Annotated in this window: 61 protein-coding genes and 1 pseudogene (1 of these 62 cut by a window edge); 27 read left to right on the plus strand and 35 right to left on the minus strand. The window is 73.8% G+C overall.

Annotated elements, in window-relative coordinates; genetic code table 11:
- Positions 1–6: 6 nt before the first annotated feature.
- The 3 genes from glp to AB0H28_RS09815 are packed head-to-tail and all read right to left on the minus strand — an operon-like array spanning position 7 to position 4,463.
- A complete protein-coding gene (gene glp / locus AB0H28_RS09805) occupies positions 7–1,320 on the minus strand; it encodes a gephyrin-like molybdotransferase Glp (protein WP_358036480.1) in 1,314 nt (437 codons plus the stop codon).
- Positions 1,317–2,264, minus strand: a complete 948-nt coding sequence (locus AB0H28_RS09810; RefSeq protein WP_358036482.1) for a UTP--glucose-1-phosphate uridylyltransferase — start codon at positions 2,262–2,264, stop codon at positions 1,317–1,319. Before AB0H28_RS09810 ends, glp begins: the two co-directional genes overlap by 4 nt.
- Positions 2,265–2,273: 9 nt before the next feature.
- Complete coding sequence (locus tag AB0H28_RS09815) at positions 2,274–4,463, minus strand: diguanylate cyclase (RefSeq protein ID WP_358036484.1); 2,190 nt, start codon at positions 4,461–4,463, stop codon at positions 2,274–2,276.
- A gap of 84 nt (positions 4,464–4,547) precedes the next feature.
- On the opposite strand from AB0H28_RS09815, the gene AB0H28_RS09820 reads away from it, so the two are divergent.
- Both AB0H28_RS09820 and AB0H28_RS09825 read left to right on the plus strand, forming a co-directional pair.
- Positions 4,548–5,195 carry a 5-formyltetrahydrofolate cyclo-ligase gene (locus tag AB0H28_RS09820; protein WP_358036486.1) on the plus strand — a complete coding sequence of 216 codons (648 nt, stop codon included), beginning with the start codon at positions 4,548–4,550 and terminating at the stop codon, positions 5,193–5,195.
- Positions 5,192–5,398 (plus strand): annotated as a pseudogene (locus AB0H28_RS09825) (FmdB family zinc ribbon protein); the annotation flags it as partial. The gene AB0H28_RS09820 and the pseudogene AB0H28_RS09825, both read left to right, overlap by 4 nt.
- Positions 5,399–5,412: 14 nt before the next feature.
- On the opposite strand, the gene AB0H28_RS09830 reads toward AB0H28_RS09825, so the two are convergent.
- The gene (locus AB0H28_RS09830) at positions 5,413–5,613 is read right to left on the minus strand and encodes a hypothetical protein (protein ID WP_358036649.1); all 201 of its coding nucleotides are present in this window, start codon (positions 5,611–5,613) and stop codon (positions 5,413–5,415) included.
- A gap of 406 nt (positions 5,614–6,019) precedes the next feature.
- Here AB0H28_RS09830 and AB0H28_RS09835 point away from each other — a divergent pair, with 406 nt between their 5' ends.
- The gene (locus tag AB0H28_RS09835; protein WP_358036488.1) at positions 6,020–6,502 is read left to right on the plus strand and encodes a flagellar biosynthesis protein FlgA; all 483 of its coding nucleotides are present in this window, start codon (positions 6,020–6,022) and stop codon (positions 6,500–6,502) included.
- A gap of 16 nt (positions 6,503–6,518) precedes the next feature.
- Here the strand turns inward: AB0H28_RS09835 and AB0H28_RS09840 are convergent, their stop codons facing one another.
- Positions 6,519–6,701 (minus strand): hypothetical protein, encoded by a 183-nt coding sequence (locus AB0H28_RS09840; protein WP_358036639.1) that lies wholly within the window; start codon positions 6,699–6,701, stop codon positions 6,519–6,521.
- A 228-nt stretch (positions 6,702–6,929) separates the two neighbouring features.
- On the opposite strand from AB0H28_RS09840, the gene AB0H28_RS09845 reads away from it, so the two are divergent.
- A complete protein-coding gene (locus AB0H28_RS09845; RefSeq protein WP_358036490.1) occupies positions 6,930–7,733 on the plus strand; it encodes a hypothetical protein in 804 nt (267 codons plus the stop codon).
- A gap of 25 nt (positions 7,734–7,758) precedes the next feature.
- Here AB0H28_RS09845 and AB0H28_RS09850 read toward each other — a convergent pair whose 3' ends face one another.
- Positions 7,759–8,241: a DUF2231 domain-containing protein gene (locus AB0H28_RS09850; protein WP_358036492.1), complete on the minus strand. Its 483-nt coding sequence runs from the start codon at positions 8,239–8,241 to the stop codon at positions 7,759–7,761.
- Positions 8,242–8,359: 118 nt separating this feature from the next.
- Between AB0H28_RS09850 and AB0H28_RS09855 the strand changes: the two genes are divergently transcribed.
- Positions 8,360–9,211 (plus strand): oxygenase MpaB family protein, encoded by an 852-nt coding sequence (locus tag AB0H28_RS09855; protein ID WP_358036494.1) that lies wholly within the window; start codon positions 8,360–8,362, stop codon positions 9,209–9,211.
- Positions 9,212–9,282: 71 nt separating this feature from the next.
- Here the strand turns inward: AB0H28_RS09855 and AB0H28_RS09860 are convergent, their stop codons facing one another.
- The 11 genes from AB0H28_RS09860 to AB0H28_RS09910 form a co-directional block, all read right to left on the minus strand.
- On the minus strand, positions 9,283–10,128 hold the full coding sequence (locus tag AB0H28_RS09860) for a PD-(D/E)XK nuclease family protein (protein WP_358036641.1): 846 nt from the start codon (positions 10,126–10,128) through the stop codon (positions 9,283–9,285).
- A 129-nt stretch (positions 10,129–10,257) separates the two neighbouring features.
- On the minus strand, positions 10,258–10,872 hold the full coding sequence (locus tag AB0H28_RS09865; protein ID WP_358036496.1) for a MarC family protein: 615 nt from the start codon (positions 10,870–10,872) through the stop codon (positions 10,258–10,260).
- A 31-nt stretch (positions 10,873–10,903) separates the two neighbouring features.
- Positions 10,904–11,770: a PHP domain-containing protein gene (locus AB0H28_RS09870; RefSeq protein WP_358036498.1), complete on the minus strand. Its 867-nt coding sequence runs from the start codon at positions 11,768–11,770 to the stop codon at positions 10,904–10,906.
- A 10-nt stretch (positions 11,771–11,780) separates the two neighbouring features.
- Positions 11,781–13,001 (minus strand): hypothetical protein, encoded by a 1,221-nt coding sequence (locus tag AB0H28_RS09875; protein ID WP_358036500.1) that lies wholly within the window; start codon positions 12,999–13,001, stop codon positions 11,781–11,783.
- A gap of 56 nt (positions 13,002–13,057) precedes the next feature.
- Positions 13,058–13,888, minus strand: a complete 831-nt coding sequence (locus AB0H28_RS09880; RefSeq protein ID WP_358036502.1) for a SigE family RNA polymerase sigma factor — start codon at positions 13,886–13,888, stop codon at positions 13,058–13,060.
- A 103-nt stretch (positions 13,889–13,991) separates the two neighbouring features.
- Entirely contained in the window at positions 13,992–14,864 is an 873-nt protein-coding gene (locus AB0H28_RS09885; RefSeq protein ID WP_358036504.1) for a PH domain-containing protein, read from the minus strand.
- A 6-nt stretch (positions 14,865–14,870) separates the two neighbouring features.
- A complete protein-coding gene (locus AB0H28_RS09890; RefSeq protein ID WP_013283898.1) occupies positions 14,871–15,029 on the minus strand; it encodes a hypothetical protein in 159 nt (52 codons plus the stop codon).
- 116 nt (positions 15,030–15,145) lie between these two features.
- On the minus strand, positions 15,146–15,844 hold the full coding sequence (locus AB0H28_RS09895; RefSeq protein WP_358036506.1) for a DUF6758 family protein: 699 nt from the start codon (positions 15,842–15,844) through the stop codon (positions 15,146–15,148).
- A gap of 90 nt (positions 15,845–15,934) precedes the next feature.
- The gene (locus AB0H28_RS09900; RefSeq protein WP_358036508.1) at positions 15,935–16,558 is read right to left on the minus strand and encodes an RNA methyltransferase; all 624 of its coding nucleotides are present in this window, start codon (positions 16,556–16,558) and stop codon (positions 15,935–15,937) included.
- A gap of 34 nt (positions 16,559–16,592) precedes the next feature.
- On the minus strand, positions 16,593–17,084 hold the full coding sequence (locus tag AB0H28_RS09905) for a hypothetical protein (protein WP_358036510.1): 492 nt from the start codon (positions 17,082–17,084) through the stop codon (positions 16,593–16,595).
- Between the two features lie 91 nt (positions 17,085–17,175).
- The gene (locus tag AB0H28_RS09910) at positions 17,176–17,691 is read right to left on the minus strand and encodes a MaoC family dehydratase (RefSeq protein ID WP_358036512.1); all 516 of its coding nucleotides are present in this window, start codon (positions 17,689–17,691) and stop codon (positions 17,176–17,178) included.
- Between the two features lie 545 nt (positions 17,692–18,236).
- Here AB0H28_RS09910 and trxA point away from each other — a divergent pair.
- The 3 genes from trxA to AB0H28_RS09925 all read left to right on the plus strand — a co-directional run bounded on the left by trxA (position 18,237) and on the right by AB0H28_RS09925 (position 20,142).
- Positions 18,237–18,599: a thioredoxin gene (gene trxA, locus AB0H28_RS09915; protein WP_358036514.1), complete on the plus strand. Its 363-nt coding sequence runs from the start codon at positions 18,237–18,239 to the stop codon at positions 18,597–18,599.
- A 143-nt stretch (positions 18,600–18,742) separates the two neighbouring features.
- A complete protein-coding gene (locus AB0H28_RS09920) occupies positions 18,743–19,183 on the plus strand; it encodes a hypothetical protein (RefSeq protein ID WP_358036516.1) in 441 nt (146 codons plus the stop codon).
- Positions 19,180–20,142, plus strand: coding sequence for an MFS transporter permease (locus AB0H28_RS09925; RefSeq protein WP_358036518.1), 963 nt, complete (start codon positions 19,180–19,182; stop codon positions 20,140–20,142). Before AB0H28_RS09920 ends, AB0H28_RS09925 begins: the two co-directional genes overlap by 4 nt.
- Positions 20,143–20,230: 88 nt before the next feature.
- Here AB0H28_RS09925 and AB0H28_RS09930 read toward each other — a convergent pair whose 3' ends face one another.
- A complete protein-coding gene (locus tag AB0H28_RS09930; protein ID WP_358036520.1) occupies positions 20,231–20,650 on the minus strand; it encodes a DUF393 domain-containing protein in 420 nt (139 codons plus the stop codon).
- Positions 20,651–20,741: 91 nt separating this feature from the next.
- On the opposite strand from AB0H28_RS09930, the gene AB0H28_RS09935 reads away from it, so the two are divergent.
- Entirely contained in the window at positions 20,742–22,817 is a 2,076-nt protein-coding gene (locus AB0H28_RS09935) for an intein-containing Rv2578c family radical SAM protein (protein WP_358036521.1), read from the plus strand.
- Positions 22,818–22,844: 27 nt separating this feature from the next.
- Positions 22,845–23,252 (plus strand): CoA-binding protein, encoded by a 408-nt coding sequence (locus tag AB0H28_RS09940; protein ID WP_358036522.1) that lies wholly within the window; start codon positions 22,845–22,847, stop codon positions 23,250–23,252.
- Here the strand turns inward: AB0H28_RS09940 and AB0H28_RS09945 are convergent.
- Positions 23,209–23,865 (minus strand): TetR family transcriptional regulator C-terminal domain-containing protein, encoded by a 657-nt coding sequence (locus tag AB0H28_RS09945; RefSeq protein WP_358036524.1) that lies wholly within the window; start codon positions 23,863–23,865, stop codon positions 23,209–23,211. The two genes, AB0H28_RS09940 and AB0H28_RS09945, sit on opposite strands and share 44 nt — an antisense overlap.
- A gap of 88 nt (positions 23,866–23,953) precedes the next feature.
- On the opposite strand from AB0H28_RS09945, the gene AB0H28_RS09950 reads away from it, so the two are divergent.
- A complete protein-coding gene (locus tag AB0H28_RS09950; RefSeq protein ID WP_358036526.1) occupies positions 23,954–24,595 on the plus strand; it encodes a hypothetical protein in 642 nt (213 codons plus the stop codon).
- Positions 24,596–24,640: 45 nt separating this feature from the next.
- Here the strand turns inward: AB0H28_RS09950 and AB0H28_RS09955 are convergent, their stop codons facing one another.
- Positions 24,641–25,837 (minus strand): acyl-CoA dehydrogenase family protein, encoded by a 1,197-nt coding sequence (locus AB0H28_RS09955; protein ID WP_358036528.1) that lies wholly within the window; start codon positions 25,835–25,837, stop codon positions 24,641–24,643.
- Between the two features lie 153 nt (positions 25,838–25,990).
- Here AB0H28_RS09955 and AB0H28_RS09960 point away from each other — a divergent pair, with 153 nt between their 5' ends.
- Positions 25,991–26,392, plus strand: a complete 402-nt coding sequence (locus tag AB0H28_RS09960; protein ID WP_358036530.1) for a DUF4190 domain-containing protein — start codon at positions 25,991–25,993, stop codon at positions 26,390–26,392.
- Between the two features lie 2 nt (positions 26,393–26,394).
- Here AB0H28_RS09960 and AB0H28_RS09965 read toward each other — a convergent pair whose 3' ends face one another.
- Positions 26,395–27,285 carry an SDR family NAD(P)-dependent oxidoreductase gene (locus AB0H28_RS09965; protein ID WP_358036532.1) on the minus strand — a complete coding sequence of 297 codons (891 nt, stop codon included), beginning with the start codon at positions 27,283–27,285 and terminating at the stop codon, positions 26,395–26,397.
- 116 nt (positions 27,286–27,401) lie between these two features.
- Between AB0H28_RS09965 and AB0H28_RS09970 the strand changes: the two genes are divergently transcribed.
- Positions 27,402–27,881, plus strand: coding sequence for a DUF4190 domain-containing protein (locus tag AB0H28_RS09970; RefSeq protein WP_358036534.1), 480 nt, complete (start codon positions 27,402–27,404; stop codon positions 27,879–27,881).
- Between the two features lie 48 nt (positions 27,882–27,929).
- Here AB0H28_RS09970 and AB0H28_RS09975 read toward each other — a convergent pair whose 3' ends face one another.
- The gene (locus AB0H28_RS09975; protein ID WP_358036536.1) at positions 27,930–28,886 is read right to left on the minus strand and encodes a CoA ester lyase; all 957 of its coding nucleotides are present in this window, start codon (positions 28,884–28,886) and stop codon (positions 27,930–27,932) included.
- 128 nt (positions 28,887–29,014) lie between these two features.
- Here AB0H28_RS09975 and AB0H28_RS09980 point away from each other — a divergent pair, with 128 nt between their 5' ends.
- Complete coding sequence (locus AB0H28_RS09980; protein WP_358036538.1) at positions 29,015–29,839, plus strand: SDR family NAD(P)-dependent oxidoreductase; 825 nt, start codon at positions 29,015–29,017, stop codon at positions 29,837–29,839.
- Positions 29,840–29,888: 49 nt separating this feature from the next.
- Positions 29,889–30,605 (plus strand): GNAT family N-acetyltransferase, encoded by a 717-nt coding sequence (locus tag AB0H28_RS09985; protein ID WP_358036540.1) that lies wholly within the window; start codon positions 29,889–29,891, stop codon positions 30,603–30,605.
- A gap of 81 nt (positions 30,606–30,686) precedes the next feature.
- Here the strand turns inward: AB0H28_RS09985 and AB0H28_RS09990 are convergent, their stop codons facing one another.
- Positions 30,687–31,382: an HAD family hydrolase gene (locus AB0H28_RS09990; protein ID WP_358036542.1), complete on the minus strand. Its 696-nt coding sequence runs from the start codon at positions 31,380–31,382 to the stop codon at positions 30,687–30,689.
- A gap of 105 nt (positions 31,383–31,487) precedes the next feature.
- Here AB0H28_RS09990 and AB0H28_RS09995 point away from each other — a divergent pair, with 105 nt between their 5' ends.
- Complete coding sequence (locus AB0H28_RS09995; RefSeq protein WP_358036544.1) at positions 31,488–32,444, plus strand: DMT family transporter; 957 nt, start codon at positions 31,488–31,490, stop codon at positions 32,442–32,444.
- Between the two features lie 87 nt (positions 32,445–32,531).
- On the opposite strand, the gene AB0H28_RS10000 is transcribed toward AB0H28_RS09995, so the two are convergent.
- Both AB0H28_RS10000 and AB0H28_RS10005 read right to left on the minus strand, forming a co-directional pair.
- The gene (locus tag AB0H28_RS10000) at positions 32,532–33,065 is read right to left on the minus strand and encodes a hypothetical protein (RefSeq protein ID WP_358036546.1); all 534 of its coding nucleotides are present in this window, start codon (positions 33,063–33,065) and stop codon (positions 32,532–32,534) included.
- 677 nt (positions 33,066–33,742) lie between these two features.
- A complete protein-coding gene (locus tag AB0H28_RS10005; RefSeq protein WP_358036548.1) occupies positions 33,743–34,612 on the minus strand; it encodes a PhzF family phenazine biosynthesis protein in 870 nt (289 codons plus the stop codon).
- Positions 34,613–34,645: 33 nt separating this feature from the next.
- Between AB0H28_RS10005 and AB0H28_RS10010 the strand changes: the two genes are divergently transcribed.
- From AB0H28_RS10010 to AB0H28_RS10020, 3 genes are all read left to right on the plus strand, one after another.
- Positions 34,646–35,926, plus strand: a complete 1,281-nt coding sequence (locus AB0H28_RS10010; RefSeq protein ID WP_358036550.1) for a CBS domain-containing protein — start codon at positions 34,646–34,648, stop codon at positions 35,924–35,926.
- Positions 35,919–36,527, plus strand: coding sequence for a DUF1003 domain-containing protein (locus tag AB0H28_RS10015; RefSeq protein ID WP_358036552.1), 609 nt, complete (start codon positions 35,919–35,921; stop codon positions 36,525–36,527). The genes AB0H28_RS10010 and AB0H28_RS10015 overlap by 8 nt, the downstream gene beginning before the upstream one ends.
- An 83-nt stretch (positions 36,528–36,610) precedes the next feature.
- Positions 36,611–37,759, plus strand: coding sequence for a P-loop NTPase (locus AB0H28_RS10020; protein ID WP_358036554.1), 1,149 nt, complete (start codon positions 36,611–36,613; stop codon positions 37,757–37,759).
- A 105-nt stretch (positions 37,760–37,864) separates the two neighbouring features.
- On the opposite strand, the gene AB0H28_RS10025 is transcribed toward AB0H28_RS10020, so the two are convergent.
- Both AB0H28_RS10025 and AB0H28_RS10030 read right to left on the minus strand, forming a co-directional pair.
- Positions 37,865–38,287: a preprotein translocase subunit TatB gene (locus AB0H28_RS10025; RefSeq protein ID WP_358036556.1), complete on the minus strand. Its 423-nt coding sequence runs from the start codon at positions 38,285–38,287 to the stop codon at positions 37,865–37,867.
- Positions 38,288–38,359: 72 nt separating this feature from the next.
- Complete coding sequence (locus AB0H28_RS10030) at positions 38,360–39,667, minus strand: trypsin-like peptidase domain-containing protein (RefSeq protein WP_358036643.1); 1,308 nt, start codon at positions 39,665–39,667, stop codon at positions 38,360–38,362.
- 217 nt (positions 39,668–39,884) lie between these two features.
- On the opposite strand from AB0H28_RS10030, the gene AB0H28_RS10035 reads away from it, so the two are divergent.
- A complete protein-coding gene (locus tag AB0H28_RS10035) occupies positions 39,885–40,529 on the plus strand; it encodes an O-methyltransferase (RefSeq protein ID WP_269693932.1) in 645 nt (214 codons plus the stop codon).
- Positions 40,530–40,539: 10 nt separating this feature from the next.
- On the opposite strand, the gene AB0H28_RS10040 is transcribed toward AB0H28_RS10035, so the two are convergent.
- Together AB0H28_RS10040 and AB0H28_RS10045 are read right to left on the minus strand one after the other, a co-directional pair.
- Positions 40,540–41,997 carry a leucyl aminopeptidase family protein gene (locus tag AB0H28_RS10040; RefSeq protein WP_358036558.1) on the minus strand — a complete coding sequence of 486 codons (1,458 nt, stop codon included), beginning with the start codon at positions 41,995–41,997 and terminating at the stop codon, positions 40,540–40,542.
- A 144-nt stretch (positions 41,998–42,141) separates the two neighbouring features.
- Entirely contained in the window at positions 42,142–42,309 is a 168-nt protein-coding gene (locus tag AB0H28_RS10045; RefSeq protein WP_013283866.1) for a DUF3117 domain-containing protein, read from the minus strand.
- 190 nt (positions 42,310–42,499) lie between these two features.
- Here AB0H28_RS10045 and AB0H28_RS10050 point away from each other — a divergent pair, with 190 nt between their 5' ends.
- Together AB0H28_RS10050 and AB0H28_RS10055 are read left to right on the plus strand one after the other, a co-directional pair.
- Positions 42,500–43,318: a PaaX family transcriptional regulator C-terminal domain-containing protein gene (locus AB0H28_RS10050; RefSeq protein ID WP_358036560.1), complete on the plus strand. Its 819-nt coding sequence runs from the start codon at positions 42,500–42,502 to the stop codon at positions 43,316–43,318.
- Between the two features lie 4 nt (positions 43,319–43,322).
- Entirely contained in the window at positions 43,323–44,114 is a 792-nt protein-coding gene (locus tag AB0H28_RS10055) for an enoyl-CoA hydratase-related protein (protein ID WP_358036562.1), read from the plus strand.
- A 6-nt stretch (positions 44,115–44,120) separates the two neighbouring features.
- Here AB0H28_RS10055 and AB0H28_RS10060 read toward each other — a convergent pair whose 3' ends face one another.
- The 4 genes from AB0H28_RS10060 to AB0H28_RS10075 are packed head-to-tail and all read right to left on the minus strand — an operon-like array spanning position 44,121 to position 46,551.
- The gene (locus AB0H28_RS10060) at positions 44,121–44,744 is read right to left on the minus strand and encodes a hypothetical protein (protein ID WP_358036564.1); all 624 of its coding nucleotides are present in this window, start codon (positions 44,742–44,744) and stop codon (positions 44,121–44,123) included.
- Between the two features lie 48 nt (positions 44,745–44,792).
- A complete protein-coding gene (locus tag AB0H28_RS10065) occupies positions 44,793–45,377 on the minus strand; it encodes a DNA-3-methyladenine glycosylase I (RefSeq protein ID WP_358036566.1) in 585 nt (194 codons plus the stop codon).
- Positions 45,378–45,430: 53 nt separating this feature from the next.
- A complete protein-coding gene (locus tag AB0H28_RS10070) occupies positions 45,431–45,928 on the minus strand; it encodes an SRPBCC family protein (RefSeq protein WP_358036568.1) in 498 nt (165 codons plus the stop codon).
- On the minus strand, positions 45,925–46,551 hold the full coding sequence (locus tag AB0H28_RS10075; protein ID WP_358036570.1) for a DivIVA domain-containing protein: 627 nt from the start codon (positions 46,549–46,551) through the stop codon (positions 45,925–45,927). Before AB0H28_RS10075 ends, AB0H28_RS10070 begins: the two co-directional genes overlap by 4 nt.
- 567 nt (positions 46,552–47,118) lie before the next feature.
- Between AB0H28_RS10075 and folP the strand changes: the two genes are divergently transcribed.
- Entirely contained in the window at positions 47,119–47,988 is an 870-nt protein-coding gene (gene folP, locus AB0H28_RS10080; protein WP_358036572.1) for a dihydropteroate synthase, read from the plus strand.
- A 3-nt stretch (positions 47,989–47,991) separates the two neighbouring features.
- Here folP and ndhC read toward each other — a convergent pair whose 3' ends face one another.
- Entirely contained in the window at positions 47,992–48,369 is a 378-nt protein-coding gene (ndhC, locus tag AB0H28_RS10085) for an NADH-quinone oxidoreductase subunit A (RefSeq protein ID WP_358036574.1), read from the minus strand.
- 128 nt (positions 48,370–48,497) lie between these two features.
- Here ndhC and AB0H28_RS10090 point away from each other — a divergent pair, with 128 nt between their 5' ends.
- The 3 genes from AB0H28_RS10090 to AB0H28_RS10100 all read left to right on the plus strand — a co-directional run bounded on the left by AB0H28_RS10090 (position 48,498) and on the right by AB0H28_RS10100 (position 53,009).
- A complete protein-coding gene (locus AB0H28_RS10090; protein ID WP_358036576.1) occupies positions 48,498–49,934 on the plus strand; it encodes a hypothetical protein in 1,437 nt (478 codons plus the stop codon).
- A 200-nt stretch (positions 49,935–50,134) separates the two neighbouring features.
- Positions 50,135–51,982: a 2-oxoacid:acceptor oxidoreductase subunit alpha gene (locus AB0H28_RS10095; protein WP_358036578.1), complete on the plus strand. Its 1,848-nt coding sequence runs from the start codon at positions 50,135–50,137 to the stop codon at positions 51,980–51,982.
- The gene (locus tag AB0H28_RS10100) at positions 51,975–53,009 is read left to right on the plus strand and encodes a 2-oxoacid:ferredoxin oxidoreductase subunit beta (protein ID WP_358036580.1); all 1,035 of its coding nucleotides are present in this window, start codon (positions 51,975–51,977) and stop codon (positions 53,007–53,009) included. The genes AB0H28_RS10095 and AB0H28_RS10100 overlap by 8 nt, the downstream gene beginning before the upstream one ends.
- Before the next feature lie 76 nt (positions 53,010–53,085).
- On the opposite strand, the gene AB0H28_RS10105 is transcribed toward AB0H28_RS10100, so the two are convergent.
- Positions 53,086–53,733 (minus strand): NAD(P)H-dependent oxidoreductase, encoded by a 648-nt coding sequence (locus tag AB0H28_RS10105; protein ID WP_358036582.1) that lies wholly within the window; start codon positions 53,731–53,733, stop codon positions 53,086–53,088.
- 83 nt (positions 53,734–53,816) lie between these two features.
- Between AB0H28_RS10105 and AB0H28_RS10110 the strand changes: the two genes are divergently transcribed.
- On the plus strand, positions 53,817–54,200 hold the 5' portion of the coding sequence (locus tag AB0H28_RS10110; RefSeq protein ID WP_358036584.1) for a MarR family winged helix-turn-helix transcriptional regulator. It continues 87 nt past the right edge of the window; only the first 384 of its 471 coding nucleotides appear in the window; it begins with the start codon at positions 53,817–53,819; the stop codon falls past the right edge of the window.

A 54,200-nucleotide genomic window follows, 5' to 3' on the forward strand; every position in this document is an offset into this window, starting at 1 on the left:
TCGCGCTCACCGACGCCGGTCCAGTAGAAGCACGTCCACGGTGGAGCCGGCGGCGGCGGTGGTGACCCGCTCGCCGAGCACCAGCAGGCCGTTCGCGTCGGCCAGGCCGGACAGCGTGAACGGGCCGCCGGCCATGGGCTGCACGGTGTAGCCGCCACCGCGCCGTTCGGCCACGTGCGCGGGACGGAACTCGCGCAGCCCCACCGGCGACGACACGGTTTCCAGCAGGTGCGCTCGCACACTCGGCCGGAACACCGGCTCGGCGCCGGCCAGCAGTTGGATGGCCGGGCGGGCCAGCACCTCGAAGCCGATCAGCGCCGCGCCGGGCTCACCGGGAAGACACACCACCGGCACCTCCTCGGCGCCGACCGTACCGAACCCGAGAGCCGTTCCCGGATAGAGGGCCACCTCTGTGAAGGTGACCGGCCCGGCCCGGCCGCCGTCGCGGCGGGACAGGATCCGGCGGACCATGTCGCCCGGGCCGGTGCCGGTGCCCCCGGTCGTGATGATCAGGTCGGCGCGCAGCGTCTGGTCCTCCAGCAGGCCGCGCAGCGCCTCCGGGTCGTCGTCGCAGATCCCCACCCGGTACGCGAGCGCGCCCGCCTCGGCCGCCGCCGCGGTCAGCGCGTGCGAGTTGGTGTCCACCACTTGGCCGGGCTGGCTGCCCCGGCCCACGTCGACCAGTTCGTCGCCGGTGGCCACGATGACCACCCGCGGGCTGGGCCGCACCACCACGTGCCCGATGCCGGTGGCGGCGAACACCGCGACCAGGGCCGGCGAGACGTACGCGCCGGCGCGGGCGAGCAGCGTGCCGGCGACCAGTTCCTCGCCGGCGCGGCGCAGGCCGTACCCGCGTTTGGGGGCGCGGAAGATCTCCACCGCGGCCATGCCCTGGTCGGTCCACTCCACCGGGACGACCACGTCCGCGCCGATCGGCAGCGGCGCGCCGGCTGCCACCGAGAAGCAGGCGCCGGGGGTGAGCCGGACCGGCCGCCAGCTCGCCGCCCCCAGGTCGCCGACCACGTTGAGCCGGATGCTGCGCCCGCCGGGCATGCCGGAGGGGGCCGGGACGTAGCCCGGCCCCCGGCTCCCTCCGGAGATGTCCTCCCAACGCGCGGCGTACCCGTCCACCGCCGACTGGTCGAAGGCGGGGAACGAGTGCGGGGCGACCACGTCCTCGGCGAGCACGTTGCCGTACGCCTGGGTCAGGTCGAGGTCGAGCGGAGGCAGCGCGCGTAACCTGCGCAGCACACTGCCCAGGTAGTCGGCGAGCGGCGTCAACTCGTTCGCGGCCGCCTCGGCGTCGGCCGTCGCGGTCATGTATCGGCACCGCCGGACGCGTCGGTGTCGACGAACTCGGCCAGCCACTTGCGGAACTCGGCGCCGAGGTCCTCGCGCTCGGCGGCGATCTGGACCACGGTCTGGAGGTAGCCGAGCGGCATGCCGGTGTCGTAGCGGGTGCCCCGGTAGACGATGGCGTGCACCGGCACGCCCTCGGTGCGCAGCAACTCCATCGCGTCGGTGAGCTGGATCTCGCCGCCGCTGCCCGGCTCGGTGCGCCGGATCGCGTCGAAGATCCGCCCCGGCAGCACGTACCGGCCGAGGACGGCCAGGTTGCTCGGCGCCTCTTCCGGGCTGGGCTTCTCCACCATGCCGGTGACCTTGACGACCTCGGCGATGTCGGCGTATTCCGATTCGGCCGGCTCGACCGACGCGATGCCGTAGCGACTGGTCTCGGCGGGGTCGACCTCGAAGAACGCGAGCACCACCCCACCGGTGCGGGCCTGCAGCTCCAGCATCGCCGGCAGCAGCGGCTCCGACGGCTTGACGAACTCGTCGCCGAGCAGCACCGCGAAGGGCGCGTCGCCGACGTGCGACTCGGCGTAGCCGACGGCGTGGCCCAGGCCGAGCTGCTCCGGCTGGCGGACGGTGTAGACGGCCGCCAGCTCCTCGGTGCGCTTGACCGCGGCCAGCAGGTCGGGCTTCTTGGCGAGCCGTTCCTCCAGGTCGGGCCGCCGGTCGAAGTGGTCGACCATCGAGGTCTTGCCCCGCCCGGTGATCAGCAGCACGTCGCTGATGCCGGCCTGGGTGGCCTCCTCGACGATGTACTGGAGAACCGGCCGGTCGACGACCGGCAGCAACTCCTTGGGGACCGCCTTGGTGGCCGGCAGGAACCGGGTGGCCAGGCCGGCGGCCGGGATGACGGCCTTGACCGCGCGGGAGCGACCGGAGGTCGCTGAGGGGTTCGCTGAGTGCTCCGACATGCCGCGAGACTATCGGCCACGGCTCTGCCGCGGCGGGTGAGGACCGGAAGACGCGCCGCCCGGCGCGGTGCCGGCCGGGTCCGCCGCGCCGGCTCTCGGCAGCCCGTCGGGCGGGCTGACCGTGGCCGCCGCCACCGGAATCTCCTGCGTGCGCACCGGATCGCCGACGGGCGCCAGCCGGTAGCCGTCCCGCCCGGCGGCCTTCGCCGCGTAGAGCGCGTCGTCGGCCGCGTCGAGCACCTGCTGACCGCCGCCGGCGTGGTCCGGGTAGACGGCGATGCCGATGGACACGGTGACCGGCACCCGCAGCGGCTCGTCGCCGTGCCCGTCGACCGGCACCGGCTGGTCCCGCACCACCGCGCCGAGCCGCTCGGCGACGATGGTGGCGCCCCGCGCGTCGGTCTCCGGCAGCAGCACCACGAACTCCTCACCGCCGTGCCGGAACGCCAGGTCCACCTCGCGGATCACCCCGCGCACCCGGCGGGCGAACTCGACAAGCACGGCGTCGCCGGCGGCGTGCCCCCAGGTGTCGTTGACGTCCTTGAACCGGTCCAGGTCGAGCGCGAGCACGCTGAGCATCCGGCCGAACCGGTTGGCCCGCTCCACCTCCCGCCGGATCGACTCGCGCAGGTAGCGGTAGTTCCACAGCCCGGTCAACGGGTCGGTGAGGGAGAGCCGCTGGGCCTCCTCGTGCACCCGGACGTTCTCCACCGCCACCGCCGCGTGCCCGGCGAACGTCCGCAGCATGACCAGGTCGTCGTCGTCGAACTCGTCGCCGCCGGGCCGGTCGTAGAGCGCCAGCACGCCGAGCGCCGCGCTGGGCGGGGCGGGCGGATCACCGTCGGCCGGCGGATGGCCGGGGCGGTCCGGGCCCCGCGCGTCGGCCGCGCCGGGCGCGGCGAACGGCACCGCCACGTACGTCTCGCAGGTCGGCTCGCCGGTCGGCGCGTCCGGCGCGGTCCACCGGCCGCGCAGCGGCTCCCCGGTGGCGGCCACCGCGCCGACCACCCCGGCGCCGACCGGCACCCGCAGCGTCGCCGGGTCGGCCGGGTCCTCGGTCGGCCAGCGCCCGGCCAGCCCCTCCACGCACTGGCCGACAAGCACACCGTGGCCGTCGAGCAGCAGCACCGCCCCGGCCCGCGCGCCGGTCCCGGCGATCGCGCTGTCCAGGATCACCCGCAGGATGCGTTGCAGGTCGTGCGTGCTGGCCAACGTGTCGCCGAGCACCACCAGGTGGTTGCGGAGCTGGTCGCGGCTGCTGGTCAACGCCGCCACGTAGCTGCCGGTCTCCCGGGTCATCCGGTTGAACGCGCCGGCCAGCCGCCCGATCTCGTCCCGGCTGCGCACCGGCACCCGGGCGGCCAGGTCGCCGCGCGTCACCCGGTCCACCGCGCCGGCCAGCTCGACCAGCGGGCGGGTGGTCACCCGGGCCAACCGCCGGGCGGCGAGCACGGCCAGCAGCGCGGCCAGCCCGACCGCGGCGACCAGCGCGCCGTACAGGCCGGGCGGGCGCTGCCCCGGCACCGAGAGCACCAGCGGCAGCGGCTGACCGGGGTACGGCCCGACCCGGCGCACGTACCGGCCGTCAGCGGTCCCGGCCACCCGGTCCCCGCTCACCTCGCGGGCGGCGCCCAGCACCGCCGCGCGTACCCCCGGGGCCTCGGTCGTGTGGGTGATCCGGCCGGGGTCGCCGAGCAGGGTGATCCCGACGCCGGTCACGGCCGCGAGCCGCGCCACGAAGGCCGGGTCGACGGGCTGCGCCGCGGCGACCGCGCCGAGGTCGGCGCCGGCCGGGTCGCGGAGCCGGACCTGGACGGCGAGCGCACCCACCGGCCCGGCCGGAGCGCCGGCGCAGTCCTGCCAGGGGCCGGCCGGTCCGCCGGCGGTGGCGTAGCTGGTCCGGCCGGTCCGGTCGGAGATCACGACGGCGGCGGCCAACCCGCGGCCGACCACCTGGTCGGCCGCGCGCGACCGGGCCGCCGGGTCGGCGACCAACGCGACCGCGTCGGCCGCCGCGCGCAGTTGCTGGCAGAGGGCGTCGACCGAGGTACGCACGCCGGCCGCGGCCAGCCCCAGCCGCTCGGCGGCACGGCTGCGGTCGACCGCGTTCACGGTGGCGCCGACGAATACCGCGCCGAGCAGCACGGGGCCGAGGACCACCACGAGGAAGGCCACCGTCAAGCGCCCGCGTAGCGTCAAGCCTTCCCCCCGGAAGTTCCGCGCCCCTTGATGCGATGCTGACACAGAGCGACCGGTCGGCGAGCGTTGCGTCAGGAGTGTTGCGTGCCGGATTTTTCGGATGAGGTACACGAGGCGAAGCGGGAGCTGCGCGTCGCGCTGCTCGCCGCCCGCCGGTCGCTGTCCGCGAACCACCGGAGCGAGGCGGCGGCGTCCGTGCAGACCGAGCTGACATCTTTGGTACGCCGGCTGCGACCGGCCCGGATGACCGCGTACGTGCCGGTCGCCTCGGAGCCCGGTGGGCACGACCTGCCGGACGCGCTGCGGGCCGCGCTGCCCGCCGACGCGGAGTTGCTGCTGCCGGTGCTCCGCGACGACCTGGACCTGGACTGGGCCGCCTACACCGGCCGGGAGTCGCTGCGGGCCGCCGGCCGGGGGCTGCGCGAGCCGACCGGGCCGCCGCGGGGGCGGGCCGCCGTGGCGGCGGCGGACCTGGTAGTGGTGCCGGCGCTGGCGGTGGACCGCCGGGGCGTCCGGCTGGGCCGGGGCGGCGGCTCGTACGACCGGGCGCTGGCCCGGGTGCCCGCGACCGTGCCGACCGTGGCGCTGCTGCACGACGGTGAGCTGGTCGCGGCCGTTCCCGCCGGCCCGCACGACCGGCCGGTGCACTGCGTGATCACGCCCGCCGGCGGGCTGGTCGCGGTGCCGGGTGTGGGACCGGGCGCTTCCGCTGGACGAATGCGGGTGCGATGACGCACCATTGGCACTCGAAGACCACGAGTGCCAGACCGGCCGTGCCAGATCCGGAGGAGAACGTGCCCACGTACCAGTACGCCTGCACCGCGTGCGGCCACCAACTCGAGGCGGTGCAGTCCTTCTCGGACCAGCCGCTCACCGAGTGTCCCGCATGTGAGGGGCGGCTGCGCAAGCTCTTCAACTCGGTAGGCATCGTGTTCAAGGGCTCCGGCTTCTACCGCACGGACTCCCGTTCGTCCGGTTCCGACAACGCCGCCGGCACCGCGAACAAGCCGGGCAAGTCCGAGTCGCCCGCGTCGTCCTCGTCCGACTCCTCGTCGTCCGGTTCGTCCTCGTCGTCGGCCTCGTCCTCGGGGTCGTCCTCGTCCTCGTCGTCGTCCTCGGCCGGGTCCGGTTCCGGCTCGACCGCGAGCAAGGCGTCGGCCTCCAGCTCTTCCTGATCTCAGACTGCTGAGCAGTGGCCGTCCCGCTCGGGGCGGCCACTGCTCACGCGCTTCCTCCGACCCGCCCGCCCGTCCCTCGCCCCCCTGTTCCCCCGGCCCCCGGTTCCCGGCTCCCGGGCCAGGCCGCCGGGCCAGGCCAGGCCGCCGGGCCCATCACTCGGCCGCCACCTCGGCGAAGTGGCGGCATCGGCAGGCCCGGACACCACCACCTCCCCGAACTGGCGGCCGAAGCCTGCCCGGGCAGGTGGTTGTCCACAGCACGGCGGGTTATCCACAGGGTGGACGGCGGGACCACGCGAAGAGGCCGGGCGCGCCTAGCCTGCTGGCGGACGGCCCAGGACGGGCGGGCCCGGCAGGACGGTGGACGGGAGGCCGGCGGTGACGGGTGGGGAGCCGACGTTGCGACCGGTGCGCTGGCGGGGGCTGCCCCGACGCCGGACGCTGGTGCGGGTGACGCTGGTCGCGGTGCTGCTGGGGCTGGCCGCGGCGGTGTTGCAGACCCCGGCCGGATGTCCACCCGGGTCACCGCCGGCCGGCGACGCCGCGGCACCCGACCCGGCGCGGCCCGCCGAGCCGCCGACGCTGCCCGCCGGGGCGGTCGGCGTGCCGATCCGGCTGGCCGAGCCGGCCGCGCTGGCCGTGCTGCGCCCGGGTGCCCGGGTCGATCTGCTGGTGGTGCCGGCCGGCGGCTCGCCCGAGCCGAGCCTGCTCGCCCCGCGCGCGCTGGTGCTCGACGTGGTGGGGGCCGCCGGGGCGGTCGACGGGTCCTCGGCGCTCTACCTGGCGCTCCCACCGGAGCAGGCCCGGCGCGCGGTCGGCCTGCCCGAGGGCAGCCGGTTCGCCGTGGTGGTACGCGAATGATCTCGGTCGCCGGCGGTCAGTCCCAGTGCGGCGGGCGCTCGGCGAGCAGCCAGTCGTCGTGGCCGCCGGGGCGCTCGCCCCAGCCACGGTCGGTGTCGTCGGTGGTCTGCTCGGGCAGCACCACCAAGTCTTCGCTGAGGTCGACCACGCGGTCGTCGTCGCCGCGCGGGACCCGGATGCCGGGGTCGGTCACGAGCAGCAACGATACCGCCGGCGAGCGACCACCTCGACCCTCGGACCGTCGGGGATCCGAGATCGCCTCCCGCCGCCGCACCGTCGGCCCAGCGGACCGCATCGGACCGTCCGGCGGGCCGGCGCCCCGGGGCGAGCGGCACCGCGAGTGCCTGCCGAATCTGATGCCGTCGGTGGATCGACGTTCGCCGCGTCGGGCGGCCGACCGGCCGAGGCGTTGGTAGCGTCGGTCGACGTGACGACGCCGAGCGGTGGCAACTCCGAGGACGAGATCTGGCGACGCCCCGAGCAGCCGGCCGCGGCGGACGGGACACCGGACGTGCACCGACCCGGTGCCGACCGGGCGGCCTCGGCGGGTGGCGCTCCGGAGGGCGGCCCCGGAGAGGCGAGCGCCGACACCGGGCCGGTCCACGCCGTCCGCTCGGTGGAAGCGGGGCCGACCGGTCCGGCGTCGCCCGAGAAGGCCGGCCGGGCCGACCTGAGCACCACGGGAACCGGCCCGACCGACACGAGCACCCCCGCCGGGATCGACCCGGACGAGGGCACGGAACGTCCCGACGGAACCGGCTCGCACGACGTCTCGGACGCGCCCTGGCATCGCACCGCCGGCGCCCGCGCAGACGAAACCCGGACACCCGACACCGGCGCCACCGAGCCCTCCGGGGCGGGATTGGTCGAGGGCGCCAACCCGTGGTCACGGGAGGGTGTCGCGGCGAGCCCTTGGGCCAGGCCGGACCCGGCCGTTGCGGCCGGGGGCTGGACCGCGACCGGCGGCGAGTGGCCCGCACCGACCGGCCCCTCCGGCGGCCCGGCGCCGGGCGGTTACGCCGGACCGCCGGTCAGCACACCGCCCCCGCCCGGCTGGCGACCGCCGGTGCATGTGCAGGTGCCGCCGCCCCGCCGTCTCCCGCCGCAGGACATGGTCGCCATGGACCACTCCGAGCAGCGCGCCCAACAGCTCACCTACGGCATCGGGGCGGTCGTCGGTGTGGTGCTGTTGCTCCTGACGTGCCTGCTCTGCTCGCGGATCCTGTTCTAGGCGAACTCGGACGACCTAGGCGTGCTCAGACGATGCCGTCCCACACCATCTTGGCGCCGCTGTCGCCGGTCAGGTAGACGTAGATCAGCGCGAACACGGCGAGCACGACCGTCACGACGGTGAGCGCCAGGGGCACCCACCGGGGCAGGTCGCGGGTGCGGGCGAAGCCCTTGGTGCTGAGCACCAGCAGGAGTGCCACGACCGCCAGCCCGAGCGTGAACCAGAGCAGCGTCTCGCCGTACTCGGCGTGCTCGTGGATCTTCTGGAGCCCCTCGGGCGGGTAACCGCGCGACTCCAGCGCCTCCTCCAGTTCCTCGCCGGACTCCGTCGCCACCCAGGCGATGATCGGGGTGACCACGGCCAGCGCCACCACCGCCCAGTCCAGTCGGGGCCGCCAGCGGGGCAGCGCCCCGTACGCGACGGTGAGCAGCGCCAGCAGCGGCACGAGCACCACCACGGCGTGGATGACCAGAACGTGGCCTGGAAGGCCGTTGACTTCCCTGAACACCGACACCTCCGGCAAGTGGACGGATTCGCGAGCGGTCAGCGTACGACGGGGCGTGGCGTACATCGACTTTCACGCAGCGCGCACCGTGCCGGTTCACCAGGCGTGGCACTCTTGACCGGTGGACACCGACGACATCGGCCTGTTCGGTCCGGGATCGGTCACGTGGAAGGTGCACGAGGAACCGGTCCTGATCGTCGCCGGCCTGCGCTCGCTCTACCTGCAGGCGCTGCATCCGCGCGCGATGGCGGGGGTGGCGCAGAACAGCAACTACCGTGCCGACGCCTGGGGTCGGCTGGTCCGGACGGCGACCTACGTGGCGACGACGATCTACGGCACCACCGCCGAGGCGGAGGCGGCCGGCCGGCGCCTGCGTGGGCTGCACGCCCGGATGCGCGCCACCGACCCGGCCACCGGCGAGGAGTTCCGCATCGACGAGCCGGACCTGCTGCGGTGGGTGCACGTCACCGAGGTCGAGTCGTTCGTGAGCACGGCGCGGCGGGCCGGGCTGGCGCTGACCGACGACGAGGTGGACGGCTACTACACCGAGCAGCGCCGGGTGGCCGCCCTGGTCGGGTTGGACCCGGCGGACGTGCCGGGCACCGCCGCCGAGGTCGCGGCCTACTACCGGGGGGTACGCCCGGAGCTGCGGATGACCCGGGAGGCGGCCGAGACCGCGCTGTTCCTGACCGCTCCGCCGATCCCGTGGAAGCTCGGCCCGACGGCGAGGCTGGGCCTGAACCTCGGCCCGCCGCGCTGGGCTTATCTGGGGGTGGCCGGCACCGCGCTGGGGTTGCTGCCGCCCTGGGCGCTGCGGCTGTACGGCGGGCTCGGCCTGCCCACCACCGCGCTGTCGGCGGAGGTGGGCGTGCGGGCGTTGCGGCTCGCCCTGGCGGCGGTGCCCCGGCGTTACCGGGAGGGGCCGCTGCAACAGGCCGCCAAGGACCGCGCGGCCCGGCTCGCGGCGGCGTGAGCGCGACGGGCCGCCCGGCCCGGACACGTCGGGTGCGGTTTCCCGCTCGCCGGTGAGCATCCGGAGGGGCGTCAGTTGGCGTCGTCGGCCGGGGCGGTGAGGCGTTCGACGGCGGACCACGGGTCCTTGCCCGGGGCCTGCGCGCCGGCCGGGCAGGTGCGCCGGTAGTCGCACCAGCCGCAGCGCGGGCCCGGCTCGGTGGGGAACTCGTCGTCGGGGTCGGCGCCGTCGGCCACGGCCCGCTCGGCGGTCATGATGTCGCGGGCGGTCTCCTCGGCACGGGTGAGCTGCCGGTGCAGCGACTCCGGCGTGTGCTCGTGCGCGGCGACGGTGCCGGTGGGCAGGTGGTGCAGCTCGACCCGGCGGCACGGCCGGCGGAACACCCGCTCCGCCGCGTACGCGTAGAGCGCGAGCGCCTGCGAGCCGCGGGCGTCGTCGGCGTCGAGCCCGGCGCGGCCGGTCTTGTAGTCGACGATGACCAGCTCGGGCCGGCCGTCCGGGCCGGGGCGGGAGTCGATCCGGTCGGTGCGGCCGTTGAACGCCAGCACGGCGGTCTTCACCGCGACCACCCGCTCCACGCCGATCGGCTCGTCGGCCGGGTCGAGGCCCGCCACGTAGGACTCCAGCCAGCCCAGTGCCCGCCGGAAGGCGTCGCGTTCCTGCTCGTCGTCGCGGTAGCCCTCGCGGACCCAGGTGCCCTTGAGCAGCGTGGCGAGCGCCTCGGGGCGGCGACGGTCGGGGGCCAGCGCATACCAGTTCTTCAGCGCGGTGTGCACACTGGCGCCGAGCGAGTTGTGCGCCCACGGCGGCCCCTTGGGCGGGGCCGGGCGGTCCAGGTACGCGTAGCGGTAGCGCCGGGGGCAGTCGGCGTAGGCGCCGAGCTTGCTGGGGGTGCAGACGAACAGCCGCTCGGGCATGCCCTCGAAGCCGAGCTGTTCGGCCTGCTCGGCGCGGGGCCGGGGCGCGCGGCCGGTGGGTCTTCCGGTCGGTGGGGGTCGTCGCACACAGAGGATCCTGCCATCCGACTGTGACACCGGCCGGACGGCTCAGGCGTTGGTGAGGTAGTCGGTCACGAACGCCGCGATCGCGTCGGCGATGAGCTGCACCGCGATGGCGGCCAGCAGGAGACCCGCGATCCGGGTCAGCACCTCGATGCCGCCGGGGCGGAGCACCTTGACGATCCCGCCGGAGAAGCGCAGCACCACCCAGACCGCGACCATCACCGCCACGATGGCCAGCGCGATCGCCACATAGTCGGTGACGCCGCCGGCCTGCTGCACGAAGAGCATGGTGGCCACGATCGCGCCGGGCCCGGCCAGCAGCGGGGTGCCCAGCGGCACCAGCGCGATGTTGGAGGTGACCTGCTGGCTCGGGTCGTCCGCCTTTCCGGTCAGCAGTTCCAGCGCGACGAGCACCAGCAGCAGGCCGCCGGCGGCCTGCAGCGCGGGCAGGTCGACGTGCAGGTAGGCCAGGATCGTCCGCCCCGCCACCGCGAAGATCACGATGACCCCGAGCGCCAGCGCCACGGCCTGCCAGGCGGCCCGATTCCGGTCGCGGGCGGGCAGCGGCCCGGTGAGCGCGAGGAAGATGGGCATCATTCCGGGCGGGTCGACGATCACCAGCAGGGTCACGAAGACCTCGCCGAAGAGCTTGAGATCCACGCGGACACGGTAGCCGTGCCGCCGGAACGCTTCAGCCTGAAGCGACCGGGGTCACCCCCCGGGCCAGCCCGACGATCCGCTCGTATGCCTCGATGCCCGTGGTGTGCGCGCCGAGACGGACGGTCTTGTGCGTGCCGTGGAAATCCGACGCGCCGGTGACCAGGAGGCCCAGCTCGGCGGCGAGGCGGCGGACGTGGTCCCGCTCGGCCGGGCTGTGGTCCTCGTGGTCGGCCTCCAGTCCGGCCAGGCCGGCCGCCGCCAGGTCGACGATCAGCTCGTCCGGCACGATCCGGCCACGCCGGCTGGCCCTGGGGTGCGCGAAGACGGGCACCCCGCCGGCCGAGCGCACCAGCTCGACCGCGCGGAACACGTCGATGTCGTCCTTGGGCAGCCGGTACCGCTGTCCCAGCCAGTTTGGCCCGAACGCCTCGGTGGTGGTGGCCACCAGGCCGGCCCGGATCAGCGCCTGCGCGATGTGCGGCCGGCCTACGGTGCCGCCGGCCGCGCCGGCCAGGATTTCCGGCCAGCTCACCGGGATGCCGTCGGCCTGGAGCAGCCGGACGATCCGCTCGCCGCGAACCTCCCGGGCCCGGCGGACCCGGGCCAGTTCCGCGGTCAGCTCCGGCGAGTCCGGGTCGAAGAGATACGCGAGCAGGTGCAGCGGGATCGCCGGCTCGGCGCCGGACCAGCGGCAGGAGAGCTCGGCGCCGCGGATCAGGGTGAGGCCGGGCGGCAGGGCGGCGACGGCGGTGGCCCAGCCCGCCGTGGTGTCGTGGTCGGTGAGCGCCACCACGTCGAGCCCGGCGCCGGCGGCGGCCTCGACCAGCTCGCCCGGACCGAGCGTGCCGTCGCTGGCGGTGGAGTGGGTGTGCAGGTCGATGCGGGCGGAAACGCTCACCCGCCCGACGCTACGCCCCGTCCGGCACGGCCGGGGTGTCGGCCACCACCACCGGCCGCTGTCCCGGCGGCACCCCGTCCAGCCGCGACGCGGTCGGCCGCTCGCCGGCCAGCACCCGGTCGGGCTTGACCCGGACCAGCCCACCCGCGGCGTCCACGTGCAGGGCCGCGCCGGCGCGGGTCCAGGCGGCCGGGCCGGCCAGCGGCGGACCGGCCGGGTGGGCCGTCGTGGTGCCGGCCGGGGCGGCCAGGCTGATCAGCACGGCGGTGCGGCCGGCGCCGTTCGCGAGCAGCCAACGCCCGTCCGGCGAGACCGCGCCGAGTCCGTCGGCGGCCAGCTCGGGGCCGCAGCCGGTGCGGGTCGGGGTGAGGTCACGGGCCGGGTCGAGCAGCGCCAGGCACGGCTGCCGGGCCGGCCCGGTGGCGACCAGGCCGACCACCAGACCGTCCGGGCGGGTGCCGTAGACGGCGCGTACGGCCGGGTTCGCCGGCCCGGGCAGCTCGCCCAGCGCGCGCCGCCAGACGCTCATGCCACCCCGGTCGGGCTGGCTGACCAGCACGTCGTCGCCGGTGAAGCCGACCGGCACGACGCCGGCCGGCGCGGTCACCCGGCTGGGCGCGATGAGCTGGCCGGCGACCACCCCGGCGGCGACCAGGTCCGGGCCGTCCCGCCAGGCGACCTGCCGGCCGTCCGCGGAGACCGCGACGGCGTCCGCGGCGGCGAGCATGACCTGCGGCGTACCGTCGGTGGCGGAAACCCACCAGAGGGTACGGCCGGCGGCGGTGACCGCCGAGGTGAACAGCCAGCCCGCCCGGTCGTGGATCCGCTGCGCCCGTTCGACGCCACCCAACCCGGTCAACTCCCGCCGCTCGCCGCCGCTGGTGTCGAGCACGTCGCCGACGAGCAGGTCCAGTTCGGCCCGGACCGGGCCGGGCCGGGACACCGGGGTGGACGCGGTGGGCAGCGGGGACGAGGAGAGGCCGTGCGGGTCGCCGAGCACCACGGTCGGCGTGCCACCGCGCCTGCCTGGCTCGCCGAGCTGCGCCATTCCGGTGGTGACGAGCACCGTCGCGACCGCCGCCAGGGCCAGGCCGGTGAGCGCCCGGCGGCGCCCGACGCGGCGGGCCCGCCGCAGCACGTCGCCGGCCGGATCGGCGCGCCGCGGCCCGGGCCGGTCCACCTGACGGGAGAAGGTTTCCCGCAGCGCCCGTTCCAGCTCGTCCTCACCCACGGGGAGTGGACGCTGCGGGCTGCTCGTCCGGTTGTCACGGACGGGCCGGCTGCCGCTCATCGGGTCTCCGCCGGAATCCCGACGGCCGGGCGGACCTGGGTCGGCGGCGCGGTCGGGCGGGCTGCCGGGGCCGCGGGTCGACCGGCGGCGTCGGGCCGGCGGGCGGGCTGCCGCGCGGCGGCCTCCTGACCGCCGGGCGCGGACCGGCGGGCCGGCGCGCCCTGGCCGGCGGGCGTGGCCTGCCGTACCGGCGCGCCCTGGCCGGCGGGCGTGGCCTGTCGTACCGGCGCGCCGGCGGGCGTGGCCTGCCGGGCCGGGGCGGGCCGGCTGGGGCGGCCGGGTGGGGCGGCCGGCGACGCCTGGGCCCCCCGTTCGGTCGGCAGGCCCAGGTCGGTCTCGGAGCCGAGCCGGCGGCGCAGGGTGTTCAGCGCCCGGGAGGTCTGGCTCTTGACCGTGCCGGGCGAGATCTCCAGCAGCGCCGCCGTCTGCGCCTCCGACATGTCCTCGTAGAAGCGGAGCACCAGCACGGCGCGCTGTCGGGCGGGCAGCGCCTGGAGGTGCCGCCAGAGCGCGTCCCGGTCGAGCTGGTGCTCGATCTCGTCGACGCCGGCCCGCTCCGGCAGCACCTCGGTCGGCCGTTCACCGTGCCAGCGACGACGCCACCAGCTGGTCGACGTGTTGACCAGGACCCGGCGGGCGTACGGCTCGATGGCGTCGATCCCGCCGAGCCGCTTCCAGGCCAGGTAGGTCTTGGTCAGCGCGGTCTGGAGCAGGTCCTCGGCGGTGGCCCAGTCGCCGGCCAGCAGGTAGGCGGTGCGCAGCAGGGCGCCGGACCGGGCCGCGACGAACTCGCGGAACTCCTCCTCCAGCGGATCCCTGCTCGCCACGCTCACCTCCGCGCCCCCGTCCTGCCTGGCAGGCTCCCACGGCCGGGTGGGCCGAGTCGACGGCGAAAGGTGTGCAGTTCATCCGATGTTCGGACGAAAAGTTTCAGGCGCCGTCGTCGGCCTTCGCCTCGTCGGCCTCCTTGCCCAACCGTGCCTCGACGGCCTGCGGCTCGTACATCTCCTCCACCACGCGCAGGTACAGCTCGTTCGGGTTGGGCAGGTTCTTGACCTCGCGCAGCGCCTGCTCCTGGCCGGCCGACTCCAGCACGAAGGTGCCGTAGTTGAGGGCGCGGCCGGTCGGGGTCTGTTCGTATTTCATGTCGGTGACCCGGACCAGCGGCATCATCGCGACCCGGCGGGTGATGATGCCGTTGACCACCATCACCCGCTTGTTGGTCAGGATGAAGCGGTCGTACCACCAGTCGGCGACCCGCCAGGCGACCCAGCCCATCACGGCGAACCAGAGCAGCACGGCGATCGTGGTCAGCGCGCCGACGTCCCGACCGGCGAGGAAGCCGGAAAGGTAGCCGAGCACGAACGTGGCCGCGATGCCGACGATGATCGGCGTGCTGAGGTGGATCCAGTGCCGCTTCCACTCGCCCCGGTAGCGCTCGGTGGGGAAGAGGTAGCGGGCGACAAGTGAGCTGGGCTCGTCCTCCAGGGGCAGCACCCGGCGTGGTGCCATGCCGGAGGCGTCGACCCGGAGACCGGCCAACTCCTCCTCGGAGATCGGCTGGTCCGGGTAGCCCTCCGGATCGCGTGACCAGGAGCGGCCGGAGCGACCTTCGCCGGCATAGCCGGGGCCGTCGCCGAACGCGGCATCGTCCGACAGGGAGGGCCCGGCCCCGTAGCCGGGCCCCGCGCCGTAGCCGGGACCGTCGTCCGGGTCGATCCGTGGGATCGGCTCGGTGTCGCGCTCCCGGCGTGCCCGGTCGGGATCGTCCGGGTCGAAGGGGGGACCGGAAGGGCTTCCCATGGTTGGCTAGGCGACGAGGTTGGTGAAGAAGTCGCCGAAGCCCTGAGCGATGTCCATGATGCCGCCACCGAGAGACTTGAACACGTCGGCGGCCGAGTTCGGCCGGTACGCGACGAAGAAGATCAAGAATGCGATGCCGGCCCAGGTGAGGACCTTCTTGACCATAGCGGGCCATCCTCTCGCGCGGAGCCGGGTCCGTTTACCGCAGCGGCACCCAGAGTATCAGCATGGTGTCTTACCGTGAATATCTGCGTCCGCTCCCCGACTGCCGGGCCGGCCGGTCAGGCCTGTCCGTGCAGGTACGGGGACGGTGCGCCGTACACGAGTTCGGGCGGCGTCCACTCGGTGAGGTCGTGCAGCACGACTTCTTCCGCGAGGAGGTGACCCGCGCTCGCCGGCCAGGCTATCGCATGGAGCCACATTCCCCGAGCCTCGCCGGCGTACGCGCTTCGATCCGTTTCGGACCGCACGAGCCACAGTGGAGTGGGATGACCACTCACCCGGATCTTCGCGTGCGGCACACGCTCGGGATGACCAGGGCCGGGATCGGTCAGCGCCGCCTCGACCTGCGGGCCGGGATCGGGGCCGGGCAGTCCCGCGAAGCGGGAACCCAGGCCGACGCCGGGCTCCTCGGCGACGAAAATCAGGTCGGCCGGTCCACCGTCGAGCGGCGCCGGGCCGGCGCAGGCGACCACCGTGGCGCGGATCCCGGCCCGGTCGTCGCCCGCCCACGCCACGCCGGTCAGCGTCCAACCGGGCGGGAGCGGCCACGGGCACCACAGCGGCACGGCGGGCCGGTCGGCCGACTCGCCGTCGGCGGCCACCCGCTCGACCACGCTCGCCATGATCTCGGCGCCGATGTGCTCGGGCACGTGCAGGGGCACGATCGGGCCGCAGCGCAGGCACCGGTACTCGCCGTGCATCAGGTCCGGCTCCCGCACCGAGCCGGCGCACCTCGGACAACTCACCGCGACTGTCACGCCTTCACCGTCGCCCCGGGCCGACGGGGCGTCAAGCGGACCGGGCCGACGAACATGGGATTTCCGCCTGGCGGCAAAACCACCGAGGGGTCAGTCCGGCGGCGGGCCGGCGTACGACCGGATCCAGGAGTGCATGGCGATGCCGCTGGCCACGCCCGCGTTTATCGAACGGGTCGAGCCGTACTGGGCGATCGAGAAGAGCGCGTCGCAGGCCGCCCGGGCCACCGCGGAGAGCCCCGGACCCTCCTGCCCGAAGAGCAGCACGCAACGGCGGGGCAGGACGCCGGTCTCCAGCGGCCGGGAGCCGGGCAGGTTGTCGATCCCGACCACCGGCAGCCGCTCCCCCGCCGCCCAGGCGACGAACTCCTCGATCGTCGGGTGGTGCCGGACGTGCTGGTAGCGGTCGGTCACCATGGCGCCCCGGCGATTCCACCGCCGGCGCCCGACGATGTGCACCTCGGCGGCGAGGAACGCGTTGGCGTTGCGGACCACCGTGCCGATGTTGAAGTCGTGCTGCCAGTTCTCGACCGCCACGTGGAAGTCGTGCCGGCGCCGGTCCAGGTCGGCCACCACGGCCTCCCGCCGCCAGTAGCGGTAGCGGTCCACCACGTTGCGCCGGTCCCCGGCGGCGAGCAGCTCCGGATCGAGGCGCGGGTCGTCCGGCGGGTCACCGGGCCACGGCCCCACGCCCACGTCGAGCTGGTCGTCGGTCACGGCTGCCGAGGGTACGGGTCAGCCGGGCGCACGGTCAGCGCAGGTCGAGCGCGCCGCCCAGCCGGTCCAGGAAGCGCCGGTCGGCCGGGCCGGGCGAGGTCTGGCCGGCGTGGCACACCCGGACGGCCACCGACTCCACCCACTGCCGGTACGCGGCGGAGTCGGCCGGGTCGGCCCGGCGGCGCAGCACCCGCACCGCGGCCCGGGCCGCGGCCAGCAGGTCCACCAGGTCGGTGAGGCGCTCATTGCGTTCGGTCGCGCCGTCGTGGCGCGCGTAGATCGCGGTGACCACCGCCCGGATCAGGTCGCTGTCGGAGGCCCGACCGGCGGCCACGGCGTCCAGGCCGGCCAGCCCGGCGGTGACGCCCCGGTGCGGGCGACCGGGGCCGGGCGAGGCGGCGGCGACCAGGATCCGGCCCGGCAGATCGGTCAGCAGGTCCCACTCCGCGGCGGAGTACGCGGCGGTGGTGGGCGGTACGGCGCGGCGACCGGCAGAGGACGGCTCTCCGGCGACGGAGTGGCTCATGGGAACCTCCAGCCAGAGCATATGCTCCGCGCGGGGTCGCGGGCCCCGTCCTCGCCGAAGGACGACGGGACCCGCGCGTCGGGCGTCCGGTTCAGCGCGGCTCGGGGAAGCTCGGGCGCTCCGGGTCGACGCCGTCCGGCACGGCCGCGACCGCGTACTCCTTCTTGGGCACCATGACCTTGCGCCGGAAGACGCAGACCAGCGTGCCGTCCTGGTTGTAGCCCCGGGTCTCCACCGCGACCACGCCGCGGTCGGGCTTCGAGGCCGACTCGCGCTTGTCGAGCACCGTCGTCTCGCCGTAGATCGTGTCCCCGTGGAAGGTCGGGGCGACGTGTCGCAACGACTCGATCTCCAGGTTGGCGATCGCCTTGCCGCTGACGTCGGGCACCGACATGCCCAGCAGCAGCGAGTAGACGTAGTTGCCGACCACCACGTTGCGCTTGAACTGGGAGGCGGACTCCGCGTAGTGGGCGTCCAGGTGGAGCGGGTGGTGGTTCATGGTGAGCAGGCAGAACAGGTGGTCGTCGTACTCGGTGACCGTCTTGCCCGGCCAGTGCCGGTAGACCGCGCCGACCTCGAACTCCTCGTAGTAGCGGCCGAACTGCATCCTGGTCCCTTCGACGGGCGGCGATGGAGTTCGGCCCAGCATGCCTTACCGCTGGTTAAGGCCGGGGCCGGGGCGCTCGCGCGGCGGAAATGTCACACCGGGCGCCACCTGGGGGAGACGCAATGAGCGGCGGGGCCCTCCCCGGCACCCGCCGCCCACGCTCTGATGACGGAGATTCTGCCGCACGAGGGCGTGATGCCGACAGAGACGGACGTCACAGTTATCTTTTCGTAACACTACTCAGCGTTATAGGGGCCCCTTGATAAAGCGATCTCCGCAGGCCGGATAGCCCCTCTTCAGGCCGCAAGTTACCGACCCGTAGCCGAAACTGAGCGTGATCTCCCTGGAAACGCTCCCATCACGTCCCGTCACGCAAATGCGTCATGCATTTGCGATCCGCACGACCGCCACGAACAGATAGACTTCGATGTGTTGAGGATCACCCCAGGCCGGGCCGGTGTTTCGCCGCGCAGGTCGCGGGAATTCCCCTGGATCGACCTTGGTTCCACCGGACGTACGGCAATCCGCGGTGATCGGAGAGAGCAATGTCTACGGTTGAGCTGACCACGGCCAACTTCGACGAGGTGACCGGGCGTGACGGCATCGTCCTGCTCGACTTCTGGGCGGACTGGTGCGGCCCGTGCAAGCGCTTCGCCCCTGTCTACGAGCGCTCCTCGGAGAAGCACCCGGAGATCGCCTTCGGCAAGGTCGACACCGAGGCGCAGCAGGAGCTGGCGGCCAAGTTCAACATCAGCTCCATCCCGACCGTGATGGCGATCCGCGACGGCGTCATCGTGTACGCCCAGCCGGGCGCGCTGCCCGAGTCGGCGCTGGAGAACCTCATCGAGCAGGTTCAGCAGCTGGACATGGACGACGTCCGCAAGAAGCTGGCCGAGCACAAGCACTGAGCCCGTCCCCGCCGCCGGCCGAGCCCCGCACCACGGGCTCGGCCGGCGGCGTCCGGGTGCCCGCCGACCGGCGGGGTGGACAGTGAGAAATGGCCGACTGAGGGACACTTCCGGACGGTTCACTCCCGTAACGTCGCGACCTGATGGAGACCTTGACCGCGCGCGGGCGTGCCGTCCGGCTGGCCGCCACCCTGCTCGGGCTGGCCCTGCTCCTCCTCGGCACCGTGCGTGGCGGCGACGACGACTTCCCGTTCGGGCCGTTCCGGATGTACTCCACCTCCGACCCACCGGACGCGCCCGCGCCCGACACCCGGATCGAGGGCGTCGACCGGACCGGCGCGGTGGTCTCCCTCGGCCAGGACGCCACCGGCATCCGCCGGGCCGAGATCGAGGGTCAGCAGGCCCGCTACGCCGCCGACCCGAGCCTGCTGCGCACCGTCGCCGAGGCGTACGCGGACCGCCACCCCGCCGCCCCGGCGCTGGTCGAGGTGCGTATCGTGGTCCGCTGGCACGACATCCAGGGCGGGCGCCCGACCGGCGGGTGGACCGACCGGACGGCGGTGCGGTGGGAGGCCACCGGATGACCGGCTGGCTGACCGAGGCGGTGCCGCGCGGCCGGGTGGCCGCCTTCCGCACCCTCGTCTACCTCTTCGTCGCCGCCGATCTGGTCGTCTTCACCCCCTGGGTGCGCACCCGCGTCGACGTGCCCGGAGACCTCTACCGGCCACTGTTCGTCGGCCGGCTGCTCCCGCTGCCCACGCCCGACCCGGCAGTGGTCGGCGTGGTCTTCTGGGTGCTGCTGGTGGCCGCGCTGCTCGCCGCCACCGGCCGGGCGCCGCGGCTGCTCGGCTGGACGGTCTTCGCGCTCTACTTCGAGTGGATGGTCGTGGCGATGAGCTACGGCAAGGTCGACCACGATCGGTTCGGGTTCCTGGTGGCGCTGGCCGTGCTGCCGACCGCCGGCCGGGCCCGGCACGGCGATCCGACCCGCACCGAGGCGGGCGGTTGGGCGCTGCGGGTCACCCAGATCGCGGTGATCTGCACCTACTTCCTCGCCGCCTGGGCCAAGTTCCGCTTCGGCGGCTTCGACTGGGCGACCGGCTCGGTGCTGGCCCGGGCGATCATCCGCCGCGGCACCGACCTCGCCGACCTGATCGCGCAGGTGCCCCACCTGCTGATCGTGGCCCAGTTCGGCATCCTGGCGTTCGAACTGCTCAGCCCGCTGGTGTTCGTGGTGCCGGCCCGGTGGCGCACGGCCGTCGTCGGCTTCTTCTACTCGTTTCATCTGGCGACCTTCGCGACGATCACCATCTCGTTCGCGCCGCACCTGGTGGCGATGACCGCCTTCCTGCCGTTGGAGAAGGTCCGCCCGGTGCTGCTGGCCCGCCGCCTGCTCGGTCGCCGGGCCGGCCCGGCCGACACCGCCGCCGTCACCCCCCGGTCCGCGTCGTCGGTCGCCCCGGCCGCGTCCGGCGCGGTGGCGGGCGCGTCGGCCGTGACGGCCGCACCGGACCCGTCCACCGGGCCCCGTTCCCGAGGTTGACGGCCGCCGGCTCGCCGCCCACGATCCGAAGGTGCCCTGCCCGCCCCGGGTGGGGTCGGGCGGGCGCCAGGAACGGCCGGCCGACCGGTCAGGAGGTCGGGCCGGGGTGGCGCGTCGGGCCGTACAGCCGTTCCCTGGCCTCCTGCGGCAGCGCGCACGCGGTGGTGCCGCCGGGGAGGCGGTGGCGGTTGCGGGCCACCCAGCGGTACGCGGGCCAGGCCGCGGCGCGGACCGGCGCCAGCCGCAGGCCGCCCCCGGCGATGCGCCAGAGTGGCCCGCTGTCGCCGAGCAGCCGGGCGATGGCGTCCGGCCCGGCGGCGCGGGTGCCGTCGGCGCCCACCCACTGGACCGCCTCCTCGCACTCGGCCTCGGTCAGGCCCAGCGCCGCCAGGTCGGCGAACTGCCACGGGACCACCCGGGCGCCGGTGGGGATACGACGTTCGATGAACTGCGCGCAGCGGGTGCAGAAGGCGCAGTCGCCGTCGTAGACGAAGGTCGACGTCTCCATGCCACCATCCTGCACCCGTGCGGCGCGCGACGGCGCGCGGTGTCCGGCACGCCACTTGCGCTGCGTTCGAACGCATGTTCGAATGAGGTCCATGCGCTGGGACAACCTCTCCGCTCCCCCGGACGAGGGGACTCCCGACCGGGCAGCGCCAGCGGCTCCACCCCTGCCGCTGGCGCTGCCCGGGGCGGTCGCCCGCACGTTCGACACGCCCGACTTCGCCGGCATGACCTTCTACGAGGTGCGGGCGAAGTCGATCATCAACCGGGTGCCCGGGCGGTCGCGCGTCCCGTTCGAGTGGACCGTCAACCCCTACCGCGGCTGCTCCCACGCGTGCACCTACTGCCTCGCCGGCGACACGCCGATCCTGATGGCGGACGGGCGCACCCGGCCGATCAGCGAGCTGGAGCCCGGCGACCGGATCTACGGCACCGAACGACGCGGCGCCTACCGCCACTACATCGTCACCACGGTGCTCGACAAGTGGTCGACGGTGAAGCGGGCCCACCGGGTCACCCTGGGCGACGGCACCACGTTGGTGTCCAGCGGCGACCACCGTTTCCTGACCGAACGCGGTTGGAAGCACGTCACCGGCAGCATGCGTGGCGGCGCGCGGCGTCCCTACCTGACCACCCGCAACCGGCTGCTCGGCACCGGCCGGTTCGCCGTCGCACCGAAGCGGTCCACCGACTACCACCGGGGCTACCTGCACGCGCTGGTCCGCGACGCCACGCGGCTCGACCACCGCCGCCCCATGCGACCCCCGCACGCCGACGCGGCCCCGCGCCTGGGCTTCCGGCTGGCGACCACCGAGGCGGAGGCGCTGGAGCGCGCCCTGCGCTTCCTCGCCGAGGCCGGCGTCGCCGCCGAAGCGGTCGCCGGCCTGGCGGCCCGCCGGTCCACCGTGGTCAAGGTGGCGCGGCCGGCCGACGCCGAGACCCTCGCCGGTCTGGTCCGCCCGCCGGACGAGCCGACCGACGACTGGCGGCTGGGCTTCCTGGCCGGCTCGTTCGACACCGCCGGCACCTGCGGCCGGGGCGTGTTCCGGATCGGCGTCGCCGACGACGGGAGCCGGCGGCGGGCCGCCGCCGCGCTCGACCGGTTCGCCTTCCGGTGGACGCTCGACGATCCTGGCAACCGCAACCGGACCCGCCAGCTCCGGTTGACCGGCGGCCTGCCGGAGCGGCTGCGCTTCTTCCACCTGACCGACCCGGCCGTCACCCGGAAGCGCTCGATCGAGGGCGCGGCGCTGAAGTGCGCGGCGCGACTCCAGGTGACCGCGGTGGAGGATCTGGGCCTGGAGTTGCCGCTGTGGGACATCACCACCGGCACCGGCGACTTCATCGCCAACGGGGTGGTCAGCCACAACTGCTTCGCCCGCAACACCCACACCTACCTCGACCTCGACGCCGGCGCGGACTTCGACCGCAAGGTGGTCGTCAAGGTCAACGCCGGTGAGCTGGTCCGGCGTGAGCTGGCCGCCCCACGGTGGCGGGGCGCGCCCGTCGCCATGGGCACCAACGTGGACTGCTACCAGCGCGCCGAGGGGCGCTACCGGCTGATGCCGCCGATCATCGAGGCGCTACGCGACTTCGCCAATCCGTTCTCGATCCTGACCAAGGGCACCCTGCTGCTGCGTGACCTGCCTCTGCTGCGACAGGCCGCCGAGGTGACCCGGGTCGGGCTCTCCTACTCGGTCGGCTTCGTCGACGAGACGCTCTGGCGGCTGGCCGAACCGGGCACGCCGAGCCCACGCCGCCGGCTGGACGCGGTCCGCCGGCTGACCGACGCCGGCTTCCAGGTCGGGGTGCTGATGGCGCCGATCCTGCCCGGCCTCGGCGACGACGAGGAGTCGATCGACGCCACCGTGGCCGCGATCGCCGCCTCCGGGGCCACCGACGTGACGCCGCTGCCGCTGCACCTGCGACCCGGCGCCCGGGAGTGGTACGCGCGCTGGCTGGCCCGCGAGTTCCCCCACCTGGTGCCCCGCTACCGGCACCTCTACCAGGCCGGCGCGTACGCGCCTCAGCCCTACCAGCGAGAGGTGAGCGCGCGGGTCCGGATGGCGGCGCGCCGGCACGGGCTGCACCGGGGCGAGGTCGGCGACAACCGCCGGCTGCCCGAACCCTCGCCGACCGCCCCCGCCGCCGAACAACTCTCCCTGCTGTGATCCGGTCGACGGGGCTAGGCTCGGTTGATGCGCTCCGCCCAGCAGCTCCTCGCCGACTCCGCAGTGATCGCCGTCGTCGGGGCCTCCCGCGACCCGGGTAAGGCCGCGCACCGCGTGCCGCTGGAGATGCAGCGGCACGGCTGGCGGATCATCCCGGTGAACCCGACGGTGGACGAGTTGTTCGGCGAGCAGGCGTACCCGACGCTCGCCGACATCCCGCACCCGGTCGACCTGGTCGACGTGTTCCGCCCGGCCGGTGACGCGGTCGAGGTGGTCCGGCAGGCGGTGGCGATCGGCGCGCCGGCGGTCTGGCTGCAACTCGGGATCGTCTCCGCCGAGGCGCGCCGGATCGCCGAGGAGGCCGGCGTCGACTACGTGGAAGACCGGTGCCTCATCGTCGAGCGGGCCGCCGCGGGGCTGACCCGCCGCGATTGACCGCGGCGGCGGCCGGCTCGGGTCCGAAGATCAGGTCGAGCTGGGCGTCGAGCGCGGCCAGTGCGGTCTCCGGGGGGTAGTGCCCGCCGAGCACGTGGACGCCGAGCCCTTCCATCACGGCGAGCAGGCCGACCGCGGCCCGCTCGGGGTCCACCCGGCCGTCCGCGACGAGCGGTGATCCGGCGGCGATCCGGTCGGCGACGAACGCGAGCAGCGCGGCGGTCTCGCCGTGCAGCGCCGCGGCGACTGCGGGCCGGACCGCGGTGTACGCGAGGAAGGCCAGCGCCACCCGCCCGTCCGCCCGCCGCTCCTCGTCCAGCGGCAGCAGTTCGGCGAGCATGGCGCGCAGCAGCGCCCGGGGAGCCGGCGTCGCGCCGAGCGCCTCGACCGCCCGGCGCACCCGGGCCTCGTTGCGCTCGCTCACCACGGCGAGCGCGAAGGTCATCATCTCGTCCCGGGTGCGGAAGTAGTGCTGCACCATCCCGGGGCTGACCCCGGCCGCGGCGGCCACGTGGCGCAGGCTGACCGCCTCCAGCCCCTGCTCGGCGGCGACCCGCATCAACGCGTCGGCGATCAGCGCCCGGCGCTGGAGATGGTCGACCCGCTTCGGCATGCCCCCATGATTTCACAATACAACTGCATTGATATGGGCGTCGTCCAGCCTTTACGTTGCGACTGTATTGCGATGAGGAGGGGTGACGGTGGGACGAGCGATCCGGTTGGCACGACGCGTCGTGGCGTACGAATGGGGCATGTGGCGCAGCCTCACCCGGTGGGCGCTGCGCCGCCCCCACCCGGTGGCCCCCGACGCGGCGACGTTCGCCTACGTCGGCGGCGTGCAACCGATCCTGCTGGCCTTCCTCGCCCTGTCCACGATCGAGATCCCGATCCTGGACGTGATCCTGCGGCACACCGTCGACTCGGAGACGATCCGGCACGCCGCGATCGGGCTCGGCGTCTGGGGCGTGCTGTGGATGGTCGGTCTGCTGGCCAGCCTGCGGATCCACCCGCACGTCGTCGACGCCGGCGGCCTGCGGATTCGCAACGGCGTCTCGCTCGACGTCACGATCCCGTGGGCCGCCGTCGCCGACGTCGCGGTGCGCCGCCGGTCGTTGCCGTCCAGTCGCGCCGTGCGGTACGACGAGGACGACCCGGCGGTGCTGAACCTCGGCGTCGGCAGCCAGACCGCGATCGACCTGGTGCTGCGGGAGCCGCTGTCGGTGCCGCTGCCGAGCGGGCCGAGCACACCGGTCCGGGAGATCCGGATGTACGCGGACGACCCGGCGGCGCTCGTCGACCGCGCCCGCCGGCACCTGGCCACCACCGCCCAGCCGAAGCGGTGAGAAGGGGCCCCTTCTCTACCGGAAGCGTTAAGAAGGGGCCCTTCCTTACAGCTTGTACTGCTGGAGCAGGCCGCGGGAGATGATGGTCTTCTGGATCTCCGAGGTGCCCTCGCCGATCAGCAGGAACGGCGCCTCACGCATCAGGCGCTCGATCTCGTACTCCTTGGAGTAGCCGTAACCGCCGTGGATGCGGAACGCCTCCTGGACCACCTCGGCGCAGTATTCCGAAGCGAGCAGCTTGGCCATGCCGGCCTCGACGTCGTTGCGCTGGCCGGCGTCCTTGAGCCGGGCCGCGTTGACCATCAACGCGTGCGCGGCCTCGATCTTCGTGCCCATCTCGGCGAGCTTGAACGCGATCGCCTGGTGCCGGGCGAGCGGCTGGCCGAACGTCTTGCGCTGCTGGGCGTACGCGACGGCCAACTCGAACGCGCGGATCGAGATGCCGCAGGCGCGGGCGGCCACGTTGACCCGGCCCACCTCGATGCCGTCCATCATCTGGTAGAAGCCACGGCCGACCTTCTCCTCGCCGCCGAGCACCGCGGAGGCCGGGACGGTGACGCCGTCGAGCACCATCTCGGTGGTCTCGACGCCCTTGTAGCCCATCTTGTCGATCTTGCCGGGGATGGTCAGGCCGGGCGCGGTCTCCCCGAAACCGGGCTCCTTCTCCAGCAGGAACGTGCTCATGTTGCCGTAGACGGAGTCGGCCCCGGTGTCGGTCTTGACCAGCGTCGCCACCACCGACGAGTACGCCCCGTTGGTCAGCCACATCTTCTGCCCGTCGAGCACGTAGTTGTCGCCGTCGCGGACCGCCTTCGACTTGATCGCCGAGACGTCCGAGCCGCACTCCGGTTCCGACATGGAGAACGCGCCGCGCACCTCGCCGGTGGCCATCCGGGGCAGCAGCCGGGCCTTCTGCTCCGCCGAGCCGTGCTGCGAGATCAGGTACGCCACGATGAAGTGCGTGTTGACGATGCCGGAGATCGACATCCAGCCCCGGGACAGTTCCTCGACCACGAGCGCGTAGGTGAGCAGGGACTCACCGAGGCCGCCGTGCTCCTCGCCGATGGTGAGGCCGAACAGCCCCATCTCACGCATCCCGTCGAGGATGTCGGCGGGGTACTCGTCGGCGTGTTCCAGCCGCTGGGCGTGCGGGATGATCTCCTTGTCGGCGAACTCCCGGACGGTTTCCAGGATCGACCGCTGCACGTCGGTCAGGCCGGGCGTCTGGGCGAGTCGAGCCATCTCAGCCTCCGGGGTCGGCGCATTACTCATGGGTAACTGAACGCTCGGTCAGTATCGGCCCCGGGACCGGCCGCGCCAAGGTGACCAGTCCACACAACCGCTGTGAAAAGGTTCACCGCTGCGGGTAGCGTCCGCAAGAGAGAGGGGGCGAGCGTGACCGACGAGCAGCCACCGTCGCCGTACGAGCCGCCGTCGCACGGCCAGCCGTACGAACAACCCCACTACGGGCAGCAGCACCCGCAGTGGGGCCAGCAGCCGCCGTACGCCCCGCAGCCGCCCTACGGCCAGTACGGCCCGCCCGGCGGGCAACCGCGACCGGCCGGGACGAACGTGCTCGCCATCCTGTCGTTGGTCTTCGCGTTCGTCTTCGCCCCGGCCGGCATCGTCTGCGGTCACCTGGCCAAGCGGCAGATCCGGCAGACCGGCGAGGAGGGCGACCAGCTCGCCACCTGGGGGCTGATCCTCAGCTACGTCTTCACCGCGCTCGGCCTGCTGGCCTGCTGCGGCTGGATCGGCCTGGCGATCTGGGCCAACGCGGACAACAACGGCTACTGACCTCAGCGGAACTGCGCCTCCCGCACGCTGTTGCCGCCGTCGACCACGAGCATCTGCCCGGTGATGTACGACGCGGCCGGCGAGCAGAGGAACGCGATCGCGGCGGCCACCTCGTCCGGCGTGCCGGGCCGCCCCACCGGGGTGCCGTGCCCCTGCTTGATCTCGGCCAGGGTGGACGCGGCGGTGTGGATGATGCCCGGCGCCACCGCGTTGACGGTCACCCCGTCGGCGATCATCTCCATCGCCAGGGCCCGGGTCAGCCCGACCACCCCGGCCTTCGCCGCCGCGTAGCCGGCCTCGGTGGGCAGCGCGTTGACCGGCCCGGCGGTGGCCGCCAGGTTGACGATCCGCCCCCAGCCGCGCTCCGCCATGCCGTTGATGAACGCGCGGCTGCACAGGAACGCGGTGGTCAGGTTGCGGTCGATCTCGCCGCGCCACTCGTCGTACGTCAGCTGGGCCACCGGCCGCAGCACCTCCGGGCTGGCCCGGCTCGCCAGGCCCGCGTTGTTGACCAGCACCTCGACGTCGCCGAGCTGCTCCGCCACCGCGTCGGCGAGCGCGCCCACCTCGGACTCGTCGGTGAGGTCGGCCACGAAACCGGTGACCCCCAGCTCCCCGGCGCGGTCGTGGATCCGCCGGGTGGTCGACACGATCGCCACCCGGGCACCCAGGTCGGCCAGCCGGCGCGCGGTCGCGTACCCGATGCCGTCCGCGCTGCCCGCGCCGGTGACCAGCGCGACCCGGCCGTCCAGCCGCATGGTGGTGGTCTCCGGGAGCGGCTCGACGCGATCCTGGTCGGCGGCGCCCGCCGGCTCGCCGGCGCGCGGGCGGCGCACCGACCCGGGCCGGCTCATGTCCCGTCGCGACCGACCCCCACGCGCGTCAAGTGCCATGCCGAGGATCCTGCCCGCTGTGGACCTTCCGGGCAATGCGGCACCCGGAAAGGGGGTCCTCCGGGTTGTTCCCGGGTGGCTACCCTGACCCGGACCACGTACCTGGAGATGATCAGATGAGCTATCCCCCACCGTCCGGTGGTTGGCACGACCCCTCGACGCCCGGCCCGCAGTCGAGCCCGCCGGACCCGTACGCGCCCGCCGACCCATACGCGACAGCCGGCTACCCGCCGAACGCGTATCCGCAGCCGGGCGCGTACCCACCGCCGGCCGGTTATCCGGGATACGGGTACCCGCCCGCGCCGAAGCAGAACGGCCTGGCCATCGCCGCGATGGTCGTCTCGATCATCGGCGCGCTCGGCCTCTGCGGTTACGGCCTGGGCGGCTACATCGGCGTGGTGGGCGCGATCCTCGGCCACGTGTCCCGCAAGCAGATCAGGGAGCGCGGCGAGGGTGGCGAGGGCTTCGCCACCGCCGGCATCATCGTCGGCTGGATCGCGACCGTGCTGGCTGTGCTGGCCACCATCGCCATCGTGATCTTCATCGTCTGGGCGGCCAACCACGACACGTCCGGCTTCGACGGCACGACCTACTGACCTCGGCGGGCCGCCCCGGGTGCGAAGTCGGGGCGGCCCGTCGCGGAGTCACTGCGCGGGCGGAGTGAACGAGGAGGTCCGCGCCATCCCGGCGGCCCGGCCCTTGGCCGCGATCACCAGCGCCATCTTGCGGGACGCCTCGTCGATCATCTCGTCGCCGAGCATCACCGCCCCGAGTTTCCCGCCCGCCTCCGAGGTGTAGTAGTCGTAGGCGTCGAGGATCAGCTCGGCGTGGTCGTAGTCGTCCTGCGCCGGCGAGTAGACCTCGTTGGCCGCGTCGACCTGGCCGGGGTGCAGCACCCACTTGCCGTCGAAGCCCAACGCGGCCGAGCGCTTCGCCACCTCGCGGAACCCGTCGACGTCCCGGATCTGCAGGAAGGGGCCGTCGATCGCCTGCTTGTCGTGCATCCGGGCGGCCATCAGGATCCGCATCAGGATGTAGTGATAGGGGTCGCCCGGGTAGTCCGGAATCAACGCGCCGACCACCAGCGACTTCATGTTGATCGAGGCCATGAAGTCGGCCGGACCGAAGATGATCGTCTCCACCCGAGGCGAGGCGCCCGCGATGGCGTCCACGTTGACCAGCCCGGCGGCGTTCTCGATCTGCGCCTCGATGCCGATCCGGCCCACCTCCAGGCCGAGCGTCTTCTCGATCTGGGTGAGCAGCAGGTCCAGCCAGTGCACCTGCTCCGCGTTCTGCGCCTTCGGCAGCATGATGCAGTCCAGGTTCGCCCCGGCGCCTTCGACCACCTCGATGACGTCGCGGTAGGTCCACGGCGTGGTCAGGTCGTTCACCCGGACCACCCGGGTCTTGCCGGCCCAGTCCCCCTCGTTCAACGCGGCCACGATGTTCTTGCGCGCGTCCGGCTTGGCCAGCGGGGCGACCGCGTCCTCCAGGTCGAGGAAGACCTGGTCGGCGGGGAGGCCCTGGGCCTTGCCGAGCATCTTGACGCTGGAGCCGGGTACCGCGAGACAGGACCGGCGGGGGCGACCGACAGCGGTCATGGATGCGCTCCTTCCAGCGTCCGGCTGCGGGCGCGGCCGACGCGGCGGTGGATGTCGAGGACTTAACGATCCCAAAGGGCAGGGCTACGCCACGGTAACCTCGTCCCGTGACCGGGGTGAATGGACCTGTGGAAGATCTCACTGAGCGTCGGATCGTGGTGCTGACCGGGGCCAGTTCGGGCATCGGGCTGGCCGCCGCCGTCGCGCTGGCCCGCCGGGGCGACCAGGTGGTGCTGGTCGGCCGGGACCCGGCCCGGCTACGTGCCGCCGGGGAACGGGTGCGCGAGTCCTGCGGCGAACGGCCGGAGCTGTTCCGCGCCGACTTCGCCGTGCTCGACGACGTCCGCGGGCTCGCCGAGCGGCTGCGCGCCGGCTACGACCGGATCGACGTGCTGGCCAACAACGCCGGCGCAATCGTGCTCGAACCGATCACCACGGTCGACGGTTTCGAGCTGAGCATGCAGGCCAACCATCTCGCTCCGTTCCTGCTCAGCAGCCTGCTGCGCGACCGGGTCCGGCGGATGGTGGTGACCGGCTCCGACGCGCACCGCAGCGGCGTGCTCGACCCGGACGACCTCAACGCCTCGCTGCGCCACTACCGGCCGTTCCGCGCGTACGGCACCAGCAAGCAGGCGAACATCCTGTTCACCGCCGAGGCGGCGCGGCGCTGGCCGGAGCTGCCGGCGTACGCGTTCCACCCCGGCGTGGTGCGGACCCGGTTCGGCAACGAGAGCCGGGTGGTGGCGCTCGGCATGCGGCTGCTGCCGTTCCGCAGCCCGGAGAAAGGCGCCGAGACCCTGGTCTGGCTCGCCTGCCAGGACCCGTCCCGGCTGACCGACGGCGGCTACTACGCCGACCGCAAGCCGCACCGACCGCGACCGAAGGCGGCCGACCCGACGCTGGCCGCCCGGCTCTGGACCGCCAGCGTGCAGGCGGTCGGCCTGGAAGCGTAGGCAGCATCGGGCTGTGCCACCGGTCCGGCCCGCTGGGATACTCCGGCACATGATCGAAGACGAGGGAGCGACCCTGCGCGTCGGCGGCCGGGACGACGAGTTGTCCGCCCGGCTCGACCGCGAGTTGACCGCGTTCAACAACGCCGCCACCGGCGCCGACGACGAGCGCGGCCTGTCGGTGACGGTGGTCGACGCCGACGGGGACCTGGTGGCCGGGCTGACCGGCTGGACCTGGGGTGGGCGGGCCGGGATCAACCTGGTCTGGGTACGCGCGGATCAGCGCCGCGCGGGCTGGGGCGGCCGCCTGTTGCGGGCCGCCGAAGACGAGGCCCGCAGGCGTGGTTGCACCGAGATCTCGGTGGCCTCGTTCACGTTCCAGGCGCCCGGCTTCTACCGGCGGCACGGCTACACCGACACCGGCATCCGGGACGGCATCCCGGGCGGGCACGTCGACCACAACTTCTGGAAGCCGCTGGTGGACGATCCGGCCGGGGTGTTCCGGGTGGTGGCACTGGTCGATCTGAGCGCCGACACCGACGCCGGCCGGCGATACGAGGACGCGGTGCTGGCGCTGCTCAGCCGGCACTGCGGGCGGCTGGAACGGCGGTTGCGCACCGGGGACGGTGAGTCGGAGGTGCACGTGATCCGGTTCGCCTCCCGGGCCGGCTACGAGGCGTTCCTGGCCGACCCCGATCGGGCCGCCCTGCGGGTAGCTCTGGGCGACGCCGCACCGATCACCCGGGTGCTGGAGGTCCGCGACGTCTGACCGCCTCACCACGGAACGTGCACCGGCACGCTGGTGACCACCACGCCGGGCAGCGCCCGCAACGCCGCCTCCAGACCGGCATCAGCCGACGGCGACCGGGTCGAGCAGGTCCAGCACACCGGTGAGCGAGGTCAGCGCCGGCCCGTCCCAGCCGCGGTCGGCGTTGAACACCAGGTGGCCGCCGAGGTCGGGCGCGGCCAGCCGGACCGGACGCAGGCCCACCCGCTGCGCGCCGGTGAGTTCCTGGCTGCCACCGTCGCCGACGTAGAGGCAGTCGGCCGGGGCGCGGCCGAGCCGGTGGCAGGCCGCCAGGTAGAGCGCCGGGTCCGGCTTGCAGCGGCCGAGACGCACCGAGAAGACCAGGATGTCGAGCAGCGGGGCGACCGCGAGCTGGGGCAGGAACGCCGGCAGTTCGTGCGTGCAGTCGCTGACCAGCCCGGTGCGTACGCCCCGGCGGCGCAACGCGGCCAGCACCGGCACCGCCTCGGCGCGCAGCCGGGTGTCGGCCCGGACCGCCCGGTGCCGGGAGGCGACCGCGGCGCGTACGGCCGCGTCGGAGGGACGCACGCCGACCTGGGCGCAGACCCACCGCATGGTCGACTCGGCGTCGCCGAAGAACCCGCTGGCGCGCTCGTAGTAGCTGCCGTCGAGCACCTCGACCAGGGCTTCGGTGGAGCAGCCGAGCAGGTCGGCGATGACGTCGTGGGCGACTCCGCGCCGGACGCTCTGGGTCAGGGTGCCGAAGAAGTCGAACAGCACCGCCTGGACCCTGGGCATGGGGAGATGCTCCGGACGTCGAGGGGGAGGACCGCCGGTTCACGCATGATCGTAACGGAGTGCTGACGTTCCGTGTCTCCGGTTCCCGTGTGAGGATTGCTCCCCGTGTCCACCGCCCCACGTCGCCCGCCACTCGACGCGCCGACCTTCGGCGCGCTCGCGCTGGCCGTCGCCGCCGTCTCGTCCTCCGCCCCGTTGGTCGCGTTCGCCGCCGCGCCGGCCCTGGCCATCGCGTTCTGGCGCAACCTGTTGTCGGCGGCGGCGCTCGGTCCGTTCGCGCTGACCCGGCGGCGGTCCGAACTCCGCGCGCTGACCGTCGGGGCGGGCCGCCGGGAGGGGCTGTACTGCGTACTCTCCGGGGTGGCGCTGGCCGCCCACTTCGCCACCTGGATGCCGAGCGCGAAGCTCACCTCGGTCGCCGCCGCGACCGCGCTCGGCGCGACGCAGCCGGTGTGGCAGGGGCTGATCGCCCGCTGGCAGGGGCGGCGGCTGCCGGCGGTGGCCTGGGCCGGCATCGCGGTGGCCGTGTTCGGCGCGGTGCTCGCCACCGGCGCCGACTTCGCCGTCTCCGGGCGTGCGTTCGCCGGCGACCTGCTGGCCGTGGCCGGTGGCATGTTCGCGGCCGTCTACACCGCCTTCGGCGAGCGGGCCCGGGCCAGCATCAGCACCACCACCTACACCACCGTCTGCTACGGCGTCTGCGCGGTGATCCTGCTGGTGGTCTGCCTGCTCGGCGGGGTGCGTCTGCACGGCTGGGACGGCGGGACCTGGCTGGCGATCCTCGCCCTGGTGGCCGGTGCCCAACTGCTCGGCCACTCGATGTTCAACTACGCCCTGCACCGGGTCTCCGCGACCACGGTCAGCATGTTGATCCTGCTCGAGGCGCCCGGCGCGGCCCTGATCGGCTGGGCCTGGCTGGGTCAACTGCCCCGGCCGCTCGCCCTGCCCGGGCTGGCGCTGCTGCTGGCCGGCGTCGCCGTGGTCGTGCTCGGTGGAGCCCGGGCCGGACGCCGCGCCGCGTCGGCTGCCGTGCCCGCCGACGCCACCCCGCCTCGCCGCTGACCGAAAGCAGCGCCGCCGTGGACGACCGGCGGGCCGCCGCACCAGCCAGGTCGGCAGGCCCGGTTGCCGCGCCGCCCGCCGGAGCGGTCAGCGGCGGCGGACGCGGTGCAGCCGGAACGGCTTGCGCACGGCCCGGACCACCGGCGCCGGCCGGGGCGGCTCGGTCAGCGGGTCGGCCGGCAGGTCGGCGCCGGTCACCGCCGCGCCAGCCGGGGTGAGCCGGTTGACCGCGCAGCCCTCGGCCGCCCACCGCGCCACCAGTTCGGCGGCGGTACCGGAGGCGTTGAGCCGCTTCGCCGCCACCAGCGGCGCGGCGGTGTCCCACTCCTCGGTGCCCGGCCGCAGCCGGGTCACCCGGGCCGGCCAGGTGACGATCCGGCCGCCGTGGTCGCCGCGCAACGTCACCTCGGCCACGTCGGTGTCGGCCAGCCCGGGCGCGGTCTGCTCGCCGGGCCCGGTCACCACCAGCAGCGCGCCGTCCAGGGGCAGGCACCACAACGCGTACGCTGGGCCACCGCCGACACCGACCCAGCACACGGCGGCCTTCTTCACCGCCTCGTCCACCAGCGGCGGCGTCATCCGCTCGTCCACCTCGTCGCTCACCCGACCATCCTCCCGCATTCCGCGCCCGTTCGGAGGTTCGACCGGCCGGGGTGGTCGCGCCCCGCCGGCGACCGGACGGCCCTCGACCCGCCTCGCCGGGTCCGGCCGCATGCCCGCTCGCGCACCATCCGCAAGTCGTAGGCCCACACCCACGCTTCCCATACTCACGGTCCTCAGGTCCTCAGGTCCTCGGGTCCTCGGGTCCTCGGGTCCTCGGGTCCTCGCGCCCACGGTCCTCGGGGCCTGGCCGCGAAAGCCCTGACTGGGCCGCCCCTGAAGTGTGTGCACGCAGCGGATCGGGCGCGGGAGGAGCCCCGGCGATCAGTGCCTTTAGAGCTGACATCAGAAACGACTCAACCGGGTCGGCGGCGCGTGTCGTCGGCAAACCGAAGCTCACGAGTCTGCGCCCCCGGTCCCGAACCGCTTGATATCACCAACGACTCAGCTCCAAAGGCGCGGGAACCGAATCACCGCACGGCGCGTGGACTGCGGAACCAGTACCGCGCGGACCGCAGCACAGCACGAGCGCGGACCACGGAACAAGGACGAACGCGGACCCTGGCCCAAGCACGAGCAGGGACCGTGGCACAAGCACGAGCAGGGACCGTGGCATGAGCACCGAGCACGGACCGCGGCACAGGTTCAGCACCAGATAGGGGAACAAGCCCAGCATCGAGCAGGGGACAGAGGGCGGCTCAGCCGACGAAGGGCGGGACGGCGATCTCGCCGCGCGCCACCGGCATCACCTGGCCGGAGACGGTCGCACCGACGGCCGTGCCGCCCGCGGCGGTCACCGTGCAGGCCAGCGACGAGGGCCGGTTGATCTCGATGCCCTGGCGCACCGCGTACGGGGTCCGGCCCTCACCCGGCAGCAGGCCGCTGGCGACCAACCAGACGCCCAGGCCCAGAGCGGCAGACCCGGTGGCCGGATCCTCCGGGACGCCGATTCCCGGCACGAAGACGCGGGCGTGCGCGGTTTGCGATTCGGGGTCCCAGGAGAAGAGGCTGACGTGCTCGACGCCGTACCGTTCCGCAGCCGCCGTGTTCAACCGTGCCCGGGGCACCGCGTCGGGACGTACCGGAAGGTAGGGAAACTCCAGGCCGCAGCCGGCGACCCGCGGTGGCGGGCCGGCGTGGTCGGCTGCGGTGAGGCCGGCGATCTCCAGCAGCGGCTCCGGGTCCAGTTCCGGGCCGAGCGTCGGCGTGCCCCCGGTCAGCGTCGCGCCGGTGGCGGTCACCTCGATCGGCAGCACGCCGGCACCGCACTCCTGGGTGACCCTGCCCACACCGAAGACGCCGCGCCGGCCGGCGGTCACCGCGGCGCCCACGCTCGGATGCCCGGCGAACGGCAACTCGTCGGTCGGGGTGAAGATCCGGGCCCGGTAGGTCGCGCCGGCCTGGGTGGGCGCCAGCACGAAGACCGTCTCGGACAGGTTGAACTCCAGCGCGAGCGCCTGCATCTGCTCGGTGGCCAGCCCTTCCGCGCCGAACACCACGGCCAGCGGGTTGCCGGCGAACGGGCGGTCGGTGAAGACGTCCACGATCTCGTAGGCCAAGGTCGACATGTTGTTAGAGAGTAGGCCCTTAGGCTGGTGCCCGTGAGCACGCCGAACCGGGTCTACATCGCTCGACTGGCCGGAGTCGCCGTCTTCGACCCGAACGGTGACCAGGTGGGCCGCGTCCGCGACGCGGTCGCCCGGATCCGCCCGACCCAGCGCCCGCCGGAGGTCGTGGGGCTGGTCGCCGAGATGCCGATGCGGCGACGCATCTTCCTCTCCATCAACCGGATCACCTCGATCGACCCGGACGCCGTGGTGCTCGGCAGCGGCACCCTCAACCTGCGCCGGTTCTCCAAGCGCCCGAACGAGTTGCTGGTCCTCCAGGAACTGCTCGACCGGCGGGTCCAGCTCGACAGCGGGCCGGCCGGTTCCGTGGTGGACGTGGCCATGGAGTGCAGTCGCGGCGGCGAGTGGGCGCTGACCCGGGTCGCCGTCCGCGAGCAGACCAGCCGACTCACCCGCCGCGGCCACCTGCACCAGGTCGAATGGGACCGGGTCCGCGGCCTCGGCACCGTGGGCGACAACCGGGGTACGGCGAACCTGCTCGCCGTGCTGGAGGACATGCGCCCGGCCGACCTGGCCAACGCCCTTCAAGACCTGCCCGACGCCCGGCGCAACGAGGTGGCCGCCGCGCTGGACGACGAGCGGCTGGCCGACGTGCTGAGCGAGCTGCCCGAGCGGGACCAGGTGGAGATCCTGGCCGCGCTGGACCGGGAACGGGCCGCCGACGTGCTGGAGGAGATGGATCCCGACGACGCGGCCGACCTGCTCAACGAGCTCCCCCCGCCCGAGCAGGACGTGCTGCTCGACCTGATGGAGCCGGACGAGGCCGACCCGGTGCGCCAACTGCTGCGCTACGCCTCCGGCACCGCCGGCAGCGTGATGACCTCAGAACCGGTGATCCTGCCGCCGGACGCCACCGTCGCCGAGGCGCTGGCCCGGATCCGCGAGGTGCAGCTCTCGCCCGCGGTGGCCGCGCAGGTATTCGTGGCCCGGGCGCCGTTGACCACGCCGACCGGCCGCTACCTGGGTATGGTGCACTTCCAGCGGTTGCTCCGCGAACCCCCGGCCGACCTGCTCGGCGGGATCGTGGTCAACGACATCGATCCGCTCCGCACGTCGACCCCGCTGACCGAGATCACCCGCCGGATGGCCACCTACGACATGGTGGGCATGCCGGTGGTGGACCGGAACAACCGGCTGGTCGGCGCGGTGACCGTGGACGACGTGCTGGACCATTCCCTGCCGCGCGACTGGCGGGACCGGGACGCGGCCCCGACCCCGTCCGCCACCGACGACGGGATCCTGGGCGATGAGTGAGCAGCGACGCGGCGAACGGCTGGACCAGCCGCGCGCCCCCCGGGGCCTGCACCTGCCCCGGATCGACGCGGATTCGTTCGGCCGCTGGGCCGAGGGCATCGCCCGCGGCATGGGCACGGCCAACTTCCTCGTCTACATGACGTTGATCCTCGCCGCCTGGTTCCTGTGGAACACGTTGGCCCCGGCGAACCTGCGCTTCGACCCGTACACGTTCACGTTCCTGACCCTGGTGCTCTCCCTTCAGGCCTCGTACGCGGCCCCGCTGATCCTGCTCGCGCAGAACCGGCAGGCGGACCGGGACCGGGTCTCGCTGGACGAGGACCGACGGCGGGCCACCATGCAGAAGGCCGACACGGAATACCTGGCCCGGGAGATCGCCGCCCTGCGGATCGCGATGGGGGACGTGGCGACCCGGGACTTCCTCCGCTCGGAGCTGACCCGGCTGGCCGAGGAGTTGGACGAGGCGGCCGAGCGGCGGCGCAAGCTGGAACGGCGGCAGCAGGAGCGGGAGAGCCGACGCCCGGCCGCCGACGACCCGCTCGACGAGCCCCGCGACGAACTCGACGGCGACTACGCCCGGGGCGGTCGCCCCGAGGGCTGAACCACCGGATTCCGGGCATCGATTCGCTCACACCGCGCCCGCCAGCGGCGGTCGCGGATGACCACCGACGTAGCATTGCGGGCATGTCAGCACCCGTCAGCACCGTGTCCGACGCGATCCAGGCCGCGCTGGCCACCGTCAACGACCCGGAGATCCGCCGGCCGATCACCGAACTCGGCATGGTCCGCTCCGCCGAGCGGGACGACGACGGCGTGGTCCGGGTGGAGCTGCTGCTCACCGTCGCCGGCTGCCCGCTGAAGGACAAGCTGCGCACCGACATCACCGCCGCCGTGGGCGCGGTCCCCGGGGTGAGCGGTGTCGAGATCATCTTCGGGGTGATGAGCCCGGAGCAGCGCCAGGAGCTGCAGTCGAAGCTGCGGGGTGGCGGCGCCACCGCCGAGCCGGTGATCCCGTTCGCCCAGCCCGGCTCGCGGACCCGCGTCTACGCGGTCGCCAGCGGCAAGGGCGGCGTCGGCAAGTCCAGCGTCACGGTCAACCTGGCTGCCGCGCTGGCCGCACGCGGCCTGTCGGTAGGCGTGGTGGACGCCGACATCTACGGTCACTCGGTGCCCCGCATGCTCGGCGCCGAGGGCGCGCCGACCCGCGTCGAAGACATGATCATGCCGCCGCAGTCGCACGGCGTGAAGGTCATCTCGATCGGCATGTTCACCCCCGGCAACGCGGCCGTCGTCTGGCGCGGCCCCATGCTGCACCGGGCGCTGCAGCAGTTCCTCGCCGACGTCTACTGGGGCGACCTGGACGTCCTCCTGCTCGACCTGCCGCCGGGCACCGGTGACATCGCGATCTCCGTGGCCCAACTGCTGCCGAACGCGGAGATCCTGGTCGTCACCACCCCGCAGGCCGCCGCCGCCGAGGTGGCCGAGCGGGCCGGCGCCATCTCGTTGCAGACGCACCAGCGGGTGGTCGGTGTGATCGAGAACATGTCCTGGCTGGAGCTGCCGGACGGCACCCGGATGGAGGTCTTCGGGGCCGGCGGCGGCGCGGCGGTGGCCGAGTCGCTGACCAGGACCATCGGCGCGCAGGTGCCGGTGCTGGGGCAGATCCCGATGGACACCCGGGTCCGTGAGGGCGGCGACGCCGGCCAGCCGATCGTGCTGGCCCAGCCGGACGCGCCCGCCGCGAAGGCCCTGTTCCAGGTGGCCGACCGCCTGGCGGTCCGCCGCGAATCCCTGCTCGGCAAACCCCTCGGTCTCAAACCCACCGCCCGCTGACCCTCCCCCTCCCCACCCTCACCCCGCTGATTCACGGAAAGAGTGGCTTTCGCACGCGGAATGAGCGCTCTTTCCGTGAATCAGCGCGGGAGTTTGGGGTGGGGGTCAGGTGGCGTCGTCGTAGGAGGGGCGCGGGGCCGGCGGGGCGGCGGCGGGGGTGGCGACGGCGGGCCGGGCGGAGCCGGTGCGCAGGTCGGCGGCCTTGGCCACGTCCTTCAGCTCGTCGTGCACGCCGGTGACGTCGGAACGCAGGTTGTCGTACATGCTCTGCAGCGGCTTCCGGATCGCCTGCTCGTCGTCCTCGCTGAGCAGGTGCTTGCGGATGAACGCCTTGGGGTGCAGATCCTCCAGCTGGATGTCCGTGCCCAGCTCGCGGCTCAGGTCGCCGGTGGCGTTGCGCGCCATGTTCCGCAGGTTGCGAACCATCCGGAGGCCGTCGTTGATCACGTTGGGCAGCCGGTCCCCGAAGATCAACAGCGCCAGGAGCAGCAGGACGCCGATCTCCCACCAGTTCAGGTTCTCGAACACTCCGGCCTCCTCGTCCGTGTCAGGGCAAGACTACGCACGTGAGGTCGCCGACGGGGAGGGGGTGACCGGTCCTCACTTCGCGTCCGCGGCGAGCGTCACCGACGCGTTCTGCCGGGCCGACCCGCGCCGGTACTCCACCGTCACCACCGACCCCGGCGCGTACTTGCGCACCAACGCCACCAGGTCGGTCGGGTCGGTCATCGGATGACCGTTCAACCGGAGCACCACGTCACCGGTGCGCATCCCGGCCGCCGCCGCCGGGCCGGCCGGCTCGACCGCGTTGAGGCGGACCCCACCGCCGGTGGCGCCGGTGCCGCCCACCGAGGCGCCGATCACCGTACGCCGGGCCCGGCCGGTGCCGATGATCTCCTCGGTGACCCGCTTCGCCTGGTTGATCGGGATGGCGAAGGCCAGCCCGATGTTCCCCGCCTCCTGCCCGTCGGCCACCAGCGACTTGATCGTCGAGTTCACGCCGACCACCCGGCCGCCGCCGTCCACCAGCGGCCCGCCGGAGTTGCCGTGGTTGACCGCGGCGTCGGTCTGGATGGCCGCGTAGTAGCGGGTCGGCCCGCCCGGCTCCCCCGCCTGCATGGTGCGGTCCAACGCGCTGACGATGCCGGCGGTGACCGTGTTGGCAAGCGACAGCGGCGAGCCCATGGCCAGCACCGGATCGCCCACCGCCAGCGCGTCCGAGTCGCCGAACTGCACCGGGGTCAACCCGCTGCGGGTCACCTTGATGACCGCGATGTCCGACTCCGGGTCCTGCCCGACCACCGTGCCGGCCGCGGTGCTGCCGTCGTTGAAGAGCACCGTGGCCCGGCCCGTGCCGTCCGCGACCACGTGGTCGTTGGTGACGATGTGCCCCTCGGCGCTCACCACGAAGCCGGAGCCCTCGCTGGTCCCGCCGAGACTGGCCACCCGGATGGTGACCACGCTGGGCAGCACCCGCTCGGCGACCCCGGCCAGCGACTCGGGCTTGCGCTGGGCGAGCGCCGGCGCCTGACCGGCCTGCGCGCCCAACGTCGGCACGTCCCCGCCGCGCAGGACGGCATAGGTCAGGGCGCTGCCGAGCGAGCCGGCCAGCAAGGCGGTGATCAGTGAGATGAGCACCACCTGACGCAGCCCCGGCCGGGTCGGCAGATCCGGGTCGGTGACCGGCTCCGGCTCGCCGGAGCCGGCGGGCGCGGCGACCGGAACCACCACTGCCGCGGGCGCCTGCGGATCCCGCCACGGGTCCGCCAGCGCGTCCGTCCACCAGGGCGACGTCGTCGCACCCCCGGCGCCCTGCGGCGGCTGCCCGGGGGCCGGCCCTCCCGCCGGTGCCCCGGCTCCACCGGGCCGGCGCCAGTCCCAGCCGTCGGTCACGTCCGTGCCTCCCACTTCGTCCCGCACGCCCCGCGCCGGCGTCGGCGGAGCCGGACGACCGTGGCGCGCGGGACACGTCCAGGATTGCACGGATGCCCCGGGTGGAGTCAGGGGTTGCCGCCCGTGATCGTCCGACGGCCGCCTCGCGGCTGCGCCGCTACCGGCTCGCCTCTACGCTCACAGTGCCAACCGACCCTTCGCACCAGCCCGCCCCCGGAGGTGTCCCATCGCCATGGTCGCCGGTCACGGCAGTTCGACGGCCCAGGCGCTCCAGTTCGCCGAGTCGTACGTCACCGAGGACATCGTGCTGCGCACGGCCCGTGCGCTCGCCCACGAGGTGGGCGTGGAGGCGGTGACGCCGGGCGCCGGCGCCGCGCTGCGGCTGCTCGCCGCCGCCGGCAACGCCCGGGCGGTGGTCGAGATCGGCACCGGCACCGGGGTCAGCGGCGTCTGGCTGATGCGCGGCATGCGTCCCGACGGCGTGCTCACCACGATCGACGTGGAGGTCGAATACCAGCGCCTCGCCCGGCGGTTGTTCCAGGAGGCGGGCTTCCCGTCGGGGCGTACCCGGATCATCACCGGTCGGGCCCTCGACGTGCTGCCGCGTCTCGCGGACGGCGTCTACGACCTGGTCTTCGCCGACGCCGCGGCGACCGGCTTCGCGGCGTACGTGGACGCCGCGCTGCGGCTGCTGCGCCCCGGCGGCGTGCTCGCGCTCAACGGCGCGCTGGCCGCCGGCCGGATCGGCGACCCGGCCGCGCGGGACGTGGAGACGGTCACCGTGCGGGAGACGATCAAGGCGATCCGCGAGTCGGAGCACTGGGTGCCCGCGCTGCTGCCGGTCGGCCACGGCCTGCTCGCCGCCGTGCGGAGCTGAGCCGGGCCGGTCAGCCCAGCGTCGCCAACCAGCGCAGCAATCCGCGTACGCCCCAGCCGGTGGCGCCCTTGACCAGTTCGCCGTGCACGTCGTCGGACCACGAGGGGGCGGACATGTCCAGGTGCGCCCAGCGGCCCCGCAGCTCGCCGGTGAACTCGCGGAGGAAGAGCGCGGCCACCACCGAGCCGGCGCCCCGAGCCGGCGAGCTGTGCAGGTCGGCGATGTCGCTGGCCAGGTATTCCAGGTAGTCGTCGGGCAGCGGCATCCGCCAGGCCCGCTCACCGGCCGCGCCGATCCCGGCCAGCAGGCCGGCGGCCAGGTCGTCGTTCTCGCTGTAGAGCGCCGCGTGCCGTTTGCCCAGGGCCACCGCGTTCGCCCCGGTCAGGGTCGCGAGGTCGACCAGCAGGTCGGGCTTCAGCTCGCGGACGGCGTACGCCATCGCGTCGGCGAGCACCAGCCGGCCCTCGGCGTCGGAGTTGGTGCTCTCGCTGGTCAGCCCGCCGTAGTGCCGGATGACGTCGCCGGGGCGGAACGCGGAGCCGCTGACCATGTTCTCGGCCAGCGGGGCCAGTGTGGTGACCCGTACCGGCAGGCGCAGCGCGGCGGCGCCCAGCGTCGCGGCCACCACGGCGGCGGCCCCGGCCATGTCCTTGCGCATCAGCTTCATCGCCGGCACCGGCTTGATCGAGATGCCGCCGGTGTCGAACGTGATGCCCTTGCCCACCAGCACCACGTGTGTACGCGCACCGGCCGGCCGCCAGTCCAGCTCGACCAGGCGCGGGCCGTGGGCGGAGCCACCTCCGACGGCCAGGATCCCGCCGAAGCCCTCGGCCGTCAGCTCCCGCGGGCCACGTACGCGCACCTGCAGGTCGGGCCGGCCGGACGCGGCGTCGGTCACCTGCTCGGCGAACCACTCCGGGTGCTTGATCGACGAGGGGGCGTTGGTCAGGTCACGGGCCAGCCGGGTCATCTCGGCGGTGGTGCGGGCGGCGGCCAGCGTGTCGGCCAGCGCCCCCGGATCGGTCACCAGCACGTCCACCCGGGCCAGGGCGGGCCGTGGGCCGTTCTCGGTGAGGCGGAAGCGGTAAGAGCCGAGAAGCAGGCCCTCGGTCAGGCCGCGCAGCGCTGCCGTCTCGTCGGGAACCGAGATCGTGAGCTGCGTCTCATCCTTGGCGGCGCGGGCCAGCGCGGCCCCCGCGGAGCGCCAGTCGGGCTCGTCGCCGGCGCCGACCCCGAGCAGCCAGAGGCGGGTCGGGGCGCCGCCGGGGCGCAGGTGCTCGCGTACCTCGCCGGTGGCGCCGGTGAGCCGGGTCGCGGGCAGCAGGACGGTGGCCTCGGCCCGGACGTCGTCCTCGGGCGGGGACCCGGTCGGCACCAGTTCGGGCGGGGTGTCCGGCCTGCCGGGACGCACGGGAAGGACCAGGGTGTCGGGCCGGGTGGGCCCGCTCACCAGACGAATGGCCAGCACGCTGGACCGTACCTCCGAAAACGCTCTGAGCGGGACGCAACGCCGCTCGCCGGCCGATGAAGGCCCTGAGCCACCGGCCAAGCCGGTGGCTCAGGGTAGGACGAACCGTCCGCGCGGCGGACGCCGCGCGGACCGCTCCTCGAATCAGCCGGCGGCCGCCTTCAGCGCGTCACCCAGCGCGGTGGCCTCGTCGGGAGTCATCTCGACGACGAGCCGGCCACCACCCTCCAGCGGGACCCGCATGACGATGCCCCGGCCCTCCTTGGTGACTTCCAGCGGACCGTCGCCCGTCCGCGGCTTCATCGCCGCCATGTTGTCTCCCCTCAGACCTACACCAGGGTCGGTGGGTTGCCCCACAGCCACTTCGCCATCGCCGCCCGCGGACGTCGCGGAGGCGTCGACAGACGATTTTCCCTGATGAACACCGCCGGACCCAAACCGAAGCAGCATTGATGTAACAGCATCTAGCTTATCTTGGATAGGCCTGTCACAATGTGCGGTCATGCAGGCACGGTCGGCACTCTTCGACCTGTACGGCGACCACCTCCGCGCCAGGGGTGGCCGCGCACCGGTCGCCGCCCTGGTCAAGCTGCTGGCGCCACTCGGGATAGCCCCACCGGCGGTACGCACCGCGGTCTCCCGGATGGTCCGCCAGGGCTGGCTGGAACCGCTCCGGCTCGCCTCCGGACCGGGCTATTCGATCACGCCGAAAGCGGGCCGTCGACTCGACGAGGCGGCCTCCCGGATCTACCGGACCGGTCGGCACAGTTGGGACGGACGGTTCGATCTTCTCGTCCTCGTGGCGCCCGCCTCGCGGCGGGACCGGCAGCGGCTCGCCGCCAACCTCACCTTCCTCGGCTACGGCACCCTCGACGACTGCACCTGGGTGGCCACCCGCCCGGGTGAGGACGTCGACCTGCTGCTCGCCGAGGCGGGCGTGCGGTTCGAGCGGTTCACCGCCGCGCACGCCGCCGGCACCCCCGGAGCGATGGGCGTGGTCCGCCGGGCCTGGGACCTGGCCGAGATCGGCCGGGCGTACGAACGCTTCGTCGCCGAGCAGAAGCCGTTGCTCTCGGGCGTCACCGTCCGCAGCGGCGACGAGGAGGCGTACGCGGCCCGGTTCCGGCTCGTGCACGCGTGGCGTACCTTCCTGTTCCGGGACCCGCAACTGCCCCCGGCGCTGCTGCCCGAGCGCTGGCCGGGCACCAGCGCGGCCGGGTTCTTCGACCGCCACGCGGCCCGGCTCCGGCCGGCCGCCGACCGGTACGTCGAGCAGTGCCTCGACGCCAGCAACCGCCTCGCCCGACAGAAGGGTCGTTAGAAACGTGACCGAGCCGCTGCTCGTCGACCGCACCGACGCCGTCGTCACCCTGACGCTGAACCGCCCGACGGCGATGAACTCGCTCGACGTGACCCTCAAGGAGGCGCTGCGGGACGTCCTGGCCGAGTTGGAGACCGACCGCTCCTGCCGGGCGGTCGTGCTGGCCGGCGCGGGCGGCTCGTTCAGCGCCGGGCAGGACCTGCGGGAGCACGTGCGGACGCTGGAGTCGGCGGACGCCCGGCCGCTCGACACGGTGCGGGCACACTACAACCCGATCGCCGCCCGGCTGGCCAACCTGCCCAAGCCGGTCGTCGCGGCGGTACGCGGGATGGCCGCCGGCGCGGGCGCGTCGCTGGCGTTCCTGGCCGACTTCCGCATCGGCGGCCCGAAGACCCGCTTCCTGATGGCGTTCGCCGGCGTCGGGCTCGCCGCCGACACCGGCGCCTCCTGGACGCTGCCCCGTCTGGTCGGCCACGCCAAGGCGGTCGAGCTGCTCATGCTCGCCGAGCCGGTCGGCGCGGCGGACGCCTGCCGGCTGGGCCTGCTCACCCGGCTGGTGGACGACGACGAGCAGGTGCTGCCGTCCGCGCAGGAGCTGGCCGCCCGGCTCGCCGCCGGCCCGACCGTCGCCTACGGGGCGATCAAGCGGCAGCTCTCCGTCGCCGACGCCGGCACGCTGGCCGAGGCGCTGGCCGCCGAGGCGCAGGCCCAGGCGATCTGCGGGGCCACCAGCGACCACAAGGCCGCGACGATCGCCTTCGTCAACAAGCAGAAGCCGGTCTTCGAGGGCCGCTGACCGCCGTCAGTCGTCCTCCTCCGGATCCTGGTTGGCCTCGACGCCGAGCACGAACGCCTGCATGGCCAGCTCGTCGCCGGAGGGCGAGACGAACGCCGGCAGCTCACGCGGGCCCAGCTCCTGCACGTAGGACCAGAAGATCCGGACCGCCTCGGCCCGCGAGGCGGCCTCGATCGGCAGGTCGAGGCTGACCAGCCAGGTGCGCCGGGCCGGCGGCGGCCCGAGCCGGTCGGCCAGCGCCCGCCACCGCGCCGCATCGAGCGCGACGACCGGGCCGTCCGGGGTCGGGCCGTCGACCGGCACCGGCTCGTCGAGCGCCCGCCGGGTGTACGTCACCACGAGCGCCCCGGGCACCGTGTCGGACTGCGGATCGTCCGGGTCCTCCCGGCCCCCGACACCGGCCCGCGCGACCCGGCCGAGCGCCACCAGCCGCAGCGGCTCCCCGATCAGCACCGCCACCCGGTCATCCGGGCGGGGCCGGGCTGCCGCCGGCGACCCGGTCAGCTCCAGCACGTCGTGGTGCACCAGCCGTTCGGCCTGGTAGCGCTCGTCGGGCAGCAGCACCGCCCAGGCGCCCGGCGTGGTGTCACCGTCGGTCGTGCCGCCCGTCCGCGGCTCGGTGTCGGTCATGCCCCAATCCCATCACGCCGGCGCGTCAGCGCTCGGCCCGGTCGCCGTTCACGCGACGGTCGGGTCGCCGCTCACGTGGCAGTCGGCGAGGTGGTCGTCCACCATGCCGGTAGCCTGCATGAGCGCGTAGGCGGTGGTCGGGCCGACGAAGCGGAAGCCCCGCTTCTTGAGCGCCTTGGCCATCGCGGTGGACTCCGCGGTGAGCGCCGGCACGAAGGCGTTCGAGTGGGGGCGCGCCGGCCGGGGCGAGGGCGCGAACGACCAGAGCAGCGCGGAGAGACCCTCGGGCAGTTCGAGCGCGGCGCGGGCGTTGGCGATGGCCGCCTCGATCTTGGCCCGGTTGCGCACGATCCCGGCGTCGGCCAGCAGCCGGGCCACCTCGGGCTCGCCGTAGCCGGCCACCTTCTCGATCCGGAACCTGTCGAAGGCGAGCCGGAACGCCTGCCGCTTGCGCAGGATGGTCAGCCAGGACAGGCCGGACTGGAACGCCTCCAGCGTCAGCCGCTCGTAGAGCGCGTCGTCGCCGCGCAGCGGCCGGCCCCACTCCTCGTCGTGGTAGGCGGCGTAGTCGGGGGTGCTCGCGCCCCACGCGCAGCGGGGCAGCCCGTCGGCGCCGGTCACCAGGTCAGTCACGCCGTACACGGTAGGTCAGGGCACCGACAGCCCGGTTGTTCGGCTCGGCCCGCTCAGGGCAGGCGGCCCTGCTCGACCAGCCGGGCGAAGCGCTTCAACGCCTGGGTCAGGCTGAACTTCGAGCCGGGCCAGAGCACCGGCCAGGCCACCCGGCCGGCCGCCCCGCCCGGCAGGTGGAACCACTCGTGCCAGACCACCTGGGTGCGGTCGCGGTCCATCGGGGTGCACCGCAGCACGCCCGGCCCGCGCAGCAGCCGACCGCAGTGCACCACCCCGACCTCGTACGGCGCGTCGACCCGGACCACCCGCATCTCGTCGCGCAGCGCGGCCGGCCCGAGCGCGGTGACCGCCTCGATCAGGCTCCCCTCACCGCCGTCGCCCTCGACCACCCGGACCGTGGTGAGGGGGATCCAGTCGGACTGCCGTTCCCACGCGGTCAGCGCGGCGAACACCCGCTCGGCCGGCGCGTCGACGATCACCGTGGCGGTGACCTCGGCGGCGCCGGGCTGGGCGGCCTCGGCGAAGCCGGCGGAGCCCTCCGCGCCGGTCACGCCGACTCCGAGCGGACCGCCGGCCCGCGTTCCCGGTCCTCGTCGACTGCCGCACCGGCCGGCCCGGCGTCGGCCGCACCCGCCGGGTCGGTGGTGTCCTCCACCGCGGCGGCGGCCGGCGCCTCCGCCACGCCCGCCTCGGCGGCGACCGGTCGGCCGGTGGTCGGTGACTCAGGCGCCGACAGGTCGATGGTCACCGGCCCGGTGGCCGACGGGTCGACCTCCGACGGCTCGGCTTCCGACGGGTCGGCCCCGGTGCTGCTGGCGGCGGCCTCCTCGCGCGCCCGGCGCAGCGCGTCGGCCTCCTCCGTCCGCCCGTCCCGCAACGCGGCGTTCTCGGCCTCCAGCACGCCGATCAGCTCGGACTTGTAGCCGATGTCGTAGGCCGCCCGCCGCAGCGCGGCGTCGACCTGGGCCATCCGGTAGCCGCGCAGCGCGGTGTCGAACCGGACGTCGGTCACGTCCGACTCGTCGAGCGGGCGGGCGCCCGGCAGGGGCACGGACCGCCCGTCCGGCTCGGCCGGTGCCAGGCCCGGATCCCGACCGGAGACCAGCACCGTCACTCCGAACACCACTGCCGCGACGGTCAGCGCGACGACCAAGAGGAGCAGAACCTGACCCATGCAGAGATCGTGGCATGCGGGCCGGGATCGGGCGAGCCCTCCGCGCCCTCCGGTCCGCAAAACGCGGCGTTCCCGACGGGGTGGCGAAAGCCATCCGACCGACTCGGCACCGGTTCGGGGAGATGACCCCTTCAGCGGCACTCGGATCCCGCCACCTCCCCGAACCGGTGGAAGGACCCGGCGGCGCGACGACGTGCACCCCGACCCCGGGCCCGACCTGCCGACCTGTTGCGCAGTCGTCCCATAACGTGGGAGATGGGAGGATTCTGGCCGGGACCGTCCCGCACCAAGATCTCGGCGAGCCCACCGTGCCGGATATCGTCGGTCCGGCCGCCTGCCGGGAGACGACGAACCGCGGGGCGTCGTCGGCCGGGTAGCTCGACGGACCCGACCGGCCCGGCCGACGGCCGGGCGGGCCCGGCCCGCCCGGACAGCCGGGACGGCGCGGCAACCGGTGAGCGGCGTGGGGCTGATGAGCGGCCCCTGGGGCCGGTGGACGGCCGACGGCACGGGGTCGCACGGACGCCGACCGGGCGGTGCGGGACGCGCGGAGACGAGGAGACGGGCATGACCGGGGCGTTGCGGCTCGGTGGGCGGACCTTCGCCCCGGGTGAGCTGGTGGTGATGGCGATCGTCAACCGCACGCCGGACTCGTTCTTCGACCAGGGCGCCACCTTCGCGCAGGACAGCGCGTTACGGGCGGTCGAGCGGGCGGTCGCCGACGGGGCGGAGATCGTCGACATCGGCGGGGTGAAGGCCGGTCCGGGCGACGAGGTGGACACCGCCGAGGAGATCCGCCGAACGGTGGACACCATCGCCGCGGTCCGGTCCGCCTTTCCCGACGTGGTCGTCTCGATCGACACCTGGCGCGCCGAGGTGGCCGTGGAGGCGGTCGCGGCCGGCGCGGACCTGCTCAACGACACCTGGTCGGGGGCCGATCCGGCGCTGGCCCGGGTCGCCGCGGCGACCGGCGCCGGGCTGGTCTGCTCGCACGCCGGAGGGCTGGCGCCGCGTACCCGGCCGCACCGGGCGGCCTTCGACGACGTGGTGCGCGACGTGCTCGACACGGTCACCGGGCTGGCCGAACGGGCGGTCGGGCTCGGGGTGCGGCCCGACGGCGTGCTGATCGACCCGGCGCACGACTTCGGCAAGAACACCCGGCACTCGCTGGAGATCACCCGGCGGCTGGCCGAGCTGACCGGCACCGGCTGGCCGGTGCTTGTGGCGCTGTCGAACAAGGACTTCGTCGGCGAGACGTTGGACCTGCCGGTGCCCGAGCGGCTGGAGGGGACGCTCGCCGCCACCGCGGTCTCGGCCTGGCTCGGCGCCCGGGTGTTCCGCGCCCACCAGGTCCGCGAGACCCGGCGGGTGCTCGACATGGTGGCGTCGATCCGGGGTGACCGGCCACCGGCGGCGACCCGACGCGGGCTCGCCTAGGGTTCACGTCCAGCGCAGGACGCCACGCCGCCAGGCGTAGAGGATGCCGAGCGCGACGACCGCCACGAAGACGCCCATCTCCACCACAGTGGTCGCGCCGAACCCGGGCCGGTCGAAGACCAGCGCCCACGGGAAGAGGAAGACCGCCTCCACCGCGAACAGCACGTAGAGGTAGGCGTACACGTAGTAGCGGATCTGCATCTGGGCCCAGTCGCCGCCGACCGGGTCGAGCCCGCACTCGTACGAGGTCCGCTTGCCCCACGGCTCGGCCGCACGGGCGGGACGTAACACCCGGTTCGCCGAGAACGCCGTCACGAAGAAGAGCACGGCGGCGATCAGCAGCAGACCGAGCGTGGCGTACGAGCCGAGATATCCGGTCACGCCCGGAGCGTACCGGTCCCGTCGAGACGTCTCGGACACGTTACGAATTTGTTTCCTGACGGGACTAGTGCCAGATGGCAACGGTCCCCGAATAATGAGAACTCGTTGCAACGTCCCCCGGAGGACAGATGACCCGCCCACGTGTCCGGCCCGCACCGCGGGTCGCGCTCCGCCGTACCCTCGCGCTGTTCGCGCCCGCGCTGATCGCCGCGGCCGCAGCCGTCGTCGCGGTGGCACCGGGCTGGGCCACGGCGGCCCCGGCCGCCCCGGCCGGGGCGGTGCGACTGGCCGAGCCGGTCGACCCGGGCGACCCTGGCGACCCGGGCGGCGACCCGGGCGGCGACCCGGCGGAGCCGACACCCACCGATGACCCGGCGCCCACCACCCCGGCGGCACCGACCACCGCGCCGCCGACGGAGGACGCACCGGCGCCCACCACCCCGGCGGCGCCGACCACCACCGCGGCTACGACGCCTCCGACCACGGCCCCGGCGACGACCCCCACCACCGCGCCGGCCACCACCGCCCCGCCGCCGCCGGGCCGGCCGCCCGTGCAGCCGCCACCGCCGCCGCGCACCCAGCCGGCCGGCGGGCCGCTCGGGGTGCAGGTCACCACCGAGGACGTGGTGCTGACGCCCGACTACTGGAACGCCGACGACACGGTGACCACGCTGCGGGTGACGGTGACCAACACCGGTGCGCGGGAGGAGCAGGTCAGCCTCGGCTACACGCTGCCGGCCGGGCTGACCGACGGCGGCACGCCCGGCTGCGTCGCCGCCGGCGACGGCAACCACCGCTGCGGCGGGTGGGTCGCCGCGCCGGGCGCCCGGTTCAGCGCCACCATCCGGGTCCGGGTCGCCGGAGACGCCTGGCGAACCATGCCGCTGAGCGGGTCGGTCCAGGTCACCGCCGTCGCGCCCGGTGTCGACGGCGCGGCGTACGACGACGAGGGTTTCGCGGTGCTCTTCCCGCCCGGGCCCCCGGTGCCCGGCATCTCGCTGCGCGCCGACGAGGTCGTCTTCGACATCAGCGGCGCGCCGAGCACGCTCAACGTGCGGCTGGACAACACCGGTGAGGTCGACGCCGCCGGCCGGGTGGAGGTGCTCCTCCCGGGCGGGGTGACGGTGAGCGGCGACGGTTGCGTCCCGGCGGCGCCGGACCGGACCCGGTGCGAACTCGGCACGCTGCCGGCCGGCCGGACCGCGACCCTGCGACTGCCGGTCACCGCGTCGGCGGAGGCGCAGCGCATGGCGCCGCTCGCCGGAGCGGTGATCGGCCGGTTGGCTCCGCGCAGCGGGCGCGAGCGGCAGGTGCAGATGAGCTTCCGGATCAGCGCGGCGGCGGCACAGTCCACCGCGGCGGCCGGGGCGCCCGCCCCGACCGGGTCCCAGGGCGTGCTGGCCTCGTCCGGCCGGGCCGGCGACGACGACACCCCGGCGCGGCGCATCGCGATCGCCCTGATCGTCATGTCGGGACTGCTTGTGGTGTTCGCGCTGGCGTTGGCCACCCGTTCCCTGCGGCGTCGCAGCGACATCACCGTCCCGGAGCCGACGACGGACCGCTGACCCACCCCCTAAATGTGGTGACCTGGATTACGGGGTGCGGTACTAAAGCCTGCAAAGCAGGGCATACACCGGCCGAATCGAGTCCCACACGTCGGACCTCCACCAAGGCGGCCCTAACCGTCCGACGTAGGCTCTGTCGTGAGAATCGGAGCGGGCCGTGCCGCCGGGGGTGACGGCGCTCAGCGAAGCGAGGTGCGGGAGTGACCAAGCAGATCCGTCAGCTGGACCGGGTGGTCATCCGGTTCGCCGGCGACTCCGGCGACGGCATGCAACTCACCGGCGACCGGTTCACCTCGGAAACGGCGCAGTTGGGCAACGACATCTCCACCCTGCCCAACTTCCCGGCCGAGATCCGCGCCCCCGCCGGCACGCTGCCGGGCGTGTCGAGCTTCCAGGTGCACTTCGCCGACTACGACATCCTGACCCCCGGCGACGCGCCGAACGTGCTGGTGGCGATGAACCCGGCCGCGCTCAAGGCCAACCTGGCGGACCTGCCGCGCGGGGCGGACATCATCGTCAACACCGACGAGTTCACCCGGCGCAACCTGGCCAAGGTCGGCTACGCGAACAGCCCGCTGGACGACGACTCGCTCGCCGGCTACGCGGTGCACCCGGTGGCGCTCACCTCCATGACGGTCGGCGCGCTGGCGGAGCACGAGGTGTCCAAGAAGGACGCCGAGCGGGCCAAGAACATGTTCGCGCTCGGGCTGTTGAGCTGGATGTACTCCCGCCCCTACGAGTCGACGCTGCGGTTCCTGGAGCGCAAGTTCGCGGCCCGGCCGGAGCTGGTGGCGGCGAACGTCGCCGCGTTCCGGGCCGGCTGGAACTTCGGCGAGACCACCGAGGACTTCTCCGTCCGCTACGAGGTCAAGCCGGCGCGGATGCTGCCGGGCACCTACCGCAACATCACCGGCAACGCGGCGCTGTCGCTGGGCCTGGTGGCGGCCGGGGTCCGCTCGGGGCTGCCGGTGTTCCTCGGGGCATACCCGATCACCCCGGCGTCGGACATCCTGCACGAACTCAGCAAGCACAAGAAGTTCGGCGTGGTCACCATGCAGGCCGAGGACGAGATCGCCGCGGTCGGCGCGGCGCTGGGCGCGTCGTACGGCGGGTCGCTGGGCGTGACCACCACCAGCGGTCCCGGTGTGGCGCTGAAGAGCGAGACGATCTCCCTGGCGGTTGCGCTGGAACTGCCGCTGGTCATCGTCGACGTGCAGCGGGCCGGGCCGTCCACCGGCATGCCCACGAAGACCGAGCAGGCCGACCTGAACATGGCCCTGTACGGCCGGCACGGTGAGGCCCCGGTCGCGGTGATCGCGCCGAAATCGCCGTCGGACTGCTTCCACGCCGCGCTGGAGGCGGCCCGGATCGCGCTCACCTACCGCACCCCGGTCATCCTCCTGTCGGACAACTACGTGGCGAACGGCTCCGAGCCGTGGCTGCTGCCGGACGTCGAGTCCCTGCCCGACCTGCGGGTCGAGTTCGCCACCCGGCCCAACGGCGAGGACGGCACCACCTTCCTGCCCTACCTGCGCGACCCGCGCACCCTGGCCCGCCCGTGGGCGGTCCCCGGCACGCCCGGGCTGGAGCACCGGATCGGCGGCCTGGAGAAGGCCGACAAGACCGGCGACATCTCGTACGACCCGACGAACCACGACTTCATGGTCCGGACCCGGGCGGCCCGGATCGAGACCATTGCGGTGCCGGACGTCGAGGTGGAGGACCCGGACGGCGACGCCCGGGTGCTGGTGCTCGGCTGGGGCTCGACGTACGGGCCGATCGGCGCCGCCTGCCGGGGGCTGCGCCAGCGCGGGCTCCCGGTGGCCCAGGCGCACCTGCGGCACCTGGCTCCGATGCCGGCCAACCTCGGCGAGGTGCTGCGCTCCTACGACAGGGTGGTCGTTCCCGAGATGAACCTCGGCCAGCTCGCCCACGTGATCCGGGCGCGGTACCTGGTCGACGCGATCGGCTACAACCAGGTCCGCGGCCTGCCGTTCACCGCCGCCGAGCTGGAGACGATGTTGGAAGAGGTCCTGAAGAATGTCTGAGCCCGTCGCCCTGAAGCTCACCGCCAAGGACTTCAAGTCCGACCAGGAGGTGCGCTGGTGCCCCGGCTGCGGCGACTACGCCATCCTGGCGGCCGTGCAGGGCTTCATGCCGGAGCTGAACATCGCCCGGGAGAACACCGTCTTCATCTCGGGCATCGGCTGCTCGTCCCGCTTCCCGTACTACATGAACACGTACGGCATGCACTCGATCCACGGCCGCGCCCCGGCGATCGCCACCGGCCTCGCGGTGTCCCGGCCGGACCTGTCGGTCTGGGTGGTCACCGGCGACGGTGACGCGCTCTCCATCGGCGGCAACCACCTGATCCACGCGCTGCGCCGCAACGTCAATCTGAAGATCCTGCTGTTCAACAACCGGATCTACGGCCTGACCAAGGGTCAGTACTCGCCGACGTCCGAGGTTGGCAAGATCACCAAGTCGACGCCGGTCGGCTCGGCGGACGCCCCGTTCAACCCGCTCTCGCTGGCGCTCGGCGCCGAGGCCACGTTCGTGGCCCGGACCCTCGACTCGGACCGCAAACACCTCCAGTCGGTGCTGCGGGCCGCCGCCGAGCACAAGGGCTCCGCGTTCGTGGAGATCTACCAGAACTGCAACATCTTCAACGACGGGGCGTTCGAGCCGTTGAAGGAGCCGGCCACCCGGGACGACTTCCTGATCCGGCTGGAGCACGGGCAGCCGATCACGTTCGGCGCAGACGGGCAGTTCTGCGTCGTCCACCCGCCGGGCGGCTTCGGGCTGGAGGTGCGGGAGACCGCGGCCACCCCGGCCGGGGAGATCGTGGTGCACGACGCGACGGTCGCCGACCCGGCGTACGCGTTCGCGCTGTCCCGGCTGCCCGGTCCGGACCTGCGCAACACTCCGCTCGGGGTGTTCCGCGCGGTGCGACGCCCCGCCTACGACACCGTGGTGCAGGAGCAGGTCGCGGCGGCGCGCGCCGGCGTCGACCAGACCCCGGAGCAGCAGCTTTCCGCGCTGCTCGGCAGCGGCGACACGTGGACCATTCTCTGACCCGTCCCTGATCCGCCGACGCGAGGGCGGGCCGTTCCCCGGGGAACGGCCCGCCTTCGCGGTCACGCGGTGCCGGTCAGACGCCCGCCGCGACGGGTGCCCACAGCTCGTCGATGGCCCGTTCGGCCGCCGCGAGGCTCGCCTCGTGCAGCGGGATCAGCTCGGCCATGGCGGGCTTGACCGGGGCGAGGGTCAGCTCGGTCGAGATGAACCGCGGCTTCAGGCCGGTCATGGAGACGCCGTGCGGGAGCCACGGCTCGGCGTGGTCCCAACCCGCCCGCGGGGTGCCTGCGCCGTAGCCGCCGCCCCGGGTGGTGAAGACGACGAACTCGCGACCGCCGAGCAGCCCGGCCCCGGTGTCCGGGTCGACCGCGAGGCCGGGCGCGATCAGGTGGTCGACCCACGCCTTCACGCTGCTCGGCGGGCCGAAGTTGTAGAGCGGCAGGCCGAGCAGGACCGTGTCGGCGGCCGTCACCTCCGCCACCAGTTCCTCGGTCAGTCGCCAGGACGCGCGCTGCTCGGGGGTGTGCTGGTCCGGCGGCACCGCGCGGGCGAGCCCGCCGGCGGCGTCCAGGTGCGGCAGCGGGTCCCGGGCGAGGTCCCGGTAGGTGACCGTGCCCCCGGGATGGGCGGCCTGCCAGGCGGCGGCTGCCCGGGCGGTGAGGCGTCGGCTGACCGATGCCTCGCCGGTGATGCTCGAGTCGATGTGCAGCAGGTGCGCCATTGGTTGCTCCTCCGCAGATGGTTTGTGTAGCACCAACCATTTATAGCAGGGGGATGTTCCTCGGTCCGCGTAGACTGGGTCACATGTCAGCCGGGCCCGCCGACGAGTCGGAGCGCCGCTCCGGGCCACTGCTGCAACACCTGGCCCGGCGGATGCTGCTGCGCTCGGAGTCGGCGCTGACCCCGCTCGGGCTCCGCCCCCGGCACCTGGTGGCGCTCACCGTGCTGCGCGACTCGGACGGCATCAGCCAACAGGGGTTGGCCGGCACGCTCCAGATCGACGGCACCAACGTGGTCGGGCTGCTCAACGACCTCGAAGCGGCCGGCCTGGTCGAGCGGCGCCGCTCGCCCGAGGATCGCCGCCGACACGTGGTGAGCCTGACCATGGCGGGCACGAAACGGCTCCGCGAGGCCGAGTGCGCGCTCGCCGACGCGGAGGACGACGTGCTCGGCGCCCTGACGCCGGAC

It is taken from the genome of Micromonospora sp. NPDC050980, from assembly GCF_040653835.1.
Taxonomy (GTDB): Bacteria; Actinomycetota; Actinomycetes; order Mycobacteriales; family Micromonosporaceae; genus Micromonospora.

Coding starts and splice junctions, on each gene's coding strand:
- AB0H28_RS10105 (WP_358036582.1), bottom strand. CDS start 53,733: ATGGCGCACCTGCTGCACATCGACTCGAGCATCACCGGCGAGGCATCG.
- AB0H28_RS10035 (WP_269693932.1), top strand. CDS start 39,885: ATGGTCGCCGGTCACGGCAGTTCGACGGCCCAGGCGCTCCAGTTCGCC.
- AB0H28_RS09890 (WP_013283898.1), bottom strand. CDS start 15,029: ATGGTCAAGAAGGTCCTCACCTGGGCCGGCATCGCATTCTTGATCTTC.
- AB0H28_RS09990 (WP_358036542.1), bottom strand. CDS start 31,382: ATGCCCAGGGTCCAGGCGGTGCTGTTCGACTTCTTCGGCACCCTGACC.
- AB0H28_RS09935 (WP_358036521.1), top strand. CDS start 20,742: ATGCGCTGGGACAACCTCTCCGCTCCCCCGGACGAGGGGACTCCCGAC.
- AB0H28_RS10020 (WP_358036554.1), top strand. CDS start 36,611: ATGTCAGCACCCGTCAGCACCGTGTCCGACGCGATCCAGGCCGCGCTG.
- AB0H28_RS09885 (WP_358036504.1), bottom strand. CDS start 14,864: ATGGGAAGCCCTTCCGGTCCCCCCTTCGACCCGGACGATCCCGACCGG.
- AB0H28_RS10090 (WP_358036576.1), top strand. CDS start 48,498: ATGACCCGCCCACGTGTCCGGCCCGCACCGCGGGTCGCGCTCCGCCGT.
- AB0H28_RS10050 (WP_358036560.1), top strand. CDS start 42,500: ATGCAGGCACGGTCGGCACTCTTCGACCTGTACGGCGACCACCTCCGC.
- trxA (WP_358036514.1), top strand. CDS start 18,237: ATGTCTACGGTTGAGCTGACCACGGCCAACTTCGACGAGGTGACCGGG.
- AB0H28_RS10045 (WP_013283866.1), bottom strand. CDS start 42,309: ATGGCGGCGATGAAGCCGCGGACGGGCGACGGTCCGCTGGAAGTCACC.
- AB0H28_RS10075 (WP_358036570.1), bottom strand. CDS start 46,551: ATGGGTCAGGTTCTGCTCCTCTTGGTCGTCGCGCTGACCGTCGCGGCA.
- AB0H28_RS10100 (WP_358036580.1), top strand. CDS start 51,975: ATGTCTGAGCCCGTCGCCCTGAAGCTCACCGCCAAGGACTTCAAGTCC.
- AB0H28_RS09905 (WP_358036510.1), bottom strand. CDS start 17,084: ATGAGCCACTCCGTCGCCGGAGAGCCGTCCTCTGCCGGTCGCCGCGCC.
- AB0H28_RS10015 (WP_358036552.1), top strand. CDS start 35,919: ATGAGTGAGCAGCGACGCGGCGAACGGCTGGACCAGCCGCGCGCCCCC.
- AB0H28_RS09925 (WP_358036518.1), top strand. CDS start 19,180: ATGACCGGCTGGCTGACCGAGGCGGTGCCGCGCGGCCGGGTGGCCGCC.
- AB0H28_RS09965 (WP_358036532.1), bottom strand. CDS start 27,285: ATGGCACTTGACGCGCGTGGGGGTCGGTCGCGACGGGACATGAGCCGG.
- AB0H28_RS09955 (WP_358036528.1), bottom strand. CDS start 25,837: ATGGCTCGACTCGCCCAGACGCCCGGCCTGACCGACGTGCAGCGGTCG.
- glp (WP_358036480.1), bottom strand. CDS start 1,320: ATGACCGCGACGGCCGACGCCGAGGCGGCCGCGAACGAGTTGACGCCG.
- AB0H28_RS10060 (WP_358036564.1), bottom strand. CDS start 44,744: ATGACCGACACCGAGCCGCGGACGGGCGGCACGACCGACGGTGACACC.
- AB0H28_RS10000 (WP_358036546.1), bottom strand. CDS start 33,065: ATGCGGGAGGATGGTCGGGTGAGCGACGAGGTGGACGAGCGGATGACG.
- AB0H28_RS09975 (WP_358036536.1), bottom strand. CDS start 28,886: ATGACCGCTGTCGGTCGCCCCCGCCGGTCCTGTCTCGCGGTACCCGGC.
- AB0H28_RS09945 (WP_358036524.1), bottom strand. CDS start 23,865: ATGCCGAAGCGGGTCGACCATCTCCAGCGCCGGGCGCTGATCGCCGAC.
- AB0H28_RS09985 (WP_358036540.1), top strand. CDS start 29,889: ATGATCGAAGACGAGGGAGCGACCCTGCGCGTCGGCGGCCGGGACGAC.
- AB0H28_RS09920 (WP_358036516.1), top strand. CDS start 18,743: ATGGAGACCTTGACCGCGCGCGGGCGTGCCGTCCGGCTGGCCGCCACC.
- AB0H28_RS10005 (WP_358036548.1), bottom strand. CDS start 34,612: ATGTCGACCTTGGCCTACGAGATCGTGGACGTCTTCACCGACCGCCCG.
- AB0H28_RS09810 (WP_358036482.1), bottom strand. CDS start 2,264: ATGTCGGAGCACTCAGCGAACCCCTCAGCGACCTCCGGTCGCTCCCGC.
- AB0H28_RS09970 (WP_358036534.1), top strand. CDS start 27,402: ATGAGCTATCCCCCACCGTCCGGTGGTTGGCACGACCCCTCGACGCCC.
- AB0H28_RS09940 (WP_358036522.1), top strand. CDS start 22,845: ATGCGCTCCGCCCAGCAGCTCCTCGCCGACTCCGCAGTGATCGCCGTC.
- AB0H28_RS09930 (WP_358036520.1), bottom strand. CDS start 20,650: ATGGAGACGTCGACCTTCGTCTACGACGGCGACTGCGCCTTCTGCACC.
- folP (WP_358036572.1), top strand. CDS start 47,119: ATGACCGGGGCGTTGCGGCTCGGTGGGCGGACCTTCGCCCCGGGTGAG.
- AB0H28_RS09860 (WP_358036641.1), bottom strand. CDS start 10,128: ATGCCCGAGCGGCTGTTCGTCTGCACCCCCAGCAAGCTCGGCGCCTAC.
- AB0H28_RS09910 (WP_358036512.1), bottom strand. CDS start 17,691: ATGCAGTTCGGCCGCTACTACGAGGAGTTCGAGGTCGGCGCGGTCTAC.